The 56,174-nt window shown below is 69.0% G+C and carries 56 protein-coding genes and 3 tRNA genes (1 of these 59 running past the window's edge); 22 read left to right on the top strand and 37 right to left on the bottom strand.

The features are described from left to right. A protein-coding gene (locus Acor_RS01085; protein ID WP_155334576.1) for a hypothetical protein crosses the window boundary here: on the top strand, nt 1-756 show its end. Its footprint begins 1,392 nt before the window's first position; 756 of the gene's 2,148 nt are visible here — the last part of the coding sequence; the start codon falls outside the window, past its left edge; its stop codon occupies nt 754-756. Nucleotides 757-777: 21 nt separating this feature from the next. Beyond that, nucleotides 778-1,614 carry an SDR family oxidoreductase gene (locus Acor_RS01080; RefSeq protein ID WP_218034056.1) on the top strand — a complete coding sequence of 279 codons (837 nt, stop codon included), beginning with the start codon at nt 778-780 and terminating at the stop codon, nt 1,612-1,614. A 13-nt stretch (nt 1,615-1,627) separates the two neighbouring features. Here Acor_RS01080 and Acor_RS01075 read toward each other — a convergent pair whose 3' ends face one another. The 6 genes from Acor_RS01075 to Acor_RS45305 form a co-directional block, all read right to left on the bottom strand. Then, entirely contained in the window at nt 1,628-2,749 is a 1,122-nt protein-coding gene (locus Acor_RS01075; protein WP_170316749.1) for an RCC1 domain-containing protein, read from the bottom strand. A 97-nt stretch (nt 2,750-2,846) separates the two neighbouring features. Next, a complete protein-coding gene (locus tag Acor_RS01070) occupies nt 2,847-3,128 on the bottom strand; it encodes a DUF6510 family protein (RefSeq protein ID WP_155334573.1) in 282 nt (93 codons plus the stop codon). Between the two features lies 1 nt (nt 3,129). Continuing rightward, nucleotides 3,130-3,843, bottom strand: coding sequence for a ferredoxin reductase (locus tag Acor_RS01065; RefSeq protein ID WP_218034055.1), 714 nt, complete (start codon nt 3,841-3,843; stop codon nt 3,130-3,132). Further along, a complete protein-coding gene (locus Acor_RS01060) occupies nt 3,843-4,442 on the bottom strand; it encodes a sulfite oxidase-like oxidoreductase (RefSeq protein WP_155334571.1) in 600 nt (199 codons plus the stop codon). Before Acor_RS01060 ends, Acor_RS01065 begins: the two co-directional genes overlap by 1 nt. Nucleotides 4,443-4,481: 39 nt before the next feature. Then, nucleotides 4,482-4,829, bottom strand: coding sequence for a YciI family protein (locus Acor_RS01055; protein ID WP_155334570.1), 348 nt, complete (start codon nt 4,827-4,829; stop codon nt 4,482-4,484). Nucleotides 4,830-4,868: 39 nt separating this feature from the next. Further along, on the bottom strand, nt 4,869-4,997 hold the full coding sequence (locus Acor_RS45305; protein ID WP_281353125.1) for a hypothetical protein: 129 nt from the start codon (nt 4,995-4,997) through the stop codon (nt 4,869-4,871). Here Acor_RS45305 and Acor_RS01050 point away from each other — a divergent pair. Beyond that, nucleotides 4,996-5,712: a cellulose binding domain-containing protein gene (locus tag Acor_RS01050; protein ID WP_155334569.1), complete on the top strand. Its 717-nt coding sequence runs from the start codon at nt 4,996-4,998 to the stop codon at nt 5,710-5,712. The genes Acor_RS45305 and Acor_RS01050 overlap by 2 nt on opposite strands. A 46-nt stretch (nt 5,713-5,758) precedes the next feature. Here Acor_RS01050 and Acor_RS01045 read toward each other — a convergent pair whose 3' ends face one another. Further along, complete coding sequence (locus Acor_RS01045; RefSeq protein WP_155334568.1) at nt 5,759-6,163, bottom strand: RidA family protein; 405 nt, start codon at nt 6,161-6,163, stop codon at nt 5,759-5,761. Between the two features lie 582 nt (nt 6,164-6,745). Here Acor_RS01045 and Acor_RS01040 point away from each other — a divergent pair. Continuing rightward, a complete protein-coding gene (locus Acor_RS01040; RefSeq protein WP_155334567.1) occupies nt 6,746-6,934 on the top strand; it encodes a DUF5999 family protein in 189 nt (62 codons plus the stop codon). A gap of 60 nt (nt 6,935-6,994) precedes the next feature. Here Acor_RS01040 and Acor_RS01035 read toward each other — a convergent pair whose 3' ends face one another. Further along, nucleotides 6,995-8,359 (bottom strand): FAD-binding oxidoreductase, encoded by a 1,365-nt coding sequence (locus Acor_RS01035; protein WP_155334566.1) that lies wholly within the window; start codon nt 8,357-8,359, stop codon nt 6,995-6,997. Nucleotides 8,360-8,525: 166 nt separating this feature from the next. Here Acor_RS01035 and Acor_RS01030 point away from each other — a divergent pair, with 166 nt between their 5' ends. Next, entirely contained in the window at nt 8,526-8,759 is a 234-nt protein-coding gene (locus Acor_RS01030; RefSeq protein ID WP_155334565.1) for an AfsR/SARP family transcriptional regulator, read from the top strand. Then, complete coding sequence (locus tag Acor_RS01025) at nt 8,654-11,719, top strand: BTAD domain-containing putative transcriptional regulator (protein WP_308805617.1); 3,066 nt, start codon at nt 8,654-8,656, stop codon at nt 11,717-11,719. Before Acor_RS01030 ends, Acor_RS01025 begins: the two co-directional genes overlap by 106 nt. On the opposite strand, the gene Acor_RS01020 is transcribed toward Acor_RS01025, so the two are convergent. The 3 genes from Acor_RS01020 to Acor_RS01010 all read right to left on the bottom strand — a co-directional run bounded on the left by Acor_RS01020 (nt 11,698) and on the right by Acor_RS01010 (nt 15,874). Next, nucleotides 11,698-12,360, bottom strand: a complete 663-nt coding sequence (locus tag Acor_RS01020; protein ID WP_246238332.1) for a SanA/YdcF family protein — start codon at nt 12,358-12,360, stop codon at nt 11,698-11,700. The two genes, Acor_RS01025 and Acor_RS01020, sit on opposite strands and share 22 nt — an antisense overlap. 1 nt (nt 12,361) lies before the next feature. Beyond that, entirely contained in the window at nt 12,362-13,834 is a 1,473-nt protein-coding gene (locus tag Acor_RS01015) for an MFS transporter (RefSeq protein WP_155334563.1), read from the bottom strand. 81 nt (nt 13,835-13,915) lie between these two features. Next, the gene (locus tag Acor_RS01010; RefSeq protein WP_155334562.1) at nt 13,916-15,874 is read right to left on the bottom strand and encodes an alpha/beta hydrolase; all 1,959 of its coding nucleotides are present in this window, start codon (nt 15,872-15,874) and stop codon (nt 13,916-13,918) included. 211 nt (nt 15,875-16,085) lie between these two features. On the opposite strand from Acor_RS01010, the gene Acor_RS01005 reads away from it, so the two are divergent. Then, on the top strand, nt 16,086-17,555 hold the full coding sequence (locus Acor_RS01005) for a phytoene desaturase family protein (protein ID WP_155334561.1): 1,470 nt from the start codon (nt 16,086-16,088) through the stop codon (nt 17,553-17,555). Between the two features lie 171 nt (nt 17,556-17,726). Here the strand turns inward: Acor_RS01005 and Acor_RS01000 are convergent, their stop codons facing one another. From Acor_RS01000 to Acor_RS00990, 3 genes are all read right to left on the bottom strand, one after another. Continuing rightward, nucleotides 17,727-19,268: a M28 family metallopeptidase gene (locus Acor_RS01000; RefSeq protein WP_246238331.1), complete on the bottom strand. Its 1,542-nt coding sequence runs from the start codon at nt 19,266-19,268 to the stop codon at nt 17,727-17,729. 225 nt (nt 19,269-19,493) lie between these two features. Next, nucleotides 19,494-19,850, bottom strand: coding sequence for a hypothetical protein (locus Acor_RS00995; RefSeq protein WP_155334559.1), 357 nt, complete (start codon nt 19,848-19,850; stop codon nt 19,494-19,496). A gap of 130 nt (nt 19,851-19,980) precedes the next feature. Beyond that, nucleotides 19,981-20,529, bottom strand: a complete 549-nt coding sequence (locus tag Acor_RS00990) for a MarR family winged helix-turn-helix transcriptional regulator (RefSeq protein ID WP_155334558.1) — start codon at nt 20,527-20,529, stop codon at nt 19,981-19,983. A gap of 131 nt (nt 20,530-20,660) precedes the next feature. Here Acor_RS00990 and Acor_RS00985 point away from each other — a divergent pair, with 131 nt between their 5' ends. Then, nucleotides 20,661-21,593, top strand: a complete 933-nt coding sequence (locus Acor_RS00985; RefSeq protein ID WP_155334557.1) for an NADP-dependent oxidoreductase — start codon at nt 20,661-20,663, stop codon at nt 21,591-21,593. A gap of 30 nt (nt 21,594-21,623) precedes the next feature. Here Acor_RS00985 and Acor_RS00980 read toward each other — a convergent pair whose 3' ends face one another. After that, nucleotides 21,624-22,082, bottom strand: coding sequence for a hypothetical protein (locus Acor_RS00980; RefSeq protein ID WP_155334556.1), 459 nt, complete (start codon nt 22,080-22,082; stop codon nt 21,624-21,626). 278 nt (nt 22,083-22,360) lie between these two features. After that, nucleotides 22,361-22,432 (bottom strand) — tRNA-Val (locus tag Acor_RS00975). Between the two features lie 500 nt (nt 22,433-22,932). Between Acor_RS00975 and Acor_RS00970 the strand changes: the two genes are divergently transcribed. Further along, nucleotides 22,933-23,349, top strand: coding sequence for an SsgA family sporulation/cell division regulator (locus tag Acor_RS00970; RefSeq protein WP_155334555.1), 417 nt, complete (start codon nt 22,933-22,935; stop codon nt 23,347-23,349). Nucleotides 23,350-23,433: 84 nt separating this feature from the next. Further along, nucleotides 23,434-24,831 carry an LVIVD repeat-containing protein gene (locus Acor_RS00965; RefSeq protein ID WP_246238330.1) on the top strand — a complete coding sequence of 466 codons (1,398 nt, stop codon included), beginning with the start codon at nt 23,434-23,436 and terminating at the stop codon, nt 24,829-24,831. Here the strand turns inward: Acor_RS00965 and Acor_RS00960 are convergent. The 4 genes from Acor_RS00960 to hutH all read right to left on the bottom strand — a co-directional run bounded on the left by Acor_RS00960 (nt 24,828) and on the right by hutH (nt 29,038). Then, entirely contained in the window at nt 24,828-25,433 is a 606-nt protein-coding gene (locus tag Acor_RS00960; protein WP_155334553.1) for a DUF305 domain-containing protein, read from the bottom strand. The two genes, Acor_RS00965 and Acor_RS00960, sit on opposite strands and share 4 nt — an antisense overlap. Next, on the bottom strand, nt 25,430-26,260 hold the full coding sequence (locus Acor_RS00955; protein WP_155334552.1) for an aminotransferase class IV: 831 nt from the start codon (nt 26,258-26,260) through the stop codon (nt 25,430-25,432). The genes Acor_RS00960 and Acor_RS00955 overlap by 4 nt, the downstream gene beginning before the upstream one ends. 3 nt (nt 26,261-26,263) lie before the next feature. Then, on the bottom strand, nt 26,264-27,256 hold the full coding sequence (locus Acor_RS00950) for a chorismate-binding protein (protein WP_155334551.1): 993 nt from the start codon (nt 27,254-27,256) through the stop codon (nt 26,264-26,266). A gap of 207 nt (nt 27,257-27,463) precedes the next feature. Continuing rightward, nucleotides 27,464-29,038, bottom strand: coding sequence for a histidine ammonia-lyase (hutH, locus tag Acor_RS00945; protein ID WP_155334550.1), 1,575 nt, complete (start codon nt 29,036-29,038; stop codon nt 27,464-27,466). Nucleotides 29,039-29,129: 91 nt separating this feature from the next. Between hutH and Acor_RS00940 the strand changes: the two genes are divergently transcribed. Together Acor_RS00940 and Acor_RS00935 are read left to right on the top strand one after the other, a co-directional pair. After that, nucleotides 29,130-29,201 (top strand) — tRNA-Gly (locus Acor_RS00940). A 10-nt stretch (nt 29,202-29,211) separates the two neighbouring features. Next, nucleotides 29,212-29,286, top strand: a tRNA-Val gene (locus Acor_RS00935). Between the two features lie 272 nt (nt 29,287-29,558). Here the strand turns inward: Acor_RS00935 and Acor_RS00930 are convergent. From Acor_RS00930 to Acor_RS00905, 6 genes are all read right to left on the bottom strand, one after another. Continuing rightward, nucleotides 29,559-29,732, bottom strand: a complete 174-nt coding sequence (locus Acor_RS00930) for a hypothetical protein (protein ID WP_155334549.1) — start codon at nt 29,730-29,732, stop codon at nt 29,559-29,561. Between the two features lie 343 nt (nt 29,733-30,075). Then, nucleotides 30,076-30,816, bottom strand: coding sequence for an alpha/beta fold hydrolase (locus Acor_RS00925; RefSeq protein ID WP_170316748.1), 741 nt, complete (start codon nt 30,814-30,816; stop codon nt 30,076-30,078). A 366-nt stretch (nt 30,817-31,182) separates the two neighbouring features. Beyond that, complete coding sequence (locus Acor_RS00920) at nt 31,183-32,718, bottom strand: CARDB domain-containing protein (protein ID WP_170316747.1); 1,536 nt, start codon at nt 32,716-32,718, stop codon at nt 31,183-31,185. Between the two features lie 229 nt (nt 32,719-32,947). Beyond that, nucleotides 32,948-33,796: a sugar phosphate isomerase/epimerase family protein gene (locus tag Acor_RS00915; RefSeq protein ID WP_155334546.1), complete on the bottom strand. Its 849-nt coding sequence runs from the start codon at nt 33,794-33,796 to the stop codon at nt 32,948-32,950. After that, on the bottom strand, nt 33,793-34,809 hold the full coding sequence (locus tag Acor_RS00910; RefSeq protein WP_170316746.1) for a Gfo/Idh/MocA family protein: 1,017 nt from the start codon (nt 34,807-34,809) through the stop codon (nt 33,793-33,795). Before Acor_RS00910 ends, Acor_RS00915 begins: the two co-directional genes overlap by 4 nt. A 14-nt stretch (nt 34,810-34,823) precedes the next feature. After that, entirely contained in the window at nt 34,824-35,024 is a 201-nt protein-coding gene (locus tag Acor_RS00905; protein ID WP_155334544.1) for a hypothetical protein, read from the bottom strand. Nucleotides 35,025-35,273: 249 nt separating this feature from the next. Between Acor_RS00905 and Acor_RS00900 the strand changes: the two genes are divergently transcribed. Both Acor_RS00900 and Acor_RS00895 read left to right on the top strand, forming a co-directional pair. Further along, a complete protein-coding gene (locus tag Acor_RS00900) occupies nt 35,274-36,740 on the top strand; it encodes a transposase (protein WP_155334543.1) in 1,467 nt (488 codons plus the stop codon). 56 nt (nt 36,741-36,796) lie between these two features. Next, nucleotides 36,797-37,678 carry a GAF domain-containing protein gene (locus Acor_RS00895; RefSeq protein WP_155334542.1) on the top strand — a complete coding sequence of 294 codons (882 nt, stop codon included), beginning with the start codon at nt 36,797-36,799 and terminating at the stop codon, nt 37,676-37,678. Nucleotides 37,679-37,696: 18 nt separating this feature from the next. On the opposite strand, the gene Acor_RS00890 is transcribed toward Acor_RS00895, so the two are convergent. Continuing rightward, on the bottom strand, nt 37,697-38,359 hold the full coding sequence (locus Acor_RS00890; RefSeq protein WP_155334541.1) for a TetR/AcrR family transcriptional regulator C-terminal domain-containing protein: 663 nt from the start codon (nt 38,357-38,359) through the stop codon (nt 37,697-37,699). A gap of 95 nt (nt 38,360-38,454) precedes the next feature. Between Acor_RS00890 and Acor_RS00885 the strand changes: the two genes are divergently transcribed. Beyond that, nucleotides 38,455-39,948, top strand: coding sequence for an FAD-dependent monooxygenase (locus Acor_RS00885; RefSeq protein WP_155334540.1), 1,494 nt, complete (start codon nt 38,455-38,457; stop codon nt 39,946-39,948). A gap of 158 nt (nt 39,949-40,106) precedes the next feature. On the opposite strand, the gene Acor_RS00880 is transcribed toward Acor_RS00885, so the two are convergent. Then, complete coding sequence (locus Acor_RS00880; RefSeq protein WP_246238329.1) at nt 40,107-40,613, bottom strand: GNAT family N-acetyltransferase; 507 nt, start codon at nt 40,611-40,613, stop codon at nt 40,107-40,109. A 243-nt stretch (nt 40,614-40,856) separates the two neighbouring features. Between Acor_RS00880 and Acor_RS00875 the strand changes: the two genes are divergently transcribed. After that, complete coding sequence (locus Acor_RS00875) at nt 40,857-41,222, top strand: hypothetical protein (RefSeq protein WP_155334539.1); 366 nt, start codon at nt 40,857-40,859, stop codon at nt 41,220-41,222. A 43-nt stretch (nt 41,223-41,265) separates the two neighbouring features. Here the strand turns inward: Acor_RS00875 and Acor_RS00870 are convergent, their stop codons facing one another. Beyond that, nucleotides 41,266-41,919: a TetR/AcrR family transcriptional regulator gene (locus Acor_RS00870; RefSeq protein ID WP_155334538.1), complete on the bottom strand. Its 654-nt coding sequence runs from the start codon at nt 41,917-41,919 to the stop codon at nt 41,266-41,268. A gap of 62 nt (nt 41,920-41,981) precedes the next feature. On the opposite strand from Acor_RS00870, the gene Acor_RS00865 reads away from it, so the two are divergent. Beyond that, nucleotides 41,982-43,421, top strand: coding sequence for a DHA2 family efflux MFS transporter permease subunit (locus tag Acor_RS00865; RefSeq protein WP_155334537.1), 1,440 nt, complete (start codon nt 41,982-41,984; stop codon nt 43,419-43,421). 208 nt (nt 43,422-43,629) lie between these two features. On the opposite strand, the gene Acor_RS00860 is transcribed toward Acor_RS00865, so the two are convergent. Next, a complete protein-coding gene (locus Acor_RS00860; protein ID WP_155334536.1) occupies nt 43,630-44,451 on the bottom strand; it encodes a hypothetical protein in 822 nt (273 codons plus the stop codon). Nucleotides 44,452-44,764: 313 nt separating this feature from the next. Here Acor_RS00860 and Acor_RS00855 point away from each other — a divergent pair, with 313 nt between their 5' ends. Together Acor_RS00855 and Acor_RS00850 are read left to right on the top strand one after the other, a co-directional pair. Continuing rightward, nucleotides 44,765-45,721, top strand: coding sequence for a cyclase family protein (locus tag Acor_RS00855; protein ID WP_246238328.1), 957 nt, complete (start codon nt 44,765-44,767; stop codon nt 45,719-45,721). A 55-nt stretch (nt 45,722-45,776) separates the two neighbouring features. Next, nucleotides 45,777-46,532 carry a neutral zinc metallopeptidase gene (locus Acor_RS00850; RefSeq protein WP_155334535.1) on the top strand — a complete coding sequence of 252 codons (756 nt, stop codon included), beginning with the start codon at nt 45,777-45,779 and terminating at the stop codon, nt 46,530-46,532. A gap of 29 nt (nt 46,533-46,561) precedes the next feature. Here the strand turns inward: Acor_RS00850 and Acor_RS00845 are convergent, their stop codons facing one another. Then, the gene (locus tag Acor_RS00845; RefSeq protein WP_155334534.1) at nt 46,562-47,029 is read right to left on the bottom strand and encodes a nuclear transport factor 2 family protein; all 468 of its coding nucleotides are present in this window, start codon (nt 47,027-47,029) and stop codon (nt 46,562-46,564) included. A gap of 173 nt (nt 47,030-47,202) precedes the next feature. Continuing rightward, complete coding sequence (locus tag Acor_RS00840) at nt 47,203-47,793, bottom strand: TetR/AcrR family transcriptional regulator (protein ID WP_155334533.1); 591 nt, start codon at nt 47,791-47,793, stop codon at nt 47,203-47,205. Nucleotides 47,794-47,848: 55 nt separating this feature from the next. Here Acor_RS00840 and Acor_RS00835 point away from each other — a divergent pair, with 55 nt between their 5' ends. Together Acor_RS00835 and Acor_RS00830 are read left to right on the top strand one after the other, a co-directional pair. Then, nucleotides 47,849-48,727 carry an alpha/beta fold hydrolase gene (locus Acor_RS00835; protein WP_155334532.1) on the top strand — a complete coding sequence of 293 codons (879 nt, stop codon included), beginning with the start codon at nt 47,849-47,851 and terminating at the stop codon, nt 48,725-48,727. A 120-nt stretch (nt 48,728-48,847) separates the two neighbouring features. Next, nucleotides 48,848-48,994, top strand: a complete 147-nt coding sequence (locus Acor_RS00830; protein ID WP_155334531.1) for a hypothetical protein — start codon at nt 48,848-48,850, stop codon at nt 48,992-48,994. On the opposite strand, the gene Acor_RS00825 is transcribed toward Acor_RS00830, so the two are convergent. Both Acor_RS00825 and Acor_RS00820 read right to left on the bottom strand, forming a co-directional pair. Next, on the bottom strand, nt 48,991-51,099 hold the full coding sequence (locus Acor_RS00825) for a serine/threonine-protein kinase (protein ID WP_170316745.1): 2,109 nt from the start codon (nt 51,097-51,099) through the stop codon (nt 48,991-48,993). The genes Acor_RS00830 and Acor_RS00825 overlap by 4 nt on opposite strands. Nucleotides 51,100-51,143: 44 nt before the next feature. Further along, a complete protein-coding gene (locus tag Acor_RS00820; RefSeq protein ID WP_246238327.1) occupies nt 51,144-51,998 on the bottom strand; it encodes a helix-turn-helix transcriptional regulator in 855 nt (284 codons plus the stop codon). Between the two features lie 94 nt (nt 51,999-52,092). On the opposite strand from Acor_RS00820, the gene Acor_RS00815 reads away from it, so the two are divergent. Then, entirely contained in the window at nt 52,093-53,448 is a 1,356-nt protein-coding gene (locus Acor_RS00815; RefSeq protein ID WP_155334529.1) for an MFS transporter, read from the top strand. Here the strand turns inward: Acor_RS00815 and atzF are convergent. From atzF to Acor_RS00800, 3 genes are all read right to left on the bottom strand, one after another. Continuing rightward, a complete protein-coding gene (gene atzF, locus Acor_RS00810; protein ID WP_155334528.1) occupies nt 53,432-55,132 on the bottom strand; it encodes an allophanate hydrolase in 1,701 nt (566 codons plus the stop codon). The genes Acor_RS00815 and atzF overlap by 17 nt on opposite strands. Next, on the bottom strand, nt 55,129-55,818 hold the full coding sequence (gene biuH, locus Acor_RS00805) for a biuret amidohydrolase (RefSeq protein WP_170316744.1): 690 nt from the start codon (nt 55,816-55,818) through the stop codon (nt 55,129-55,131). The genes atzF and biuH overlap by 4 nt, the downstream gene beginning before the upstream one ends. Continuing rightward, nucleotides 55,815-56,174 (bottom strand): cysteine hydrolase family protein (locus tag Acor_RS00800; protein ID WP_170316743.1); only part of this gene is annotated, 360 nt, incomplete at its 5' end. The genes biuH and Acor_RS00800, both read right to left, overlap by 4 nt.

Genomic DNA, 56,174 nt, shown 5'->3' with positions numbered 1-56,174 from the left:
CACTATCCGGAAAAGGAACGCGGCCGGGTGAGCAATGCGTGGGCCGCTGCCGCGCTCACCGACAGGGCGCAGGTCGTCTTCGCCACGATCGCTTTGACGGCTATCGGGACTCTGGCGGTGGTCGGCGTGATCCTCACCGGCCGCATGGACACAAAGCCGTGGACGCCTCTCGTCGTCACCGGGGCGATCATTCTGATCGTTTTCCTGGTGGCGCTGATGGTGGTCGGCTGGCAGGCGTACCGGCATCCGGGGTTACGGCGCACGGTCGGCGTCCTGTGGGACATCAGCACGTTCTGGCCGCGATCCACGCACCCGTTCGCGCCGCCCTGCTACAGCGAACGCGTCGTCCCCGAGTTGCTCACCCGCGTCAACCGCCTCATCGCCGACGGCCACACCGTGGTGATCTCCGGCCACAGCCAGGGCAGCGTGATCGCCGCCGCCGTGGTGCTCCAGCTGGACCCCGCCGACCGCCAGGCCACCCGCCTGCTCACCCACGGCTCCCCCCTGCGCCGCCTGTATTCCCGCTTCTTCCCCACGTACTTCGACACAGCCACTCTGAAAGCCGTACAAACCGCCGCACCCTGGCAGAACCTCTACCGCAACTCCGACCCCATCGGCGGCCCGGTGGACGACGCCATCGACCGCTCCGTCTGGGATCCCATCTCCCCGCCCCCGGACTCGCCCATCCGCGGACACATCGACTACTACGTAGACGCCGACTACCGCACCGCACTGAACTCGCTCACCACTCCCTGATGCGATGATGACCCCATGGGGATGATCGTCGTAACGGGTTCCACCGGACGGCTGGGCGGCCGGGTGGCCCGCCGCCTGGCCGCCGCGGGCATACCGCAGCGCCTCCTGGTACGGGATCCGGCCCGCGCGCCCCTCCTGGACGGCGCCACCGTGACCACCGCCGAATACAGCGACGCCACCGCCTGCCGAAACGCCCTGACCAGCGGAGACACGGTCCTCATGGTCTCCGCCGCCGAGGACGCCGACCGCCTCTCCCAGCACCGCACCTTCGTCGACGCCGCCGCAGAGGCCGGCGTCGGCCACCTGGTCTACATCTCCTTCTACGGCGCCGGCCCCGCGTCCACGTTCACCCTGGCCCGCGACCACTGGGCGACCGAGGACCACATCAAGTCCACCGGCCTCCCGCACACCTTCCTCCGCGACAACCTCTACGCCGACTTCATCCCCATGATGGTCGGCCCCGACGACGTCCTCCGCGGCCCCGCCGGCACCGGCAGAGCGTCGGTCGTCGCCCAGGACGACATCGCCGACGTGGCCACGGTCGTCCTCCGCGACCCGGCCCCGCACACCGGCCTAACCCACGACCTGACCGGCCCAGCGGCACTCACCCTCACCGAAATGTGCCAAATCATCACCGACGTCACCGGCACCCCCGTCCGCTACCACGAGGAAACGGTCACGGAGGCATACGAATCACGTTCGTCCCACCAAGCACCCAGCTGGCTGGTAGACGCCTGGGTATCGACATACACGGCGATCGCGGCCGGCGAGATGAACGGCGTCGGCAGCGCCATCCCCGACATCACCGGCCATCCCGCCACGCCCCTCGCCGAAGTAATCCGCCGAAACCGCTCCTAACCAGCGCGCGACGTCAGCCCGTCCGTACGACCATGAACGGGCCGCCGACGGCGAGCTGCTGGACTCCGCTCAGCCCCGGTACCAGACCCGGCGTGGCCCGTTCCGTCACCCCTGGGTCCCCGAGCTGGTTCCCGCTGTTGCTCCCCCACGTGTACACCGATCCGCCCACCCGGACGGCCGCGCAGAACGAGCCCACGCCGATCTCCTGGACGGCTCCCAGCCCCGGAACCTTGACCGGCAGCAGCCGCTGTGTCGTCGTGCCGTCCCCGAGCTGGCCGGACGAGTTCATCCCCCAGCTCCAGACCTCCCCGTTGGCGCGCAGGGCCAGCGCGAACTCCTGCCCCGCCGCGACCGAGGCGACGCCGGTGAGCCCGGCCACCGGCCCGGGTGTCGCCCGGAACGGGGACACGATCCCGCTCCCGAGCTGCCCGTGCCCGTTCTCGCCCCACGAGCTGACCCGCCCGTCGGCGCCGATCGCGAGGCTGAAATGCGCCGCGGCGGTGATCCCGGTGACCCCGGTCAGCGTCCCCGCCCGGACCGGAGTCAGCCGATCGGTCTGGGTTCCGTCGCCGAGCGCCCCGCCCCGGTTGTTACCCCAGGTCCAGACTGTCCCGTCCGACTTCAGGGCCATCCCGTGGGTGCGCCCGGCCGACACGGCGACCACACCGGTCAGGCCGGTCACCCGGACCGGAGTCGTCCGGTTGGTCCTGGTGCCGTCGCCCAGCTGCCCGACCTCGTTGGCCCCCCAGGCCCAGACCGTCCCGTCCGACCGCAGCGCCACGCTGGTGTCCTCGCCGCCGTCGACGGCGATCACGTTCGTGAGTCCGGGCACCTGGAACGGCTCGGTGACGAAGGTCTGCAGGAAGGCGTAGTGACGGGGATCGGTGTCCCCCCAGTACCAGACCGTGCCGTCGGCCGCGATGCCCAGCCCGTGCGACTGCCCCACCGCGATCTTGGTGAACTGCCTTCCGCCCGCCGCCGCCACCGGCGCCGGATGCCCGGACGCGGTCCCGCCGACCTGGCCGAGCACGTTCAACCCCCAGCCCACGGTGGGAGCCGGGGCCGCGGACGCGGGGTTCGCCAGCAGGACCATGACGAGCACCAGCCCGCCTACTTGTGAGGTTCTCCACGACATGGAACGGCTCCTGTGGGGTTCGAGGCCGGGACGCCCCACCATCGAACCCGCCCGGCAGGAACCCCGACAGAGCCACTTGCCGCAAAGAGGCAGTGGATCAGCCGCCCTGCTGGTCGTCCGGCATCGGGATCCGCAACGAGAGGGTGCCGCGCAGGTCGAGCCAGACCGCGTCCGGGGTTCTGACCAGCCGCACCATGACCTCCTCACAGCCGGCACAGCGCCCGACCAGACCGGGCGCCGGGCCGTACACCCGCAGGCCCGCGACCGGCCCGGAGTTACCGCACCCCGCACAAGTGCCGACCGCCACGGTCAGATCGACCGCGAACAGCTCGCCGAGCGGCCCCGCCAGCGCGTTACCGTCCAGATAGTCGATGGACATGTCACCCTCCCGTAGGTCCGAAACGTTCGGTTCTGATGCGTTCCGCGGCGTGGCCGAGCGCGATCAGCTGATCGGCGGCGGCCTCCACGAACCCGGTCGGGCCGCAGACGAAACTGTCGATGTCCGTGGACGCGCCGGCCAGGTCGGGTGGCATGATCCGCCCCGGAGGCCGCGCCCAGCCGTCGGGCGTCTTCCTGGTGAAGATGTACGCGACGTCCAATCCGGGATCCGGGCTGGCCAGTTCGTCCAGGTAGAAGCGCTGATCAGGTTCCCGTACCGAATAGATCAACCGGAACGGCGCGGAACTGCCCGCCTCGCGGCGAGCGCGGATCATGGCCATCAGCGGCACCATCCCCGAGCCGCCCGCCACCAGCAGCACCGGCGCCACCCGCTCCGGACGCCACACGAACCACCCGCCGACCGGCCCGCGGATCTCCACCTGATCGCCGATCTCCAGGATCTCGGTCAGGTACGGCGAGACCTCCCCGTCCCGGACGAGCTCCACGGTCAGCTCGACCCGCTCCCCCTGCTCGGGCGCGGCCACCGAGTAGCTGCGCTGGGTGCTGTACCCGTCCGGCGCGGTCAGCCGCACGTCCACGTGCTGCCCGGCCAGATGACCGGGCCAGCCGGGGACCTCGAAGACGAGCGTGCGCGCGGTGGTCGTCTCATGACGGACTTCGACCAGTTCGGCCACACGCCACGGCAGCCGCCGCATCAGTCGCCCTGATAGCGCTGCTCGAGCCACGGGTCCCCGTAGTTGTGATAGCCGGCGGTCTCCCAGAACCCCGGCCAGTCCTCGTTCATCAGCCGGATGCCGCGCACCCATTTCGCCGATTTCCACAGATACAGGTGCGGCACCAGCAGCCGCGCGGGCCCGCCGTGGGGCGGAGTTAGGTCGTCGCCGTCGTATTTGTAGGCGACCCACGCCTTCCCGTCGAGCAGGTCCTCCAGCGGCAGGTTCGTGGTGTACCCGCCGTAGGAATAGGCCAGCGCGTACTCGGCGGCCGTCTCGACGTCCTCCATCAGCACGTCCAGCGACACCCCCTGCCAGCCCGTGCCGAGTTTCGACCACTTCGTCACACAGTGCAGGTCCAGCGTGGGCGTCTCGGACGGCAGCGCCATCAGATCCGCCCAGGACCACCGATGCGTCTCCCCCAGTTCGGTGTCGATCGTGAACTCCCACCGATCGAGCCCGATCCGGGGCGTCGGCCCCGCCGACAGCACCGGGAAATCGTGCGTCAGGTACTGCCCCGGCGGGAGTTTGACGTCACCTTCCCCCCGCCGCCCAAAGAAGCCACGCGAAACGATTGCCATGATTCCTCCCAAAGCCCACGATAGCCGCGGACCCCCCGCTCAGCCCGACTGGATGATCTCGAAAGCGAGCAGCGGGCGTACCTCGACGCCGCCGCGCGTGACCGGGGTCAGTTTGGCCAGCGCCACCGCGTGCGCCAGATCATTGGCCTCGACCACGAACACAGCCGCCAGCGACGTCGCGCCGCCCTCGGCGAACGGGCCCCGCACGATCTCCCCGCCGCGGATGGTGGTGGCGTGGTCGACCGGTTTCATCGCCAGCCCGGCGACGATCCGGCCGCCCTGCGCCGCGATGCGCTCAGGCAGGTCCTCGTAGGCCTGGATGACCTCCGGCCCGGGATCGGCCGAACCGCCGTGCGGTTCGAAGACGAGCACGGCGTACTGGGCCATCAGCCCACCTCCTGAGTCGTGATCTCCTCCTTGAAATGTTCAGCCGTTCTCCCCGCTGAGCTGCGCGAATCGCCGTACCGAGGGGGAGCCTTTGACCGCCCCCGGGGCGCGCTGGACGATCCATGCGGATACGGGGACGGCTTTTCCGACCTGAGAAGGGAACACCATGAGACTCGCCCTGCGGGTGCTGGCCGGCGCGGTGCTGACCGTGCTCGCGCTCGCGCTCAGCCCCTCGGCCCTGGCCGTTGTGGACACCTCCCCGCCATCGAAACCGACCGGCCTGCGGGACAACTGCGTCGCCGACTTCCCCGGCACGGCCTTCTGCTGGAACCCGTCCACCGACGACGTCGGCGTCATCGGGTACGACATCTTCCGGCAGACCCCGGCCGGTCTCGTCAAAGTGGGCACCAGGCCCGCGAGCACGTTCCCGTTCTTCACCGAACCCGGCCTGGTCACGGGCCAGGTCTACATCTATCGGGTGCAGGCCAAGGACGCGGCGGGCAACCTGAGCGTGATCTCCGACCCGGTCTCCGTGGTGGCCAGGCCCGGCTTCCCGGTGCCGCCCGCCTGCCGGGTGGAGTACACCACCAGCACCTTCAACAGCACCGGCTTCTTCAGCCAGATCAAGATCTTCAACGTGGGGACCATCGCGATCAACTCGTGGACCCTCACCTTCGCCTTCCCCGACCCCGGGCAGCGGGTGACCAACGGCTTCAACGCCACCTGGACCCAGACCGGCTCGAACGTGACCGCCCGCAACGCGTCCTGGAACGGGAGCATCCCCCCTGGCGGCTCCGTCCAGGGCATCGGCTTCTACGGTTCGCACACCAACGCCAACCCCGTCCCCGGCCTGTTCCGGGTCAACGGGGTCATCTGCACCTAGCCCGTCCTTGACCTCCCCCCGGCCTGACGGCCGGGGGGAGATCTTTTTACCCGGCCGGTACGGCGGCGACGGCCTCGATCTCGATCAGGATGTCGGGGTGGAACAGCCCCGCCACCCGCACCAGGGAACTCGTCGGAGGCCGGGATACGTCGATGAATTCGTCGCGTACCGCGCGGACGACGGGCAGCGCGGCGGTGTCCACCACGTAAATGGTCAGCTTGAACACGTCCTGCCAGCCGGCGCCGCCCGCTTCGAGCGCGGCGCCCACGTTGACCATGACTTGACGCGTCTGCGCCGCCCAGTCCCCGGCCGGGGCGAACACCCCCTCAGCCGAGATCGGGACCTGCCCGGACGTCCAGATAATGCGGCTCCCAGGGGCTATTTCGGCCACGTGGCTGTAGCCGTTGGCCGGGGGCAGCGTGCCCGGCGTGATCAGTTCGAAGGCGGTCATGCGCCCATCATGTCGGCTCAAAGGGTAGATCTTAAAGAATGCCAGGTAAAAGGGGTTCTATAACCCTTGCCAGTAGATAGACTGACATTGCGTCAAAGCGCAGGATCCTTTACCTAAATGACCGGGCCCTGACCCCCAGCAGCGGGATTACGGACAAGCCCTATGCCGTTCAAGTAGAGGTAGACAACTCAATCTGGTAGCAGCCGCAGGCCGAGAGCCGCGCTGCACCGCGCGAGGGCGGTGAACACACCCGCCACCCCCGGTAAGGGGATGGAAAGCGCGATGAAAGCGAACTGTCAGCGCCGCGGCGCACGCTGAGCATGCGAGGCCGGACACCAGCCCAGAACCCGCAAAAATACGACGAAATTGTCGGTGGGGACTGAGAGTATCTAAAGAGGACGTCCGGTCCCACAAGATCTAATAACACCGAAAAGGACGTGATGAGGATGGGACAGATCCGGGTCCGGCCCCGGCCGAAGAGGCCGAGCTGGCTCGCGACTCCCGACCTCCGCACGCCATCGGGCCGCACGTTGCCCTACTGATCACCACCCTGGAGCGCAACACCCGAGAAGGACCAAGACCATGTGTAACCACAAGCCTCACTGCCCGTCACCGTACGCATCCGACCGCGCCTCCGCGCATGTCACCGCCGCCCACCCCGAACAGGGCTGGAGCCTGCTGTGCAACGGAGTCATCCTGTTCGACGACACCGGACTGCTGATGCCCGACCGTACCGTGATGACGCCGCACCGCGGCCTGGTGGCCGCCTGATCCGCAGGGATCTAGCGGGCGGACAGGGGAGAACCCTGCCCGCCCTTGCGGGGTCCGGGGTCAGCCCAGCACCGGGTGGTTGCTACGGAAGACGCCCTCGGGGTCGCGGCTCCGCTTGATGGCGCGAAGCCGGTCGAGGGTCTCCACGGGGAAGGCGGCGTCGGCGGGGACGCCGTGGCTGAGCAGCGTGAAAGGCTTACGGCCGCTGAGGGACGATGAGACGGCGCGGGCGACGGACCGCTGCCGCTCCAGGATCGGGCCCTCCAGTTCGGGGAAGGGCAGCACCCCCAGCATGAACAGCAGGTAAGGCTCGGTGAGGTGGCCGCACGCGCCGTGCGTCTCGGCCGGGCGGCTGAGCGCGCCACCCAGGTGCCGGACCTGGAGGACCGCCAGCGGGGCGACGGTGCCGGGACCGGCCGCCGCGAGCAGGGCCGACGCGGTCTCCTCGTCGAAGCGGGCGAACAGCTCGGTGTGCAGCAGCGCCGTGGTGGGCTCGGTGGGTTCGGCGCAGATGTCACCCAGGTCGGCGATGTCCATCTGGCCACGCGTGTCCATGATCACGCCGGGGATGCGGTCGAAGGCGGCCAGCAGTCCGGCGGCCTCGGCGGTGCCGCCCAGGTAGGTGACGTCGATGGCGACCGCGGACAGGCCGCGCAGCGGCTCGGGCAGCTCGGGGAACGGCGGGAACTGCATCAGCGAGAACCAGGTGCTCAGCTCCTCCGGCGCGGTCGCGGTGACCTCGCGGAAGGCGGCCATCACCTCGGTGGCGCGGGCGGCCGGCCACAGGATGCGCCCGCCGTAGAGTTCCGGGGCCGGGTGCAGGTCGAACTCCAGCGCCGTGACCAGGGCGAAGTCACCGCCACCGCCGCGCAGCGCCCAGAACAGGTCGGGGTCGGAGTCCGCGGTGACCCGCTGCGGGGTGCCGTCGGAGTCGACCACGTCGAACGCGCGCACGTTGTTGGCGGCGAACCCGTGCTTGCGGCCGAACCAGCTGAGGCCGCCGCCGAGGGTGAAGCCGGTCGTGCTGACGTAGGTCGTGCTGCCGGCCAGGCCGGTCAGGCCGTGCTTGCCCGCCGCGGCCAGGACGTCGCCCCAGAGCGCGCCCGCCTCGACCCGGGCTATTCGCCGATGTGGATCGATGTCGATGCCGTTCAGCCGCTTGGTGCGGACCAGGATGGCGTCGTCGAAGGAGGCCGGGGCGTGGCCCAGCGGCTGGGTGGCCAGGCCGATCCCGGCCTTGCGGGCGTAGCTCACCAGCGCGGCCACGTCGGCGGCGTCGGCCACCTCGACCACGGCGCGGACCCGCTGCTGTACGGCCGCGTCCCAGGGCGTTCTGGCGGCGTCGAAGCCGGCGTCGCCGCTGACGATGACCTGTCCGCGCACGACGCGGCGCAGCTCGGACCGGAGGGCGCTGAAGTCGTTCATGGTTCTCCCCTGAAATGTCTTTGGAATGACTTCAGGGTGCGTCGGGCGGTTTGTAGGGTTCATGTAGGCGACTTGGACGTTGTCCAAGCCACTTCCAAGCCGATCGCGAGCAGCCGTACGCTTTGGCTATGAATCCGCTGGCCTTCCGCCTTTCGGCCCATTCGAGGTGGAATCGGCAGACGGCGTCCGCCTCGACCTGGGCCCCCGCATGCAGCGCATGGTGCTGGCCCTGCTGGCGCTGGAACCCGGGCGGATCGTGTCCACGGACCGGCTGGTCGACGAGCTCTGGGTGACCTGGTCCCGGCCAGCGCGACCGGAACGCTCCAGGCGTACATCTCGCACCTGCGCCGCGCCCTGGAACCTGGCCGCCCGCCGCGCACCCCGGCGGCGATCCTGCTGACCCGCGAACCCGGCTACCTCCTGGCCGTCGACCCGGCCCAGGTCGACCTGTTCCGCTTCGCCACCGAGGCCGACCAGGGCCGCCAGGCGCTGTCCCGGCAGGCGTACGGCCCGGCGTTGCAGGCGCTGGACCGCGCCCTGACCACCTGGCGCGGCCAGCCCCTGACCGAATTCTCCGGGTACGGCTTCGCGCAGCCGGTGATCGCCCGGCTGACCGAGCTGCACGCCGCCGTGACCGAGGACCGGTTCGAGGCCCGGCTGGCGCTCGGCGACACCGGCTCGATCGCGGATCTGGAGCACCTGGTGGAGGCGTACCCGTACCGGGAACGGCTGTGGGGCCTGCTGGTGCAGGCGCTGTACCGGGCCGGGCGGCAGGCCGACGCGCTGGCCGCGCTGCGCCGGGTGCGCGCCCGCCTGGCCGAGGACCTGGGCCTGGAGCCCGGCCCCGAACTGCGCCGGGTGGAGCGGGCGGTCTTCGACCAGTCGGCGACCCTGGACGCCGCGCCGAAGGCGGTCGCCGCCGGTCTGATCGCCAGGGAGCCGCAGCTGCGCCTGATCGCCGACCGGCTCGCCGCGGCCGGGCGCGGCCAGGGCGGGGTGGTGCTGATCGCCGGAGAGGCCGGCATCGGCAAGACCTGCCTGGCGCAGGCCGCCGCCGACGCCGCCGGGGTGCGCGTGGTGTGGGGCCGCTGCGTGGAGTCCGGCGCCGTCCCCGCGTTCTGGCCCTGGCTGCAGGCCCTGCGCGCGCTGGGCGAGCGGGCGGCCGGCGCGGCCGAGCCGCTCACCTCCGGCTCGGGCGACTCGGCCGCCGACCCCGACGTGGCCCTGTTCGACCTGCACGAGCGGGTGCTCCGCGCCCTGTCCGACGAGCCGGTCCTGGTCGTCCTGGACGACCTGCACTCGGCCGACGCCGCCTCGCTGCGCCTGCTCAGGCACGCGGCGCGGGAGTTGCACCGCAGGCCGATGCTGGTGCTGGCCACGCTCCGCCCTGAACCGGGACGTGAGCCTGAGCAGCTGGCCGACACGCTGGCGGCGCTGGCCCGCGAACCCGGCACGGAACGCCTCCGGCTGCCCCCGTTCAGCCGCCGCGACGTGGCCGCCTACCTGGGCGGCGGCGACCCCGCGCTGGCCGAGAACCTCTACCGGCGGACCGGCGGGAACCCCTTCTACCTGGGCGAACTCCTGCGCCTGCTGGACAGCGAGGGGCTCGACCAGGTCCCGGAGACCGTCCGCGACGTGATCTTCCGCCGGGTGGCCCGGCTGCCGGAGCCCACCCAGGAGCTGCTGCGGACCGCCTCCGTGTTAGGCCGGGACGTCCGGCTCGACGTGCTCGCCGCCACCGCCGCGACCCCGGCCGAGGAGGTGATGGCCCGGCTGGCGCCGGCCTTGGCCACCGGCCTGCTGGCCGAGACCCCGACGGCTTCGACTACCGCTTCTCGCACGTGCTGGTCTGCGACGCCCTGTACGCCGGGCTCGACCGGCTGGCGAAGGCGCGGCTGCACCTGCGGGCGGGCGAGGCGCTGGAATCGACCGGCGGCGACGCCCCCCTTCCGGTGCTGGCCCACCATTTCGCCCTGGCCGCGCCCGGGTCGGCGGAGCGGCCAGGGCGGTCTCCTACGCGGTCCTGGCCGCCCGCCAGGCCACCGCCCAGCTGGCCTTCGACGAGGCCGTCGAACTGTGGGAACAGGCGGCCGCCGCGTACGGCACGGGCGAACCGGCAGAACGCTGCGCCCTCCTGATCGACCTGGGCCGGGCCCGCCGGGCGACCGGCGACGTCACCGGCGCGCACACCACCCTGGCCCAGGCCATCGACCTGGCCGCGAAGATCGGCGACCGCGCCGCGATGGCCGAGGCCGCGATGGTCTTCGGCGGCGTGACGGTGTGGAACTGGCGCTTCTACGGCACCGTCGACGACCACATGGTCGCCGTCCTGGAGGATCTGCTGGCGGGCGAGCTCCCCGACCACCAGCGGGCCGCGCTGCTGGGCACGCTCAGCCTCGAACTGCACTACGCCCGCGCCGCGCCGAAGGCGCCCGCCACGCCGCCGAGGCGGTCGCCATGGCCTGCGGGACCGGCGAGCCCGTGCTCCGGGCCAGAACGCTGAACAACTACATCAACGCCAGCTGGGTGCCCGGCGGCGAACACGAACGGCTGGCCGCCGCCGAGGAGATGCTCGCCCTCCCCCGGCTGACCCGGTCGACCGAACTGGTCGCCCGGATCATGCGCATGGTCGCCCTGCTCGAACTCGGCGAGGTCGCCGAGTGGCACGCCGAGCTCGAACACTGCCGCCGGCTGACCGCCGAGGTGCAGCAGCCCGACCTGCTGGCCATGGTGTGGCTGGCCGAGTCGACCCGGGCCGCGATGGCCGGGCAGTGGGAGGAGTCGGAGCGGTTCACCGACGACTACGGGCAGTTGCTGCGCCGGACCACCATGTGGGGCCTGGAGGACTGCCGCCTGTCCACCCTGTTCACCGCCCGCCGGGCTCGCGGCTCGGCCGGGGAGCTGGCCGCCGACCTGGCGGCGACCGCCGAGGACCCGGTGCACGCGCCGATGCGGCCGATGGCCGTGCTGGCCACCATCGACGCCGGCGACGCCGGCGACGGGGCGGCGGCCCGGCGGCTGACCGGCCGCTGGGCGGGCTGGCAGCCGTCGGACTGGAGCACCGGCTTCGTCTCGGCGGGCTGGGGCATGGTCGCCGCCCGCCTCGGCGTTCCCGACCCTCAGGTGATGTACGACCGGCTGCTGCCGCGCGGCGACGAGCTGGTGGTGATGGGCAGCCAGGTCGTCTGCTGGGGCGTGACCCACCAGATCCTGGCCGACCTGGCCGACGTGCTCGGCGACCGCGACCTGGCCCGCGACCACGCCGAACGCGCCCTGGCCGCGCACGAGCGGCTGGGCCTCACCGCGCTGACGACCCCCCGCACCCGCCTGCTCAGCGGTCAGGGGGACGAGAGCGCCTGATCGAGCGAGGTCTCGTAACGGCCGAGGAACTGCGGGTCTGAGCCCAGCACCACGGAATCCAGGAATCCTTTGCCCGCGGCCAGGAATTCGCGGACCGCGTAGACGTAGGTGGTGCCGCGGAAGTCGCGGGTGGAGTCGTCGCCGACCCCGTACGCCTCCAGCCCCGCCGTCCGGCACAGTGCGACCGCCCGGGGCAGGTGGAAACTATGGGTGACCACGGTCACCGCGCTCACCCCGAAGATCTTCTTGGCCCGGACGCAGGAGTCCCAGGTGTCGAAGCCCGCGTAGTCGAGCACGATCTTGTTCTCGGGCACGCCTCTGGTGATCAGGTAGTCGTGCATCACGGTCGGCTCGTCGTACTCCTTGATCCGGTTGTCGCCGGAGACGAGCACGGCCTTGATCTTGCCCTGGGCGTAGAGCGTGCCCGCGAGGTCCAGCCTGCTCCGGAGCATCGCCGTCGGCTGGCCGTTGGTGACGCCCGCGCCGAGGACGAGCGCGACCGGCGCCGCCGGCACCCGCCCGACCCAGTCGTCGGTGACCGCGTCCGTCCGGTACGGCGAGCTCACCAGCCACGCCCACGTCATGGGCGCGATCGCCAGCACGCTCAGCCCGACGGCGACCTGGAACGCTAAACGCTTCACCCTAATGATTATCGGCGTACCGCTGCGAGCCGGGGCCGTAAAGGTCGTACAGGGCGACGACGAGCGCGGCCAGCACGAAACCCGAGCACATCAGCACGCCCAGCCGGAACGAGCCCGCCCAGTCGCCACCGGTGGCGGCGAGATGGGCGAAGTAGACCGCGCCGACGGTCGCGATGCCCGCCGCGGAGCCGATCCGCTGCCCGGTCTGGAGCACCCCGCCCGCGCTGCCCGCCCGGATCACCGGCACCTCGCTCAGCGTCAGCGTCTGGTTCGGCGTGATCACCAGGCCGCTGCCGAGCCCCGCCAGCAGCAGCGGCCCCGCCGCCGCCCACCCGGCGTGCGGGCCCGGCACCTGGTGCACGGCCAGCATCGTCGCCAGCAGTCCCACCGCCACCAGCACCAGCCCGAACGCCACCATGGCCCGCCCGAACCGCAGCACCAGCCGCCCGCCGACGGCCGCCGACAGCGCCGACCCGAGCGCGAACGGCGTGGAGGCCACCCCGGCGAGCAGCGCCGAATAGCGCAGTCCGTTCTGCAGGTAGAGCGTGTAGGTGAAGAAGAGCGCGGTGAATCCGGCGAAGTAGACGAACGACAGCAGCGCCCCCAGCAAGTACCCGCGAAGGCGGAACAGGTCCATGTGAACCAGGGGTTCCATCCGCCGGGCGGCCCGCCGCTCCCACCACACGAACACCACGATCAGCAGCACGCCCAGGGGTTCCAGCAGCCATTTCTGCCAGCCCGGCCACATCCGCTCCTGCAGGAAAGGCAGCAGCACCAGGAGCACGGCCGCGCCGAGCAGCAGCGTGCCCAGCGGATCGAAGCCAGGCCTGCGCGCTTCCGCGCCCGGCGTGACCCGGCGCGGATGCCCGGGGAGCAGGCGGCGCGCGAGCGGCAGGGCGGCCAGCCCGATCGGCAGGTTCACGTAGAAGACCCAGCGCCAGCCGTTCGCCGCGCCGAACGCCTGGATGAGCAGGCCGCCGAGCAGCGGCCCGATCGCCGTCGACAGCCCCACCACGGCCCCGAACAGGCCGAACGCCCGCCCCCGCTCGGCGCCCAGGAACAGTTCCTGGATGAACCCGGACACCTGCGGCGTCATCAGCCCGCCGGCCACACCCTGCAGCAGCCGGGCCACCACCAGCCACCATTCGTGCTGAGCCGCCCCCGCCGCCGCGCTGGTCAGGGTGAACAGCACGACCCCGGTCATGAACACGGCCCGCCTGCTGCGCGCGTCCCCGAGCCGCCCGGACGGCACCAGGGTGAGGCCGAACGTGAGGGCGTACCCGGACAGAACCCACTGCAGCGCGCTGTCCGAAGCGCCCAATCCCGCCTGGATGGACGGCAGTGCCACATTGACGATGCTGATGTCCAGCAGGGTCATGAATCCGGCCACCAGGCAGACGGCCAGGGCTTGCCAGCGGTGGGGGTTCTGTCCCGGCTCGTACTCGTCCTGCTGGGGACTCCTGATGTTGGCCATTTCCACCCAGCCTGCCGGAACCGCCCCCCGCGTCACCCGCGGGCGGGGATGTCGCGGCGATTCTTTGCCCCGGGATGAGGATCAGGGCGCGGTGGCGGCGATCCGCTTCCCGCCCGAAGATCCGGTGAGGGCGATCACCGCATCCGGCTCGTAGTCGTCGTATGTCACAGTCACGGTCGCCGTGAGCCCCTGGTCATCGACCACATCGAGGGTGGCCGTGACATGCCCGGTCTCACGGTTCCATTTGCCGGATCCGGACACCTTGACGTCGTTGGTCCAGCGGACATTGCGGAACGTGAGCGAATAGACCGGGTCGTCGCCTTCGACGCGGAACGTCCCGCCACGCAGGCCGACACCGCTGTCGACCGAGACGTAGTACCACTGCCAGATCGTGTCCTCCACGACCGCCGCGCCGATGGTGGCCAGGCGGAGCGCGGCGGCCCCTGCCTGGTTCCCCGGCCCCGCCACGGCCGGTACGGCTTGCGCCCGCCTCTCGGGGAACCCGCCCACCAGCCGGATCTCGGGCATCCCGGCCGCGCAGGAGGCGTCCAGGAGCTGGGCCGGCTGGCGGATGAACTTGCGCACCAGCCCTTCGGCGCAGCCGACGTAGTCCACCATGGCGGACACGTGGATCATGTTCGCGACCTGGACCCACTGCGCGTGCGGCCCCATCTGCTCGGCGACCCGCCGCCCGTCGGCCGGGGTCGTGAGCGAATCCAGCTCACCGGAGAGCACCAGCACCGGCAGCGACAGAGGCGCGATCGGCGTGCCGGACACGATCGGCGGGTCGTCCACCAGCGGCTTCGGCCACTCCAGGCAGGAGTCGAACTCCTCGGCGCCGCTGCTCGTCCACTCCGCCACGGTGAAGGGGGCGAACATGCCCTCCGGGAGGGCGTCGACGGCCTGCTGGTACTGCTGGACGCGGTTGCCCGTGTACGCGAACGGCTGCGGGTAGTCGTTGCAGTACACGGCGGAGTACAGACCGGCCGAGAATTCCGCCGTCGGCCCCGAGTCGTCGTTGGGGAAGATGCTTCGGGCGGTCAGGCGGAGGATCGGGCGTTCGTCGCCCCGGTCGAGGTAGGCGCGGATCGCCGGGACGAGTTCACGGTAGACGCCGCTGTCGGGTCCGGCGGCGATGACGAGTTGTGCCATGGTGTCCACGTTCACGGTGGCCTGGACCAGCGTGCCGTCCGGATTCTCGGTCTGCCCGGTCACCGGGGTGTCGCGGACCGCCGCGACCATCTCCTCGACCGCGGCCCAGCCGGCGCAGCCGGTGGAGCGTTCGCAGGCCACGTCGAAGGCGGTGCGGGCGGTTTCGATGGCGTCCGGGTAGAAGGGGTCGGCGTCGAGGACCGGGTAGGCCGCGTCCAGGGTCACCGAGCGCAGTCTGGCCGGGTAGCGGGAGGTGAAGACCTGGGCGAAGTAGGTGCCGTAGGAGTCTCCGTACAGGTCGACGCGGCCGGTGGAGAGCAGGTCGAGCAGGCGGGCGACGTCGCGGGCGGAGTTGGCGCTGGTGTAGAGGTCGCTGGCGTGGACGTAGGAGCCGTCGGGGCGCTGCCTGGTGTGGTTGAGGCGGCGTCCGCAGGCGCCGACCGCGTCGATGTAGGCCTGGTTGCCGTCGGCCGTGGTCGTGTTCTGCAGTCGCGGGCAGCGGACCGGGTCGGATCGGCCGGTGCCGCGCAGGTCGGCGATGAGCACGTTCCTGGTTCTGGTCAGCGGGCCGAGCATGTCGCGGTAGTCGTCGCGGTAGTCGGTGGAGGAGTATCCGGGGCCGCCTTGGACGGCTAACACGGTTCCCTGGGCGTTCTCGGTGGCGGGGAACCATTCGAAGTAGATTCCGGTGGTTCCGGCGGCGGGGTCGCCGTAGGAGAAGGGCACCTGGATGGTCGTGCACCAGGCCAGGGCGGAGGTGTCGCACGGTGGCAGGGTGAGCGATCCCACCGTGATCGGCGCGCGGTCGGCCGCCAGCGCCGGCGGGGTGAGGGAGCCGAGACCGACGATGAAAGCCGCGATGACCGCGACCGCACGCAAGGGGGACATACCTCAAGACGATCTCCCCGGGAACCCCTCGCCGTCAATATCCCAATTGAGCGCTCAGTCAGGATTGGTGTAGATGACCATGGATTGTATGCTTGGAATACGACATCGCGCACGATACTGTCCCCGGCATGACGTGCCCTGAGTGCCACTGGCAGACCGGCCTTTGACTCGACTCCTGTGACCCGTACGAATCCCAGGAGAGGACCAATTCATGCGTTACGACGTCGTCATCGCCGGAGGCGGGCACAACGGCCTGGTCGCGGCGGCCTATCTGGCCCGCGCCGGGCGGCGGGTACTGCTGCTCGAACGGCTAGGCCATCTCGGCGGGCTGGCCGTCTCGGCTGAGGCGTTCCCGGGCGTGGACGCCCGGCTGTCGCGTTACTCCTACCTTGTCAGCCTGCTGCCGACGAAGATCGTCAATGATCTGGGGCTTTCGCTGGAGCTCCGGCGGCGGCGGGTGGCCTCCTACACCCCGGCCGGCGAGACCGGCCTGCTGGTCGACAACGACTCGCCCGAGCGGACCGCCGCGTCGTTCGCGCGGGTCGGGTCCGCCGACCTGAACGCGTGGAACGAGTTCCACGGGATGTTGTCCCGGGTCGCCGCGCGGGTCGCCCCTACCCTGCTCGAACCTCTGCCCGGCCGGTCGGCGCTTCGGAAGGCGGTCGACGACGACGCGGCCTGGCACGACCTGTTCGAGCGGCCCATCGGGCAGGTGGTCGGCGACCGGTTCCGCAGCGACCTGATCCGCGGCGTCATCCTCACCGACGCGCTGACCGGCACGTTCGCCGACCCCGGCCATGACCTGCTGGCCAACCGGTGTTTCCTCTACCACGTGATCGGCAACGGGACCGGGGAGTGGACCGTCCCCGTGGGCGGCATGGGCGCGGTGTCCGGGGCGATCGCCGGAGCCGCCCGCGCCGCCGGAGCCGAGATCAGGACCGGCTGCGAAGTCCTGCACGTCGACCCCGGCGGCGAGGTCACGTTCACCGACGGGACGGCGGAACACGTCGTCTCCGGCGGGCACGTCCTGGTCAACATGCCTCCCGACGCCCGGCAGGAGGGCTCCCAGCTCAAGGTCAACATGGTGCTGTCCCGCCTGCCCCGGCTCAAGGACCCGCACGTCGACCCGGTCACGGCGTTCACCGGCACGTTCCGGGTCAACGAGAGCGGCTCCCAGCTGGCGGCCGCCTTCGCGCAGGCCGCGCGCGGGCTGATGCCCGAACTGCCGCCCTCCGAGATCTACTGCCACTCGCTGACCGACGACTCGATCTTCGGGCCGTCCCTGCGCGGCACCGGCGCGCAGACTCTGACCCTCTTCGGGCTGTGCATGCCCGCCCGGCTGTTCAGCACTCCGGCGGACAAGGAGCTCGCGGTGGCCAGGACCCTCGCGTCGATCAACAGCGTGCTGGCCGAACCGATCGAGGACTGCCTGCTCGCCGGGCCGTCGGGCGAGCCCTGCCTGGAGGCGAAGACACCGGCCGACCTGGAACGCGAGGTCGCCCTGCCCGGCGGGCACATCTTCCACGGGGACCTCTCCTGGCCGTACGCGGAGGACGATCACGGCCCGTGGGGTGTGGAAACCGAACACCCCCGCATCCTCCGCTGCGGCGCCAGCGCCCGCCGGGGCGGCGGGGTGAGCGGCATTCCTGGTCACAACGCGGCCATGGCGGTCCTCGGCTGACGCCAACGAAACCACGGCGATCCTCGGCCGACACCAGCGCCGAAGTGGCGAACCTCAGCTGATACCAACGCCGCCATGGCCGCCGTCAGCCGACATCGATCGTGCGCCCGCGGGGGTGGCGGGCGCACGATCGTGCTGTTCCGTGTCGAGCGCGTCGGGTCTGCCGTGGGTCTAGCGGCGGAGCTCGCCGTGCGCGTCCGCTTCCGCGGGTGCCGTCTTGGCGGCCGTGCGGGCGGCGGACGCGGTGTCCGGGCCCGGGAGGTCGCGGCTGAAGGCGTACACGACGGCGGCGGTGGCGATCGCGCCGGTATTCAGGGCGAGTGCCTTGTCGCTGATGTTGGCGATCGTGTCGCAGGCGGCGTGGTAGCAGGGGTCGTAGGCGACGCCGGCGGTGCCGCCGAAGAGTGCCGCCTCCTCGGGTGTCTTCACTCCCTCGGCGCCGGTGAACAGGCCACCCGACGGGATGCCCACGGCGATGAACGGTCCGTAGTCGGAGCGCCCGTCGAAGTCGGTGCCGACGTGGCCTTGGCGCAGCACGTTGAAGTAGCCCTCGAAGAGCTTCTCGATCTCATCGGATCCGGGCGGGCCGGCGGGAGCGCCGGTCGCGTCGGAGTCGTCGCCGTCGTACAGCTTGAGCGCGTAGTTGGGCGAGCCGATCATGTCGTAGTTCAGGTAGAGCTTGATCTTGCTCAGCGCGGCCGGGGCCAGCGTGGTCACGTAGTGCTCGGAGCCGAGCAGGATGAGCTCCTCCGCGCCCCACCAGGCGAACCTGAGCCGGTTCTTGGTCGGGATCTTCCCGAGCGCCTCGGCCACGGCCAGGATCGCGGCGCTGCCGGATCCGTTGTCGTTGATGCCGGGCCCGGCGGTCACCGAGTCGAGGTGAGCGCCCGACATGACGACCTTGTTCGGGTCACCCCACTTGGAGTCGGCGATCACATTGTGCGTGGTGCGGATCTCGCTGATCGTGTCGGTGCTGACGCGCAGCACCGTACCGGCCGGGGAGGCCAGTTCCTCACCGACCGCGAAGCTGGTCCCGACGACCGGAATCGTCACCGGAGTACCCAGATTGCCCTGCAAGGTGGCGGTACGGCCGGGCTGACCCTCGTTGAAGATGATAACCGCGGACGCTCCCGCCGCCTGGGCGTTCTGCGCCTTGACCACGAAGTCACAGGTGCCACGCTGGAGCAGCGCGATGTTCCCCGCCACGAATCCGGCGAAGTCGGCCGCCTCACACCCGGAGTTGGAGGTGCTGGGGGTCGGCCCCGGCGGCAGGACGAGGTCCACGTTCTGCAGAGTGCCGGTCACGTTACCGGACCCCGAGTAGGTCATGGTGGCGAACTCGCCGACGACCGAGCCGTCCGGCGGGGTCGGCGCGTACACCTTCGGATCGGGCGAGAGCTGCTGCAGGGCCGCGGTCGACTTCTCCTCGAAGTAGGCGAAGTCGAACGGCTGCATCTGGACGTTGTATCCGGCCTTGCGCAGCTTGCCCGCCACGTAGTTCGCGGAGGCGTCGTACCCGCTGGTGCCCGCCGCGCGGGTTCCCCCGTTGGCGTTGGCGATCGACTGGAAGGCCTGCAGGTGCTTCTTGACCGGCGACGAGCCGATGGAGGAGATCAGCTTCTTCTCGGACGAGCTCGGCGACGGGGCAGCCTGAGCCGGGGAGACGAGGGCGACGGGAAGCGCCAGCACCATACCGATCGTGACGGTACGCACCAGGCCTCTACGAGGGGATAACCCCATATGGACTCCTCTTACTGGACGGAACGGGAGGATTTCCGCCCATTGCGGTGAACCGCACTCGCCCGATCCGACAGACCCAGTAAGACCTATCCACTCTGTTGTGACAAGATCGCGACATCGGGGCGACGGACACGGAAGCGGCCCCGTGACCGCTCCTACACGATCACGGAGCCGCTTCCGCCTCAGCTACGTGCCGGTTCAGTTCTTGATCGTCCCCGTGTGGCCGAGACACCCGGTGATCTTGAGGTAGTACCGGCCGTACAGCCCGGGGATCGTCTTCGTGACAACCTGGCCCAGGGCGACCACGCCGGAGCCCACCTGAGCACCGTTCCCGGTGTCGAAGACCTTCCAGCCGCCCGCGCAGATGTTGTTCCCGCGGGCCTCGATGTGGATCTCGTGGTTACTGCTGGGCGCAATGGTGCCCGTCTTGCAGGAAGAGACCACAATCCGGCACCAGCTGCTGGCCGCGGTCGCCGGGCCCGTCGTCACGACCAGGGCGGCGAGCGCCGTCGCGCCGATGACAGCCATCTTCCTGCTGAGCGAGTTCCCTGACACTGAAGGCGTCTCCCTTGTGGCTCGAGGTCACGGCATACCTGCCGCGCTGTTCGCCTCCAAGGTCATCTACGTCGGTATAAACCCCGTATATCCGTCGTATAGGAAGATATTTCGAACCGCCCCGCCCGGTTCAGTGCTGCGTCGTGGCCGGAGCCGGGGAGGTGGGGCCGGCGGGGCGCTTGCGGGGGGCGGCGGAGCGGGGTGGCTGGGCGCGCATGTGGTCGCGGACGCGGGTCATGATGTCGCCGAGTTGGCGCAGGTCATCATCGGTCAGGGGGTCGAGCAGGAGGCGGCGGACGACCTGAATGTGCCCGGGCAAGAGGCCACCGACGAGGGCCAGCCCTTTTTCAGTGATGGTGACCAGGGTGGCGCGTTCGTCGTCCGGACTGGAGCCGCGGGTGATGAGGCCCGCTTTCTCCAGCAGGCCCGCCTGGTACGTCAGACCGCTGCGGCTGTAGACGACGCCGTCGGCCAGCTGCGTCATGGTCAGCTGGCCGTCGTCGGCGGCGAGGCGGGCCAGGAGCTGGAACTGCACGGAGCTGATGTCGCCTTCGGCGCGTAGCTGCTGTTCGACGTGGTGCTGGAGCAGGCTGACGGCCTCCATGAGCACGAAGTAGGTCCCCAGTTGCTGTGGATCGAGCCCCTGTGTGCCGTCGGTGTCGGGGTGGTTGCCGGTCATTCCCCCAACGTACCGGTTCGAATTCAAAGCACTGTGACGAGCGTCACTCACCCAAGGAGTGATGCTTCAAAGTCGAAGCAAGCTATTCTCTCCACATGCTTCAACTTCGAAGCACTAACTGAGGAGAGAGCATGAAGGCAGTGCGTTACCACTCCTACGGCGACAGCGACGTCCTGGTCTACGAGGAGGCGGACCGGCCGGTCGCGGGCGCCGGGCAGGTGGTGGTCCAGGTGGCCGGCACCTCGCTGAACCTGCTGGACGTCGCGATCCGCGCGGGCATCCTGCGGCAAACCGTCCCCGTGACCTTCCCGCACGTACCGAACTGCGACATGGCAGGCGTCATCACCGAACTCGGCGAGGGCGTGCGCGGCTGGAACACAGGGGACGCCGTGGTCGCGATCCTGCCGGCATCCGCGCCCGGCGCCGCCGCCGAGTACGCCGCCGCACCCGCGGAGGTCCTGGCCGCCGCTCCCCGCACCGTCGCACTGGCCGACGCCGCGGCACTCCCCTTGGCCGGGCTGACAGCCTGGCAGGCACTGTTCGAACACGCCGACCTGAAGCCGGGCCAGAGCATCCTGATCAACGGAGCGGGCGGCGGGGTGGGCGGGTACGCCATCCAGCTCGCCGCACGGGCCGGTGCAACCGTGACCGCGACCGCCAGCCCGCGCAGCCTCGACCGCGTCCGCTCCAACGGCGCCGACCGGATCATCGACTACACCGCCACCCCCGTCCTGCAGGCGGTGACCGAGCAGCGGTTCGACGTGGTGCTCCACCTTGTACGCAACAGCCCGGAGGAGACCGCACAACTGGTGAACCTGCTCACCGACGGCGGAACCTTAGTCAGCACCACCACCCCTGGCCCGGAGAACGCCGGACGCGGCATCCGAACAGCACAGGTCTTCGTACGCAACGACGCCGCCCAGCTCGCCGAACTGGTCGCCCGCGTCGACGCCGGGCACCTGAAGATCCAGGTGTCCGACCGACGACCACTGACCGACCTGGCCACCGTCCACGACCAGGCCGTCACCGGCCGCCTGTCCGGCAAAACCGTCCTGACCCCCTGACGCACCACCTACCGCGCGACTCCATCAGCCCTACGACACGCGCGGTTCGGGTCCGCCAAACCGCACCAGGCGGCTCTCCACTTCCCTACGGAGACCGAGCGGGAGCATATCCGAAATGTCAGAGTAATAGTGGGCAAGTCCTTCCAGGACACCCTCCTCCACGACCTCTGTCACAAAGCTGATGCTGGAGCTCAGCAACTCAAGCAGCAACGAAGATATGATCTCGATTCGGCGAATGTCATCGTCTTCGATTGCTTGAAAGAGATCCTCTGCGACGACCCTTATGTATGACGCGAGGGAAACAAAGGTGCCAGGACCTTCAGCGCTGGCAGCGGCCTCTATGCGCCGGAGCACGAGATCGAACTCCGGCAGCCAGCGCACGATCACACCGCGAACGTAGGGCCTGTCATCAGGAACATCGTCGAGCGAGCCATCAGCCATCGCGCGCATTGCCACCTCGAACATGGTCTCGCCCTTTTCGTCAGTCACGGATCACCACCAACATGGATCACCCTCAGTGAGGCCGTCCGAACGCAGCAGGCGCTGATGCGGCAAGCGGAACTGGAGCGCCGCAGGGGACAGGGCGGTGGTGTCGGCAGGCCATGCCGTGGCTTGGCGGGAGAACGCGGAAGTTCTCGCATCAATCCGGGCGGAAGTGCCGCTCGTGCCGGATAAGCAAGATCACTCCTGCTTCGCTCCCAGAATCGGACATCCTGGACACACAAAGAGGCCGCTCCCAGCGTGGGAAACGACCTCTGACCTGCGTGTGGGCGATACTGGGATCGAACCAGTGACCTCTTCGGTGTGAACGAAGCGCTCTCCCGCTGAGCTAATCGCCCGGGATGGTCGGAACCGTTGGTCCGACGTGGAAAACCATACCGCACTTCGGTGGGTGGTGGCGAAGGCTGTGGGATGGGTAGAGGGATGGCTGTGGGTGAGGGGATCGTCGCGGAGCGGTGGAATGTGGCCGGTTCTGGCGGTGTGAGGGGCAGCACACCACTAGTTGGGGCGCATCGTCACCGAAAGGTTCTCTGGAGTGCGGCGGCGTGGCGGTGTGTTGTCATAGCATCGTGATGCCCCACACTCGACCAATACGCACCACCTGAGACTGATACACCCGTCCCCCGGACACGCAAAACCCTTGCAAACATGCACCTGTTGGTGAGCGTTTGTGCAGGTAGTTGCCTAAATGTCTAGCTGTGAACTGCGTTACAGAAGGGCCTGAGAGCGGAATCTTTCCTACAGGTTCCTTCGTTCCGCGTCATAGCTCGGGACGTAGTCCGTGTGAGCAGTGAAAGCCCCGTTGAGGGGACCCGACGACGAAAAGGTTTGGCTGACGATGCACAGCACCACCGTCTCTGCCGAGCTGGGCCTTCGGCTTGTGGTCCCTGACCGTACTACCGTCCCCCTGCTCGCCGGTCTCAGCTACACCGCCGAGGATCCGTACGCCATACGCATGGCCTTTCACGTGGGGAACGACGAGCCGGTCGAGTGGATCTTCGCCCGTGAGTTGCTGACCGTCGGCATCGTGCGGCGGGTGGGTGATGGGGATGTCCAGGTCTGGCCGGCGCGGTCGGATGGGGAGCGCACGCTCAACATCAGCCTGACCTCGCCGTTCGGGCAGGCCCTGTTCGAGGTGCCGCTGGCGCCTTTGACCGAGTTCCTTCACCGTACGTACGAGTTGGTGCCCGCCGGGCGTGAAGTCGACTTCATGGACCTGGACGAAGAGTTGACCAACATGCTGTGGAGCTCCTGAACTGTTACCTATTCCCGACACGACCCCTGCTTTGCTGACATAGCGTCCTGTCTGGAGATAGGGGGCACCAACATGGGTCGTGGCATGGGCGGAACTCTGCTCGTGGCGGCGTTACTGCTGACGGCGTGCGCGACGCAGGCGTCGGAGGATCCGCCGCCGAAGCCCCCGATCGCCACCGCCGACACGATTCCCCCCGAAACGGGCGACGCGCCCGCGGTCGACGACATCAAGCACAGCGACAACGTCAAGCTGATCGCCAACGTGCCCCTGGAGGCTCCGTTCGACGGGCCGCAGGCATGGGGGACGGATCTCGCGTTCCAGGGCACGTACGCATATGTCGGGAACTATGAGGGCTTTACGGTTTTCGATATCGCTGATCCGGCCAAGCCCAAGGTGCTGTCGCGGACCGTCTGCCTGGGCGGGCAGAACGATATTTCGGTAGTCGGGGACCTCCTCTTCCTTTCGGTGGATTCGGCCCGGAGTGACGACACCTGCCAGGGGCAGGCGACGGATCCGCGTTCGCCGACGGCCTGGGAGGGGATCCGCGTTTTCGACATCTCCGACAAGGCCAAGCCGGAATACGTGACCTCGGTACGGACCGACTGCGGGTCGCACACCCATACGGTGATTCCTGGTGAGACGTCGGTGTACGTGTACGTGTCGTCGCCGACCTCCGCGCCGGACCCGGAGAACTGCCCGCCACCGCATCAGAACCTGACCATCGTCGACGTTCCGGTGCAGAACCCCAAGGCCGCCCGGGTCGCCGCGAAGCCGGATGTCTTCCAGGAACGGCCGGGCGCAAAAGCGGATTCCGAGCACACTCCAGCCGGATGTCACGACATCACGGTCTATCCGGAGCGGAAACTGGCGGCGGCGGCGTGCTTCGGGGACGGCTTCCTGCTGGACATCAGCGACCCGCTACTGCCGAAGACGCTGCAGGTCGTCCGGGACGACAACTTCGCGATCTGGCATTCGGCGACGTTCAACAACGAGGGCACCAAGGTCGTCTTCGGTGACGAGCTGGGCGGGGGCATGGCTCCGACCTGCGACAAGAACGTGGATTCGAAGCAGGGCGCGAACGCGATCTACGACATCGTCGACGGCCGGAAGCTCGAAAAGCACGGATATTTCAAGATTCCGCGGGCGCAGACCGCCAACGAGAACTGCGTGGCGCACAACGGGTCGTTGATCCCGGTGCCGGGCAAGGATGTCATGGTGCAGGGCTGGTACCAGGGCGGGGTCTCGATCTGGGACTTCACCGACTCGGACAAGCCTCGCGAGATCGGATACTTCGAGCGCGGGCCGCTACCCGATGGGAAGCCGCTCGGTGGGTCATGGTCGGCGTACTACTACAACGGTTACATCTACTCCAGTGACATCACCAAGGGCCTGGACGTGCTGGAGATCACCGATCCGCTGACCGATCCGGCCAAAGCCGTGAAGATGACCGAACTCAACGCGCAGAGCCAGCGGTCGTATTAGAGCAGATCGCGCATTCTGGCGATCTCGATGCGCTGGCCGCGGGCGACGTCCGTGGCCAGGATGCGCATCAGGCGGTCGTGGCCGTCGCGGAGTTCCTCGGCCGCCATGGTCAGGGCGCCCTCGTGATGCTTGATCATCAGGGTGAGGAAAAGCCGGTCGAAGGCGGCGTCCCTGGACGTTCTGAGGGTGTTCATCTCCGGCAGGGTGGCCATGCCGTACCCATCCGGATGATCGTGCGCGGCCGCGCGGCCCAGCGCGGTGAGCCACGAGGTCAGCACCGCGATCTCCGGGCGCTGGGCCGCCTCGACGCGGCGGGCCAGCGCGGTGATCCTGGCGTCGGCGGTACGGTCGGGGACCAGCCCGGCCATCTCCAGGGCCTGGCGGTGATGCGGGATCATCATTTCGGCGAACCGGACATCCGCGCCGGTCGTCTGTGACTCGTTCGTCCCGACCCGCTCCCCCGGCGACGCCGTACGGCCCTCGCCGCCGGGCCCGCTCGGCACCACCACCGGCGCGCCGGAACCGGCGATCAGCGGCGTTTCCGGCGTGGTCGCCGAACAGGCGGCGAGGAGCACGGCGGCGAGGGCGACGGCCGCTCTCACGGGTCGAGATCGTCCGCCGAACGCGCGGCGAAGGCCTGCATGGCGGCCAGCGTGATCGGGCCCGGCGCCTGCGGCAGCGCCTTGCCGTCGACCCAGCCGATGGGCTGGACGTCGCGGGTGGTCGAGGTGAGGAAGGCCTCCTCGGCGTCGTACAGCGCGGAGAGGGAGATGTCCTCTTCGACGCCGCCGCACCATTCGAGGGTGAGTGCCCGGGTCACTCCGGCCAGGCAGCCGGACGCGAGGGTCGGCGTGATCAGCCGCCCGCCGATCACCAGGAAGATGTTGCTGCCGGTGCCCTCGCACAGGTTTCCGGCCAGGTTCTCGAAGATGGCCTCGCCGCCGCCGCGCTCCTTCGCGTAGGCGAGGGCCTTGGCGTTGTCGCCGTAGGAGGTGGATTTGACGCCGGACAGGGCGCCGCGCTCGTTCCGCGGCCAGGGGACGACGACGACCTCGGCGGCGGCCGGGAACGGCTTCTGCTCGCCTACGATGATGATCGTGTTGGTGCCGTCGCCGCCCCGGTCGGAGCCGAGCGGGCCAGGACCGCTGGTGTAAGTGACGCGAATGCGGCCGAGCGCCCACTGCGGGGCGGCTTCCAGGCACTGCCGGACCCCGTCGGCGATGGCGGCGAGGTCGGGTTCGGGGAGATCGACCCGCTTCGCGGACAGGGCCAGCCGGTCGAGGTGGCGGGTGAGCGCGAACGACTGCCCGTTCATGCACTTGATCGTCTCGAATACGCCGTCGCCGACCATCAGTCCGTGGTCGAAAACGGAGACGACCGCCTGCTCCGGTGCCAGCAGGTCACCGTTGACCCAGATGGGGACACTCATTACCTAACCTCCATAGGACGCCAGACCGATGAGCCGTTCGGCCTTCAGTTCGGTCTCCCGCCACTCCAGCCGGGGATCGGAGCCCCAGGTTATGCCCGCTCCGGTGCCGAAGTGGATCTCTTCTCCGGAGATCCAGAAGGTGCGGATGCCGACCGCCAGCGCGGCCTCGCGCCGATCGGCGTCCACCCAGCCCACCGCCCCACAGTACGGCCCGCGCGGCTCTGGTTCGAGCCGATTGATGATGCGGAGGGCCGAGGATTTGGGAGCCCCGGTGACAGAACCGGGCGGAAAGGTCGCGGCGAACAGCTCCGGCCAGCCCGCGGTGGTCCTGGCCCGGACGGTCGAGACGAGATGCACGAGCCCCGGATGCTCCTCGACCTCGCAAAGCGCGGGAACGGTCACGGATCCGACTTCGGCCACCCGGCCCAGGTCGTTACGGACCAAGTCGACGATCATCACATTCTCGGCGTAGTCCTTTTCGAGCAGGTCGTCCGGGGTCGCACCGGTTCCTTTGATCGGACGTGACTCAACCATGTCGCCATTTTTACCGAGATAGAGCTCTGGGGAGGCGGAGATCACGGCCAGCCCGGGGACGCTGATCACGGCCTGGTACGGAGCGGGGTTGCCCTCCGCCAGCAGGACGGCGAGAGCGAGGGGGTCCGGGTGGCTGGGAAGGGGGGCGGACATGATCCGGCAGAGGTTGGCCTGGTACACCTCGCCGCGTTCGATCTCGTCACGGATGCCCTGGACGGCCCGCTCGTACCCCTTCTGGTCGAGGGACGAACGCCACGAGCCTGGAGAAGGTCCCCGCCATGGACGGAGGGGGGTGGGGAGCGGCGCTTGCCGTACCTGGTCGAAGCGCGCGCAGGTGACCTTTCCTTCGAAACCGACGACGACCGCCCACCAGCCCTCGGAGTCGAGCGCCGCGAGGTCCGTGGTCACATCCCGCAGGCCGGTGGCCAACCGGCCGCCAACATGGGCGAATGCGTCGTACATCCCGCCATTCTCCCAGCCCCTTCCGAGCGCGTACGCACCCGTGGGTTGGCTCACGGCGGCCCTGCCCGCCCTCCGCCCCGGCACCCTCGTGGTGGAGATGTCCACGATCGGCCCGGCCGCCATCGGCCGAATCCGTGCGACGTTCTGTCCGCGCTGGGCACGGTACGCGAAGTGGGTCCGACGATCGCGCTGGCCCTGACCGAACTCTCAGGCCAGCGGCCCGATGACGGCCTCGACGGCCGCGACGAGTGATCCGTCGGCGACGACCCGTACCGTCGCCTCGATCTCCGGCGCGAGGAACCGGTCGGGCCCCGGCCCCGCCACGGACTCGCGCAACAGCGCCACGGCCGCGCCCGTACCCGCCGCCGGCCGGTACGGCTCCCGCAGTTCGATCCCCCGCGCCGCGGTCAGCACCTCGACGGCGAGCACCCGGCTCAGCCCGTCAACCGCCCGCCGCAACTTCCGCGCGGCCGACCAGCCCATCGACACGTGATCTTCCTGCATGGCGGAACTGGGAATCGAGTCCACACTCGCGGGCACGGCCAGCCGCTTGAGCTCGGACACGATGGCCGCCTGGGTGTATTGCGCGATCATGTGCCCCGAGTCCACCCCCGGGTCATCCGCCAGAAACGCGGGAAGCCCATGATTCCGCGCCACATCCAAGAACCGGTCGGTACGCCTTTCGGACATCGACGCCAGATCCGCAACCGCGATGGCCAGGAAATCCAGGACATACCCCACCGGAGCGCCGTGGAAGTTGCCGTTGGACTCCACCCGCCCGTCCGCGAGCACGACCGGATTGTCGATCGCGCTGTCCAGCTCACGCCCGGCCACCATCGCCGCGTGCGCGACCGTGTCCCGGGCCGCGCCGGCCACCTGGGGCGCGCACCGCAGCGAATAGGCGTCCTGTACGCGCGTGCAGGTGCCGTCCCGATGGGATTCCATGATCCCCGAGCCGTCCAGCAACCGCCGGAGGTTGGCCGCGCTGGCCGCCTGCCCCGGATGCGGGCGCAACGCCTGCAGATCGGCACCGAACACCCGATCCGTCCCAAGCAGCCCTTCCACGCTCATCGCGGCACTGATATCCGCGACCTTCAGCAGCCTGGTCAGATCCTCGATGGCGAGGACCAGCATCCCGAGCATCCCGTCGGTCCCGTTGATCAGCGCGAGCCCTTCCTTGGCTGCCAGCTCGACCGGCTCGATCCCGGCCTGCTTCAACGCCTCGGCGGCGTCCATGAGCACCCCGTCCGCGTCCCGGACGACGCCCTCCCCCATGATCGTCAACGCGACGTGGGAGAGGGGGGCGAGGTCCCCGGAACACCCCAGGCTGCCGTACTCATGGACAACCGGCGTGATACCCGCGTTGAGCAGGCTCTCCAGCACGCGCGCCGTCTTCGGGCGAATCCCCGTATGTCCGGAGGCCAGGGTCCGCAGCCGCAGCAGCATCAGCGCCCGGGTCACCTCACGCTCGACCTCGGCGCCCGACCCCGCCGCGTGCGACCGCACCAGACTCCGCTGCAACTGCGCCCGCAGAGCGGGATCGATGTGCCTGGTGGCGAGTGCCCCGAACCCCGTCGAAACCCCGTAGGCCGGGGTCTCCCCCTCGGCCAGTTCCTCGATCTTCCCCCGCGACGCGACCATCTCGGCGACGGCCACCTCGGTCAGCCGCACCTCGGTCCCATCCCTGGCCACTCGAACCACATCCGCGAAGCCCAACGCCTCAGGCCCAACCGCAACGAACCCGTCCACTTTCACCCTCCGGAGGTAACCATCGTCAAGCATGGTAGCTCCTTACACGACTATTGATTTGGGGAGTCAGCCAGGATTCGCTAGTGTTCTCTCCGTGAGGCCGGGCTCGTTCCGGCTAGATCACGCGGAAGTGGCTCAGTGGTAGAGCATCACCTTGCCAAGGTGAGGGTCGCGGGTTCGAATCCCGTCTTCCGCTCGCAGTTCCCGGACGATTAGCTCAGCGGGAGAGCGCTTCCCTGACACGGAAGAGGTCACAGGTTCAATCCCTGTATCGTCCACCATATTCCAGCAGGTCAACCAGGGTTCCGGAGCTCCTCCGGGACCCTTTTTCGATCTTCGAAGGCCGTGGGGAGCCAAACGGGGAGCCCCTCAGGCGGACTTCTCCTGTCGGCTGCAGGGCGAGTCTCATGGGGTCGCCCGTCCCCTCACGCTGGAGGGGACGGGACGCGTCGTCATGTCTGGCCAGGCTATGGCAGAGGCGCCTATCTTCCCCTTGCAGAAGTCAGACCCGATGCCGGGCTTGGTGCCAATCTGCCCGGCGACGTCGCGGGTCCTACAGCCAGCGGAGGCACTGGCCGAGGTAGCCCGTCTCCCAGATGTAGCACCATTCAAAGACGCCGACTTCTCTCGGCATCGCCTGGGCCGGCGCGGCAACGGTGGCGCTCAGAGCCGTGGCGGCGACCAACCCCACCACGAGCGCTGATAGCTGCTTCTTCAGTCGCGACATCGAACCTCCTGCGAAATGTACGGACACCGCAGTGCACCATCTACGACTTGTGCCCGGGTGTGATCGCACTTGGATGCCCCTTGCACGGGGTCGGCTTGCCACCAGCACACTTATCGGGCGTCGGGCACCATCGCAGGATTGATCCCTTCGCTACGGATGGGCTCACACGATGCAATGTTCGGCGACGGCTCGTTTCCCGATGCCAATTAACGGCTGGAGCGCTGCCGACCGTCCCGCCTTTGTCGGCTCCTGGCAATCCGCCGAGCGCTTTCTGGTTTCCAATTAGAAGATCCAGAAATGGTCGCCGAATCTGACGCTGGATTCGTCATTTGATGGCATGGGCTCACCTGGCCGGCGGGTCGACGACCTTGGCCACCAGGGATACCACCTCGTCGAGGTGGGCCGAGGTGGTCAGGTGGCCGAGACCGGAGAAGACCCGAACGTCGAGGTTCATGGTTCGGCGCACTGCCGGTGCGAGTCGATGAGGTGGCAGGAACCGGTCATGTTCTCCGACACCGACTACACACGGCCGCTCGGCGCGACGGGCCAGCAGTTCGGCGGGCAGGGGCGGTGGGGCGAGAGTCGGGCGGCAGCAGGCGGCCATGAGGGCCATCCACTCCACCTCGGTCTCGGGCGGGTCCTCGCCTGGGGCGACGAACAGCCGGAGCATGCGGCGGGTGTTTACGGCGGTGGGGCGCAGCAGCCAAACGGCCGAGGCGAAGGCCAGTCTCGGGTCCACGCTGAGACGGATGAAGCCGGCGGGTGAGATCAGCGCCCGCGCTCCGATTCGGGGCGAGTCGGCGGCCAGGGCCACGGCGGCTCCCAGTGAATTGCCCACCAGCACAACCCGGTCGGCATCCATGGCCGCCAGAATCTCGTCCAGCACTCGGCCGTACCAGGCCAGCCGGGCCCGGCGAGGGCGGTGCGGATCGCTGAGTCCGGGCTGGCCCGGCAGATCGACCACTGTGGTCGCCCAGTGGGCCGACAGCGCCTGGAGCCACGGCAGAGCCACCGCGGCGTTGGAGCCGGTCCCGGGCACCATGACGACCCGCGGCGGTCCGGTTCCGGCGGAGGTGAGTTGCACTCGGCCGACGCTGGTGTCCAAGGTCGCGCTACTGACTGGGAAGTCCGCTCGCGCCAAGGCTTCCGAACACCATTGCCGCACCGCGCGTTCACCACGTGAGTTCTTATATACGGTCGGCATTGCGCCAGTGTGATCCGGCGGCTCGTGGTTCGTCCACCGGCGGCGAGGAATTGTCGGTGCGCCGCGTCAGCAACAAAAGCGCGCTCGGCATGAATTGCCGGGTCACATGGTCTCCCGGCGATGGCCACGTCGTCGCGGGCGGGGTCTACCTCTGCGCTTCGAGAACCAGCCCGACGTCGGGCCAGGTAAACCTGAGGGCCACCCCGACCGGAGTGGCCCTCGTGTGCTTCGCCGTACCCAGGAACGTCAGCTGCCGCAGTCGGGGACCGTGAACGTGTGGGTGAGGACGTTGTTGGACTCGCTGGACTCGGGGACTCCGCCGTCCGGGTCGGCGATGAAGGTCAGGGTGTGTTCGCCGGCCGTGATGTTGTGCCAGATGTGGTCATGGGTGTCGGGTTCGCCGGCGGGGATGCTGAAGTGGCCGCCGTCGAAGACCTCGCCGTCGGCCAGCCAGCGAATGTTGAAGAAGCCGGTCTCGGTGGTGCCGTTGTTGCTGAGGTGGGCGCGGAACGTCGGAGCCTGGCCGGGGCAGAGCGGGACGCGGCCGAGGTCCTCGATCCCCGACACCACCAGGTCAATGGTCAGGGGGGTGCCGCAGGAGACGGCACGGAAGCGCAGGCTCGCCGTGTTGTTCTCCTCGCTCAGTTCGCTGACCTGGTTCTGGGGATCCAGGGTCACCTCGATCGTGTGATTGCCCTTGGCCAGGTTGTGGAGCTGGAAGCCGGAGCTGGTGATCGTCTCCTGGCCGTTCACGGCTGCTTCCGGGAGATCCTGGGGGACGCCGTCCACGCTCCAGCGCACGGGGAAACCGGGGGTGGGGGCCCAGCCGGCGTTCGTCACGGTGGTACGGAGAGTCGGCGACGAACCCGCGCAGACCACCTCGGGAATCCCGGTTATCGGGCCTGCCTTCAGGTCGGGCCGGGCGAACTGGCCGACCAGCCAGGCGGCGGCCGGGGTGATGTAGTCGTCGTACGCGCTGCGGTGGACGCAATCAGGATTGTCGCCGCAGGTGAGGACATCCGAGATGTTGCCGGTGATCGGCGTGTAATCCGTTTCGGCCGCACAGACCATGTCCGCGTCGTCGCAGTACGTCTGGGCAGCCGGGATCGACGGCGGGATCTGCCGGGCGCCGATGATGCCGTGGATACCCTCCGGGGCCCGGGGAAGACCGAAGTCGCCCAGCCGCCAGAAATCGGCGTCGGTGAAGAGCGGGCTGGCGTACAGCACGAGGCGGGTGCGGCGCAGGGTCGGCTTGTCCAGGAGCCGCAGTCCGTCCTGGGTGGCCCAGGCGCCCTCGCTGTAGCCGGCGATCACGAACCGCTGGTCGGGGCAGGCGGCGGCCTGGGTGGAGACGCGGGCGTACAGCCGCCCCGCCCCGTCGAAGACGCTGTCGTTCAGGTCGGCCCATTTCTTCTTGAGCGCGGCCGCCTTGTTGACCAGTCCGGCGGGCATCGGCGGGGGCTCAGCCGATTCGGCCGGGTAGGGAATCGCCTCCCAGGCGACCGTGAGGCCGATTCCCTCGGCGCCCTGGACGAACTCGTCGAGGGTTCGCGCGACGAGGCCGCCCAGCGTTTCCCGGCTGGCCGCGTACTCCATGAGCTGTTCGGGCGTGGCGTTCCGTATATTTTCCGAGGATGGCGGCTCCCCCGCGCCGCGTAACCCGAAGAAGTAGACGTCGGCGCAGGTGGGTTCGCTCGCCTGGGCGCTGGGCTGGAAGATGCCCAGCAGTAATGCGACTGCCCCCAGCCCCGCCCAGAGGGCGCGGCCGTATCGATGACTCATGGTGGGCTTCCGTTCACTGAGAGGAAGTCCAGTATGAGTGGCACCCACCATTCGAGAAAGACCGCCGCGTGGAGGTCATTTAGGGTGTTATTTCAGCCCTGCCATTACCAGAAACAGCGATGAAAAATTCCATTAATGCCATTTATTCCGGGCCTTCCGAATCGATGCGCATCGCGGATTACCCGCGCGCGCTTCCAGGGCCCACCAGACAGTGCGTCAATCGTCGTGCTCAGGGGAGCTTCGCCTCGGCGTACCAGCGGATCAGATCGGCGCGTACCCGCGCCGCGTCCGTCTCATCGGCGTCCTGCACGATCACGGGAACCGGCCCGATGCGCGACAACTGCCGGAACACGGCGGGATAGTCCATCAGCCCGGCGCCGGCCGCCGAGTAGCCGGCCGCGACGACATCCTTCGCCTGGATGCCGATCACCCGCTCCCCCAGCAGGCCGACGGCCTCGTCGAGAATCTCGTCCAGATGGGGGATCGTCTGCGGCGAGAGCAGGTTGGCCGGGTCGAGCACGATGCCGATCGGGGCGCCGGCCCCGAGTTCGTCGAGCAACCGTGCCGCGAGAGGCGCGTCCGCGACGACGTTGCCCGGTTCGGGCTCGACGCCCAGCCGCACGCCCGCCGTGCGCGCCGCTTTGAGCAGGGGGTCCAGGGTGCGCCGCAGATCCGACCACGCCCGGGAAGAGGTGTTGTCCGGATGCGCTCGCCACATGTTCCGCGGGTCGCGCGTGCCCGTGCACAGCGTCACGACATCCGCGCCCAGTTCGGGCGTCCGGCTGATCAGGCGGACGGCCTGCGCGGTCTGCGCCGCGCGCAGGTCCGTGTCGGGGTGGATCACGTTGTACGTCGCCGAGACGCTGGGAATGCCCAATCCCACCGCGTCGAAGGCTTCGCGAACCGAGCCGACGTCGGCTTCGGCGTCCAGCGTGGGCCGGCCGATCGCGGCGAAGTTCCAGTGCGCGAGGGCGTACCCGGCGGCCGCGACCGCGCGGGCGACCTCATCAGGTGTCGTACGGCGGAACGTCCGGGCGAAGATCCCGAGGCGCGCCGGGAGATCACTCGCGCCGGTCACAGCTTCACCTCACCGCCGGTCTCGACTGCTTTGGCGGTGCTCTCGATCAGGCGAACCGCTGCCAGACCGTCACGGACGTCAGGAACGGGATGGCCGTCCTCGCGGATGACGCGGGCGAAGTCTTCGATCTGGCGCTCATAAGCGTCTCCGTCGGTGAGCACCGGAGTGATCACCTCACCGTCGGCGTACGCGCGAACGGCTGAGGCCTGCCGCTGGAACGGGAACGGAATGTCGGCTCGAAGCCAGCCATTCGCCCCGAACACCTCGACGCCCTCCGCGGGCAGGCCGGGAACGTCGACCGCGATCGACACGGTGCCGATCGCGCCGGTCGCCGTCGTCATGAGGATCTGCCACGCCTGGTCGCGGCCGTCCTCGCGATGCCGGGCGACCACGGAGGCCACGTCACCGAGGAGGAACCGGACAGTGTCGAAGATATGGGCACCGTGCGTGGCCAGCAGGTACCGACCGCGGTCGGCCTTGAAGCCCGCTTCGTGCCGGCCGGCCGCGGCGTCGGCGTAGACGTACGGGAACAGGGTGGCCTCGATACCCGGGCGCAGGTCGCCGATTCGATACCAGGCGTTGAATGTGCGGGCTTGCCCCAGCCGTTCCGCCACAAATCGTCGCGCGAACTGCAGGCCCTGGTCGTGTCGCTTCATCGCGCCGACCTGAAGCTTCAGCCCGGTACGCGCCACAAGCTCGGCCAGCGCCTCCGCCTCACCTGCGGTGGAGGCGAGCGGCTTCTCGACCAGGACGTGCTTGCCGGCGTTGAGTGCCTCGGCGGCGAGCGCGTAGTGGAACCGGTCGGGCGCCGCCACGATCACCGCTTCTACCGTGTCATCGGCCCAGATGTCCGCCGGATCCGTACCGGCCCTGGCCAGGTTGTAGCGCCGCGCCACACCTCGCGCCACCTCGGCGCTGGGATCCCAGACGCCCACCAACTCCACTCCGTCGGCCTTCTCCAAAGCCGGCAGGTGCGCCACCTGCGCGATGCGACCGCACCCGATGAGCGCCATTCGCACAGGTTCGCTCATCGGCCCGCCAATCGCCTCGCTCGCAACATGCTCGCTTTGTCCCCATTCTGCTTCAGGCACTTTGGCAGCTTGGTGAAGTCCTGCGCGATGCTCAGATCGTCCCGGGCCGTCTTGATCTCGTCGGAGTGGTCATCCAGGTTCTGGCCGGCCTCTTCCAGCAGCGACTCAGCCCCGCCGGTCAGGCAGAAATCGATCACTCTTTGCCCGGAAATGAGAATAATGATGCCGTTTGTCCATATTATTGGCAGATGCGCTTAGCTTGGGATTTAAGCAGGTCCGGGCATTGGTGTCGGCGGCGACAGGTAGCGCCTGATCTATGGCGTATCACCAGATAGCACGATGTATCGGACTGTGACCGTTGCGGCACGGCGTGTCGCGGACGTGGTGAGCGGCCACCCCTCCATCTTCGGTGTTGAGAGACGCCGGAGACCGAAAGGTGGCCGCAGATGTTCACTATCGCAGCCGTGCGCGAGGTGGTGGAGGATCTCGGGGCAGCCGGTCCGTCACATCTTCGTCCCCTGATCGACTTTCGTGCCGGATTGTATGGGTTGTTGTGGCGCCGGGCGGATGCGTTGTTCGAGCTGACCGATGCGATGCTATGCGCGCAGGGCCCGGTGCGCTCGCCGGTGGAGTTGTCGATGGAACCGGAGTTCCGGCGCGGACACGGCTCGCTCTACGCCGCTTTGGATCAAGGGCGGATCGAGGAGGCAGGACTACGGCGCCTGCTGCTGGGTGTCTCGGCTGCGGCCCGGCCGGGTGAGCCGCTGATGTTCGCCCTGGATGTCACACCGCATGCCCGGCCCGATGCCGAGTACGCCGACGAGCGGGTGATGGTGCAGATCAGGGGCAAGGGCGGGGGCAAGGGCGGGGACAAGTTCCTGCCCGGCTGGCCCTACAGTCCGCTGGTCGGCGTGCAGTGGGGAGCCTCCTCATGGGTGGACCCGATCCAGGCGAGGCGGATCCGACCCGGCGAAGAGCACACCGATGTCACCGTCGAGCAGATCACCGGCCTGCTGGCTGCCCTGCGGACGGGCGGCAAGCTCGCCGACGGGGATGTGGCGCCGCTGGTGATGCTGGACGCCGGCAACTATGCCACCGACCTGTCACACGCGCTGGCCCAGCAGCACGTTCAGGTGCTGGTCCGGCTGCGTGCCACCCGCGTCTTCTACGCCGATCCCGACCCCCGCCGACCCGGCGAAATGGGCGCGGGCGAGCGCCATGGCCGCGAGTTCTCCTGCTCCGATCCAGCCAAGCGGCACCGCCCGGATATCGAGATGGCCGCCGACTCGCCCCGGTACGGGACCGTGACCGTACGCGCCTGGAAGGGCCTGCACCAAAAGCTCACCCGTATCGGCCGCTGGGCCGGCCATCCCGCCGATAAGCGCCTGCCCATCGTGCGTGGAACCGTCCTGCAGATCGTCGTCGACAGGCTGCCCGACGGCCGCAAACCGACAAAAGATCTCTGGCTGTGGCATGCCGGGCCCGCCGAGGTCGACGCGAACCTGGTGGATCTGCTGTGGAAGGCCTACCTGCGTCGCTTCGACCAAGAACACTTCCACCGCTTCGCCAAGGTCTACCTGGGCATGGCCCGCGCCCACCTGGACTCCGCACAGGCCACCGACCGATGGATGCATCTGATCATGGCCGCCTACGCCCAGCTGAGGCTGGCCAGCCCACACGTTGACGATCTTCGCCGTCCCTGGCATCCGCGACCCGCACCGGGTACGCCGCTCACGCCCTACCGGGTCCGCCTCGGCTTTCGCCGTCTCCGCGCAAAGCTCGGAACTCCCGCCGGCTCACCGAAACCCACCCGGCCCGGACCCGGCCGCCCCCGAGGGTCAAAGAACCAGCCAAAACCCAGGAGACCGCCCCATCGCAAGACAGCCCCGGCCAACAACGAGCACCGAGAGTGACGGAACGGAGGTTAAATCGCAAGCTTAGTAGTGAGGGAGCTTTGGGAGCGAGCCAGATGGCAGATGTCTTGGACGGGAGACGGCAGCCCGCCGACGAGATCATGGGGCGGTTCCTGGATGGAAAGTTGACGGGGGGCGAATTGCGCGCTCCGATCTTGAATTCATGGCTGCGTTGTCAGGCGGCGGGACTCACCCCCGACAACGCCCGCCCGCGCCTGTTTCACGACCTCGATTTCGACTGCGAGGTGGTGCGCGCGGCCCGGCCCGTGTTCGAGCGGCTGCGAACCGCAGTCATGGGCACCCCGGCGGGCATGTTCCTGGGCGATGCGAATGGCGTGATATTCCTGCGCAACGTGGGTGAACCAGCCCAGGGCACGCTACTGGACGCGGTCGGCTCCGCGCCCGGCTTCAGCTACGCCGAGACGGACATCGGCACCACCGCCCTCGGCTCGGCGCTGGTGGAACGGCGAACCTGCCGGGTCTCGGGCAACGAGCACTTCGCGGAGGAACTACACGGGCTCACCGCAGTGGCCACACCGATCCGGAATCCGCTCAGCGGGCGCGTTGCCGGCGTCATCAGCGTCACCTGCCCGAACGACAGGGCGAGCATGGAGATGACAGCCCTGGCCCAGCGGTCGGCGACCGCCGTCGAGCAGCGACTACTCGAACTGAGCAGCCAACACGAGCGCGCACTGATGGAGAAGTTCCTCCGGACGAAGGGTGTCAGAGCCGGAAATGCCGCACTGCGTTCCGCGCCCCGGAACCTGTGCCGCCGCGATCGGCTCGCCCTGGAGGACGCCGCCGTGAGGCTGGTCGCGCAGGGCCGGAGAGCGGTGCTGGAAATCACCCTCTCCAATGGCCGCACCGCCACGCTCTCGGCCCAGCCGATGAGCGATTCCACCGGCATCGCGGTAGAAGTCTGGCTCACCGGCGGCTAGCGCGACCACCTGGCTGGGCTATACCTCGTGCAACGGGGCTGACGCGACCAGGCCCCTGATCAGCAGGTCCAGCATCTGCTCGAAGTCCGCCTCGGGGTCCACTCCCTCGCGCGTGTGACGCAGCAGCCTGCTGAAATTCGGCAGCCGAGCCGGGTCGACGTGGCGAATATAGGCGTCGACCTGTTGCTCATCCGCGTGGGTACGGAGGGCCTCGGTGAACCCGCCGGTGGCCTGGAGCAACGAGCCGAGCACCAGGCCGTTCACCGCGCCCAGCGCCCGCCGTACCCCCAAGTCATCGAAACCGGCCTGGAACAGCGCCCCGACCAGGCCGTCGAGCGGTTCCAGCGCCCGCGCCGAAGTCGGGTTGGACTGGTCGGTGACCAGCGCGAGCGGAACTATCGGATGACGGCTGAAGGCCCGGTACATGTTCAGCGCCACGGTGCGGACCTGTTCCTGCCACGGCAGCGCCGGGTCCGGACGCTCGACTTGGCTGAACACTCGTTCGGCGATGCCGTCGAGGATGTCGGTCTTGTTGGAGACGTGGTTGTAGAGCGACATCGCCTCAACGCCGAGCCGTTTGGCCAGCCGCCGCATGGACAGGCCTTCCAGGCCCTCCGCGTCAGCCAGTTCCAGGGCCGCGTCCAGGACCTTTTCCCTATTCAGCGGCTCGCGCCGGGCCATTCAGTGCCCCTCTCCATGCTCTGGTCGATTGACAAGCTTACGCTGTATGTATTCTACTTACGGCGTAAGCATACGCCGTAAGTAGGGAGTACGAAGTGACCGATGTGATCATCGTCGGTGGCGGGCCCGTTGGCCTGCTGCTGGCCTGCGAGCTCAAGCTGACCGGCGCGGAACCGCTGGTCCTGGAGGCGGCGACCGGCGAGGAACGCAGGACGCGCAGCCTTGGGATGCGCTCGATCAACGCGCGCAGCGTGCAGTCGCTGGCGCTGCGCGGCCTGGTGGAACCCCTCGCCGAAGCACAGTGGGCACTGTTCGAGGAACTGGCGGCCCAGCGCGACCCGGGCGAAGGCGACGTGGTCGCCATGATGGTGGGCCTGCTCAAGGAAGGGCGGGTCAGGGGGCATTTCAGCGGTCTGCCCCTGTTCGACGAGGAGGGCCGCGCCGAGTGCCTCATCCTCAAGCAGCACCTGCTGGAGAACGTCCTGGCCGAACGCGCGGCCACACTCGGAGTGCCGATCCGCCAGTCCTGCGAGGTGACCGACGTCTCCCAGGACGAGTCCGGCGTGGTCGCCACACTGGCCGACGGGCGGACCGTCCACGCGAAATACCTGGTCGGCTGCGACGGCGGCCGAAGCCTGGTACGCAAACGATCCGGCTTCACCTTTTCCGGTACGCCCCCGACCATGACCGGACGCACCGCGGTAGCCGAACTCGCCGACCCGAAGGCGATCGTTTCGTCACTGCGCAACCCCGGCGGCTTGGTGAACCTGTCGCTGGTGCCGGGCGAGATCGCCACCATCGAGTTCGACACCGCCCCCGGCGACCGTCAAGCGCCGGTGACCGCCACGGAGTTGCAGGCCAGCCTCCGGCGGGTGACCGGGCTCGACGTGGTCGTCACCCGCCTGGACACCGGCATCCGCTACAGCGACAACACCCGCCACGTCGATACGTACCGCAAAGATCGGATCCTGCTCGCGGGAGACGCGGCCCACGTGCACTCCCCCATCGGCGGCCAAGGCCTCAACCTCGGCCTGCAGGACGCGTTCAACCTCGGCTGGAAGCTCGCCCTCGTGGCCCGCGGCCTGGCCCCCGAGACCCTGCTCGACACCTACACCGCGGAGCGCCACCCGGTCGCGGCCAGAGTGCTGCGCAACACCCGCGCCCAGGTCGCCCTGATGCGGCCGGGACCACAGGTGGACGCACTGCGGGAGATCATCTCGGAGGTACTGGCCTTCCCGGACGCCAAGCGCCATTTCGTCGCGATGGCCGACGGCACGGACGTCGACTACGCCCCGGACTCGGCCGATCCGCTGGTCGGCCGCTTCACCCCACGCCTGGAGCCGCATGGAAGCACGATCACCGGACTCTTGAGAAACGGAGGCGGCCTCCTTCTCTGCGGCGGGCCCGAGCTCTGCGGCGGGCCCGAGGATGTCGCAGGCTACCGCGACCGGGTGCACGTGGCCCGAGATGTCACAGCTGGGGATGCGAAAGCCATGCTGATCCGCCCTGACGGATATGTCGCCTGGGTGGGTGAGCGCGACGGGCTCGACGGCGCACTCGCCACCTGGTTCGGCCCCGCATCGAACTGAGCCGGATGGATAGGCGCTACATGTGGCATCGCCTAGGTTGGCGCATGAAACACCCGTGGGTTGAGCAGGTCACGGTGTCATCGGTCGTAATTCCGCGCGGCAGATCAATGGCGAGTTCGCCGGCGGGAGACGCATTTATCGGTGCGGCCTCGTAGGCATCAGAACGTGGCTTCGTACTCCACCTGGTCGACCAGGACACCATCGCCGAAGTCGTGCCGCCGGTGCTCGCCCGACTCGGTGAAGCCGGTTTTGGCGTAGAACCGGCGTGCCTGAGGCGTGTCGCGCAACGTCCACAGGTGCGCGTGCCGGAAGCCGTCCTCCCGCAGGGCCGGGATGGTGGCGGCCATGAGCGCCACCGCCACGCCGGTGCCCCAGCCTGCCGGGTGATTGTAGAAGCCGAAGATCTCAGCCGCACCGGGGCGCGACGGCGACCCGCCGAAGTACGCGAACGCCAGCGGCCGCCCGTCCTTCGAGGCGAGCAGCACCGTGTCCTCCCCCGCGGCGAGCACCGCGTGCCACTTCCCCCGCCGCTGCGCGACCGCTCGGGCGAAGAACTCCGGCGCGAAGAAGGACTCGTATGCGACGGTCCAGGACTCCGCGTGGATCTCCCCTACGGCTTCACCATCGGACGCACCAGCGCGACGGATCATGAAATCTGACAACACAGCGGCATCTTACGACCCTCGCGCCGGATTCCTCCCAGATGCTCCGACAGATACAGGGCCATGATCCTCTGGCCGGAGTCCTCTGGCTCCTATGGCCGTACGGCTTGCCGCCGCGGTAGCTCGCCCGGGTCAAGCCCGGCCCGGTCCAGTTCCGGCCCTGGCAAGGGTTGACCTGACCCTAGCCGTGACACGCTTCACCAATACGCGATTGGGCGTTCGGCATCGAGGGAGTTGAGAGGTTCGATGCGTCTGACCAACCGGACGGCCCGCGCTTGCGCCACCTTCGGCCTGTGGATTCTCTGTTGCGGACTCCCGAACTTCCTCGGGAGCAAGGTCTACGACATTCCGGCACTCGAACCGGTCGACGGGCGCGAGGTGTGGATGCAGGACCTCATCAGCATCAGTCTGCGACTCATTCCGGTTCCGGTCCTGGCCATTCTGGCTCGCCGTGTTTCCTACCGGGCCAGGGACGGCCTGATGTATCTGATTCCGATCTACGGAGCCCTGGTCTTCGCGCCTACCGTCTTCTGGCGCGTCGTTCACCTGCCGCTCCGGGACTGGCCGCCCCGCCCGGAAGAGGCGCGAACGCATTCAGCCACCCCCAGATGAATTCCTGCGCTGACGGTGTTCCGAGTGCCCGACCAGCCCCTGGCTAGCGGGTGGCGTACGCGCGGATGAACGCGTGGACGCCGTCGATCATGGTCTGGCGGACGCGGTCGGGGTCTGCGGTGGCGGGGTCCGGTTGGTCGTTGTAGGCCAGCAGGATCGTCAGGGCGCCGAAATGGGCGGCGGCCAGGGGCGGGTTTTCGGTGTCCAGGAGTCCTGCGTCGGCGAAGTGAGCGACGCGTTCCACGAGCGCCTCCTCCGCTGCCGTGGTCACGACGTCGTCCTCGGTCGCCGGTGTCTGCATGCGCTGTTGGGCGACGAGGGCGAACGCGGCGGCGTAGTCGGCGGAGCCGACGATCGTCGTGCCGAGGTCGATCGCGAAGGCCGTGAGCGCCTTCTCCAGCTGTGGCACCGTCGTGATCCCCGCGCCATCGGCGAGGTGCTCGTCGAGTGCCCGGCGCACCGAGGCGATCATGGACTCGGACGCGTCCGCCAGGATGGCCAGAAACAGGCGCCGCTTGTCGCCGAAGTAGTCGTAGACGGTGCGCTTGGACACCGCAGCCCGCGCGGCGACGGCGTCCATGCTGACGCCGTCCACACCGTGGCGGACGAAGAGTTCGCGTGCGGCGGCGAGGATCGCCGTCCGCTTCGCCAGGGACCCCTCGCGCAGCGTCTTCTCCGTGCTCACAGCGCTCTTCACGCCTCCCAACCTAGCCTACACCGATCAGTACAGCACTACACTGCACGGTGTAGTGTGCCTCTATGACCTCAAGTGTGGCGGCCGCGACGGCCGTACCGGTGACGAAGCGCCGGCTGAACCTGATCAGCTTCGTGCTGGTCCTCGGGGCGTCCACGACGCTCCTGGACACCACGATCGTGAACATCGCCCTCGACCGCCTGCACACGGTGTTCGACGCCTCGGTCGGTCAGACGCAGTGGGTCGCGACCGCCTATCTGCTGGCCTTCGTTTCGATGATCCCGATGAGCGGATGGGTCTCGGAACGGTTCGGCGCGCGCAACGCGTGGATGTTCGCCGTGGGCGCCTTCCTCATCGGCTCGATCCTGTGCGGCCTCGCAGATTCCCTGCCCGAACTCATCGCCTTCCGGGTCCTGCAGGGGATCGGCGGCGGCATGGTGATGCCGATCTCGATCTCGATCCTCACGCGCGCGGCCGGACCGGAACGGATCGATCGCGCGATGATCGCGATCGCGCTCCCCATTCCGCTCGCCCCGATCCTCGGGTCGGTCCTCGGCGGCGCGATGCTGGAATCCTGGAGCTGGCATTGGCTCTTCTTCGTGAACGTGCCGATCTGTCTGGCCGCGCTCGTGCTCGGCCCCAGGCTGTTGCCCGCCGCCGCCGGGCAGCGTGGTCACCGGTTCGACGTCTTCGGCTTCGTGCTGCTCACGCCCGGCGTCGTCGCCATCGCCTACGGCATCAGCCAGGCCGCCGGAACCGACGGCTTCGCCGCGGTCGCCGCCTGGCTTCCGCTCGTCGTCGGCGCCGCGCTGCTCACCGCGTTCGCGATCCACTCGCTGCGAGCTCGCCGTCCCGCCCTCATCGAGGTTCGCGTGTTCGCACGGCGCAGCTTCGGCCTGAGCAGCGTCATCACCTTCATGGGCGGGTTCTCGATCTACGCCCTCATGTTCCTGCTCCCGCTGTTCTACCAGCAGGTCCGCGGTGAGACGGTCCTCAACACGGGCCTGCTGCTCATCCCGCAGGGGCTCGGCACGATGCTGTTCTTCGTACTCGCGCGCCGTTTCGTCACGCAGCTCGACGTCCGCTTCGTCGTCGCATCCGGTGTGGTGCTGACCATGATCGGGATCGTGCCGTTCACCCTCGCAGATGCGCACGGCGGCACCGCCCTGCTGCTGGCCGCGCAGTTCGTCCAGGGCATCGGCTTCGGCGCCACCACCCTCCCGGTGATGACGCTCGCCCTCGCGAGCCTGAGCCACGACGAGGCTCCCCGCGGCAGCGCCGCCTTCAGCGTCGTGCAGCGCGTCGGCGCGCCCTTCGGCGTCGCGGTCATCGCCGTCATCCTGCAGAGCCTGCTCAACGGCGCCACCACGCCGGCCGACGGGATCACAGCCTTCTCCGAAACGTTCTGGTGGACCTTCGGCCTCAGCGCCATCCCGCTCCTCCTCGCCTTCCTCCTTCCGGCGCACAAGCACCCCGAGCCCACAGAGTCCAGCGTCACGACATGACAGGTGCCATCGGTTCGGGAGCGTTCCGGCCCACCCGCGGTCAGCGCGTTCCCGCGGTGATCAATGCGGTGAACAGTGCCCGGGGCAACACCCAGCCGGGCGGCTATCGCCCACACCCCCAGCAGAGCGCAGACCATCAGCCTCGTCACCCCACTGCACCACCCAAATCCTGGCAGCTAGGGAACACAACTCATGTGGTGAGACCAGGTCACGAGGGGCCTGATGTCAGCTGTTGCTCGATCAGGTGGTGGAGGACGCGGGCGGTCTTGGTCCCGGCGGCGGATTCCGGATCCAGGCCCAGTTCGTGGAGGGCGGTTCGCAAGGCGGTGTCTTCCTGCGTTGCGTCGTCAAGGCGTACTCGGACAGAGATTTCGAGGAAGTCCAGCGCCGCGTTCAATGTCCAGCGTTCCAGCACGATCTCGCCGTCGTAGGGGAGGTTGTCGGGCTGCCAGGGGCCCCAGCGCGTGCCGATAAAGGAAGGGAGCAGGGTCAGTGTGCGCAGGCTGACTCGTTGTATGGCGCATTCCTGGAGGAACTGTTCCTGCTCATCGTTGAAGAGGCGGCCTACCGATTCATCCCCTGAGGACACCGCCTCGATCAGCTGTTCCGATGGCTCTCCTGTGCAGGAGGCGGCCAGGACTCTGCGATCGCCGGCCCAATCCAGCTCCAGTTTGACTGTCGGATCGTCGTCGTAGGCCGAGCGGAGCCAGCTGCCAGGGAACTGGGATCGGCGGCAGGGCCGGAGTTTGACCGTCGACTCGGTTTTGCCTCCGGGCGTTTGGCGGATGCGAAGGATCACCCCGATGTCCAGGAGTGGAGTGGCGGTCGGCATGCCCTGGGTGACGTCCTCGCAGAAGTAGACGTCCCGTTTTACGGCCGATGGCAGGGGGGCCAACGCTGTCAGGGCGCGTTCGATCTGTGAGCCGTCGAAGGTCACCTTGATCTCCGCACGGTCTGGGACCATGCCTACCTCCAGAATTGGACTGCCGATGCGGTGGTCATCCGAGATCCTGTTGGTGCCGCTATTCATGCACAGGTCCTGGTGCTTCTTAAATACCGAAACACCGCCGCCCTGAACCTTGGGAGACGTCGTCGGCGCTCGGGTCGTTCTCCAGCCACAGGAGGTTTTGGCTGTGGCCATCACCACGTTCGGTGATAGCCGATCTTTTCGCCTTGTCCATATGCCGAATGAGTGATTGCCGCAACGTGGCATTTGGCGGTGTGCCTGAGAGCTATTTTGTGGCTGCTCGGGTTTGATGGGTATCGGTTACCAGCGCGATGAGAGGGCGGGATACCCTGCCTGCGGTGCCTGCAACCACGTGACCGGAGGAGTCGATGCTGGGATGACGGCAGGGCGACCGATGCCCACACAGGACGACGTGCTCGGGTACTTCGACACGCTGTCGAACTGGGGACGGTGGGGCGACGACGACGAGCTCGGCACGCTGAACCACATCACCGACGACGTCCGGCTGGCGGCGGCGCGGGCCGTGCGCCACGGCAGGAGCGTGTCGTGCGCATGGGAGGTCGCCGTACCGGAGGACATGGAGCGGTCGACGACGACGTGCCCGTGCGCCGCCGACATGCCGGGTGCCGAGAACATGCCGGTGCCCGGATTCCACAACGACCGGCGCTGGGGCTTCTCGTCCGAGCGGCTCGGCATCACGTTCCACGGCAACACCCTCACCCACCTCGACTCGCCGTGCCACATCTTCTGGGACGGCACGATGTACAACGGGCGGTCGCACTCGTTGGTCGACGCCGCAACGGGATCGGCGTGGGCGGCCGTCACGGCGGCGGCGAACGGGATCATCACGCGTGGTGTCCTGCTGGACATTGCCAGGGTCCGCGATGTGCCGTGGCTGGAACCGGGGCAGGGTGTGTTTCCCGACGATCTCGAGGAGGCCGAGCGTCGCCAGGGTGTGCGGGTGCGATCCGGCGATGCGGTACTCCTGCGGACCGGCTACGGCCGCGTCCGGCACGAGGCCGGTGCGGCCAGCGGCTTCACGCAGGCCGGCTGGCACGCGTCCTGCCTGCCGTGGCTGCATGAACGGGGGGTCGCGCTGATCGGAGCTGACACCCCCCAGGACGTTCAGCCGTCGGGGTACGACGACGTGTTGATGCCGGTTCACGCCGTGAGCCTCGTCGCGATGGGTCTGTGGATGCTCGACAACTGCGACCTGGAGGTGTGCGCGAGGACGGCTGCCGAGCTCGGCCAGTGGGACTTCCACCTCGCAGTCGCGCCGGTCCGCTTCGCCGGTACGTCCGGCAGCCCGGTCAACCCGATCGCCACATTCTGACCACGGTTAGGAACGAAGATCCTTTCGATGCTGTTTGCCGTTACCATCGCCAGTTGTGAATCCATTGCTGAATGTCGTGGTCGCCGTCTCGGTCGCGGTGCCAGTACCGGTGGGGCCCGGCGCCCTGACGAAGAACCCGATTTACGCGACCGGAAAGCTGCCGCAGGTCACCTGCGAGGAGCAGATGTTCAATCCCGCGCGATTCGACTCCGTCGAGTTGTACGTCGACAACGTCGCCGACTGCCTGGATCGAGCATGGCGTCCGCAGTTCGCCAAGGCCAAACTCTCGTTCCCCAGGCCCCGCTTTGTCGTCAAGGGCGGAGACCGCGTCAAGACATGCGGGCTTTCCGGCACGACTTACGAGACGTTCAGCATGTACTGTCCGAGAAACAAGACGATCTACACTGTCATCCCCGACCGGGCGCTCAAGAACGAGCTCAACCGGCCGACAATTCTGCTGAGCCTGGCCCGTGCGTACGCCTACCACGTCCAGCAGTTGACCGGCATCGTCGACCAGGAACGCAAGGTCGAGAAGAAGTTGTCGAAGCGTGGCCTGCTCGCCCAGCGTAAAAGATTCGAACTCCAGGCGAGTTGCTTCACCGGCGCTTTCCTCGGCAGCGTGTGGGACTCCCTGGGCCACACCGCCGCCGATCACGACTCCGAATACGTCCTGTACGTGCTGGTCAACACCACCATCGGCGCAGGACAGGGAAGCGATAAGAACCGCACCTATTGGGCAACTCGCGGCTACGACACCTGGTCCCCGGGGGCCTGCAACACCTTCACTGCTCCAGCTAAGCGAGTGAGCTAACCGACCATCCTCTCGCGAGGGGCAGGATGTCAAAGACCCAGAGCGCTCAGACCGACGTGGTCATCGGGACGGCGGCCAATGGGCCAGTGATACTTGCGCTCTGACTCCATGATCGGCAGGTCGTTGATGCTGGCGTGGCGGCGCACCATCCGGCCCTCCTCGTTGAACTCCCAGTTCTCGTTGCCGTAGGAGCGGTACCACTGGCCGGAGTCGTCACGGCATTCGTACGCGAACCGAACCGCGATGCGGTTATCGGTGAACGCCCACAACTCCTTGATGAGGCGGTAGTCCAGTTCCCTGTGCCACTTACGGGTCAGGAAGGCGACGATCTCCGCGTGGCCGTTGAAGAACTCGGCCCGATTGCGCCAACAGCTGTCGAGGGAGTAAGCGAGCGCCACCTGCTCGGGGTCCCGAGTGTTCCAGGCGTCCTCGGCGAAGCGGACCTTTTCGATCGCGCTCTCCCGGGTGAAGGGTGGCAGCGGTGGCAGCGATGTCATGACTCCCCCAGCAGGAAAAGGCGCGGCAGCGCACCGCTGCTCACGTCGTTGTTCCCGCGATGTCGGCACACTCACCCCAAGATCAGGCCAAGGCATCAAGGGGGCCATTGCGCGTATGCAGTCATCGCGCTGCTCGGCATGGTCCGAGTATCGGGCGGCGCGCGTCACGCCGATCAGCCGATGGCGGGCCGGGTCGTTTTGGCGAGGTGGTCGTCGAGGACGCGTAGTGCCTGGGCAGGGGTGTGGTGGCCGAGCAGCAGGTCCGAGGCCAGGCCGTCGATCAAGGCCAGCAGTGTGTCGGCCGCTACCTCGCCGTCGCCGTGGACGCCGCACTCCGCCAACTGGGCGGCGACCGCGGTGGTGAGTTGGGTACGGCCGTGGCGGTAGCGAGTGGCCAGGGCCGGGTCGTTGAGTGCCCGGATGAACAGCGCCATGCCGACCAGGGTCTCGTCCCTGCTGTCAGGATCGGTCGGCAGTAACGCCACCAGCATGGCCCGCAGCCGCTGCCCCGGGGTGGCGGGCGAGCCGAGCGCGGCGATGCTCTCCCGGACGCGCTGTTCGAGCCGCTCGCGCAGATGCGTGCTCGTGTACGCCAGCATCTCCTCCTTGCTGGCGAAGTAGTGCTGAACCAGCCCGACGGACATCCCCGCCTCGGCGGCGACCTCGCGCATACTCACCGACTCCAGCCCGCGACGAGCGGCGATGCGCCACAGCGCCGAGGAGATCTGCCTGCGCCGCTGCTCGTGGTCGACCTGTTTGGGCATCGGATGTCTTCCTCACTCGGTTACCATACAATCATATTGCAAAAAGGAGGCTGCGATGCCCAGTAAGCGAGTCGGCCGATTCGTGACGCCCGCCGCCGAGGCGGAGTTCGAGAAGGTCTACCAGCAGGGACTGACCGAGCTGCCCACACCGGCCGAAATACGGGACGTTCCCACCGACTTCGGTCGAGTGCGCACCTACCGCTTCGGCGACGGCTCCGGACCGCCGATCGTCCTGCTGCACGGCCGGGCCGCGACCAGCGTCATGTGGCTGCCCAACCTGGCCACTCTGGCCGAACGCCACCGCGTCTACGCGCTCGACCTGCTCGGCGAGGGCGGGCTCAGCGTGCAGACCGCGCCCATCACCGGCGCCGCCGACCAGGCCACCTGGCTCTCCACCGTGCTGGAACACCTCGACCTCCCGGCCGCGCATCTGGTGGGCGTGTCGATCGGCGGCTGGCTCGCCTGCAACCAGGCGGTACGGGCTCCGCAGCGGGTCGCCTCCATCAGCCTGCTGGACCCGGCCAACACCTTGGGCCGGGTTCCCGCCGGGCTGTTCCTGCGCACCATCCCGGCTCTGCTGCCCGTCACCTCCTCCTGGGCGATGCCGCGTTTCCTGCAGTGGGTCAACGGTGGCGACCCGGTTCCCGAGGATGACCCGGTGGCTCGCGTCATCAGCGCGAACTTGCAGCACTACCGGGTCGCGCTGCCGCCTCCGGCGTACTTCTCCGACGACCAGTTGCGTTCCATCACCGTCCCCGCCCTGGTCCTGGTCGGCGGGCGCAGTGTCATCCACAACCCGCGCAGGGCCTTCGACCGCGCCCGCGCGCTCATCCCGAATGTCCAGGCCGAACTGTGGCCGCACGCCACTCACTCGATCGCCGGCCAGTGCGCGACGGAGGTCAACGCCCGGATCCTGCGCTTCCTTGAGGCCTGAGCGCCCGCAGGCGTGACTGCGGCCGCCCGAACTCATGGGCGTACCGGCTCCGGATTCGCGCATGACGGTGTTGATCACGGGTAGTCCACGTCCGCCCCACCGGAATCGGAAGGAATCCCCATGCTCACTCTCGTTTTGCTGATCTTCGCGCTCGCCTGTTTCCTGCTGGCCGCGTTCAATATCGGAGGCGCGCGCGTCAACCTGATCGGGCTCGGGCTGGCGCTGTGGGTGCTGACCGAGCTGATCCCCCAGTTCGACAAGGTCTAGCGGCCGAGGCTCCAGGCGCGCAGCATCCGGTCCTGGCCGGCCCCCGCGACCACGGATCGGTCAGCGAGCCCGGCCAGCGTCAGGGTGCTGGTCGCGCCGTCGGGGCCGGAGCCCAGGACGCCGATGGTCTCGCCGTTGTCGAGGTTCCAGATGCGGGCGGTGGGCTGCGCGCCCGCCGGGTTGTGGGCGACGACCGCGATGGGCGTGCCGGCGTGCCGGCCTACGGTCAGGGCTGCGGTGCCCCGGTCGTCGGGGCTCTGGGCGCTGAACGGCCACTTCTTCCGGCGTTTGCCGGTGGCGAGGTCGTAGACGCGGAGAGTGGCGTCGAAATGGGTGGACACGAGGACCGTCTTGCCGCCCAGCTGCCCGCAGGCGAGCCGTTCGATCCCTCCGATATCGCCGGTACGGAACGAGTGCGTCAACTTTCCCGTCGAAAGCCTCCAGACGCGGATTCGCTGGTCGCCGTCTCCGGTGACGAGGACGTCGTCCTGGCCGAGCCGGCCGAACGCCAGGCCGTTGATGCCCTGGAAGTGGTCGGTGATCGTGGCGCCGATCTGCTTGCCGGTGGCGATGTCCCAGAGGCGTACGACGCTGTGGAGGTCGCGCAGGCTGTCGTACTTCTCGGAGACGCCGACCGTCCTGTCGCCGACCGAGACGGCGACGATGGGGTCGCCGGCCCGGCGTGAAGCGAGCCCTTCGCCCGTTAAGCTCCACAGCCGCATCCGGCCGTCGGCGTGGCCGGTGGCCGCGACGGGCGTCCCGCCACTGTCGCCGACCGCCACCGAGGTGACCGCCCCGCCACCGTCTCCGAGCCGGGTGACCGTCGTGGCCGTGTCCATGTCCCATCCGAATACGGTCCCCTGGGACGTGCCGGAGACGACGACGGCCCCGGCGGCGGCGATGGCCGTCGGGTCGCCGGTCCCCGCGGTCAGGGCGACAGGCCCTTTGGCCAGCGCGCCGAAGGGCTCTGCCGGCGCGGTTGGGGTCGGTGAAACGGTGGGCGAAGGAGTGCGGGAGGCGCCACTGTCCCGCTTGCCGCCTGCGGGCTGGGATCCTTGCTCGCCACCCGACGTGCCTCCCGGCCGAAAGATCACGAAGGCGGAGATCGCCGCAGCGCCCGCGGCGGCGGCACTGCCGATCAGGACCCGGCGGCTGATCCGCCTCGCCGGGCGCGGCAGGGCCTCCCGATGAGGCCCACCTGAGCTTGGCGCAGTCCCGCCCGAGGACGGCAGCGTCCCCGCATTGAACTCGGCCGGATCCGGCGCGGCCTCCGGCCATGGGGACGGCCTGGCGCTCGGGCCCGTCTGCCTGATCAGCCGGCGCATCAGGTCGGTCGCGGCCGGGCGGGCTTCCGGGTCCTTGGCCAGGCACGCCCGGATCGAGTCCGCCAGATGGGACGGCACGCCGGAGAGATCGGGCGTCCCGCTCATGACGCCGTGCACGATGGCCGGCACCGTGTCCCCCGCGAAAGGCTGGCGGCCGGTGGCGGCGAACACCATCGTGCCCGCCCAGCTGAAGATGTCGGACGCGGGCCCGATCCGCTCGCCCTTGAACTGCTCTGGCGACATGTAGGTAGGTGTCCCGATCGGCCCCGAAGCCAGCGTCGTCGAGTCGAACGCCTTCGCGATGCCGAAGTCGATCACGATCGGGCCTTCCGGGCCGATCAGGACGTTGGCCGGTTTGAAGTCGCGGTGCACGATCCCGGCCTCGTGGATGGCGGCCAGCGCCGTCAGGGTGGTGATCGCGAGCCGGTCCAGCGCCCCGCCCGACCGGGGGCCGGTGGAGCGGACCAGCGCTTGCAGGGTGTCGCCGGGAACGTACTCGCTCACGATGTACGGCTGCTCGTCCAGCATCCCGACGTCCAGCACGGCGGCCGTGCAGAACGCGGCCACCCGGCGCGCCGCCTCGACTTCGCGTAAGAAGCCCCTGGTGGCGTCGGAGTCGCGGCTCAGGTGGCTGTGCAGCAGTTTGACGGCGACCTCGCGCCCCGCGTCGTCGAGCCCCTGGTAGACCACACCTTGGCCGCCGGAGCCGAGCACGCCGACGAGCCGGTAGGCGCCGATCCGTTCGGGATCGCCCAGCCGGAGCGGGCGGACATCCGGCATCCCGCTCCTTCCTCGGACCATTTCGGCGATCTATACGATACGGCTCAGTGCACATGCCCTTCGTACGGGTGGGCGCGGAGCCAGGCGATCCTGTCCCGGCTCTCGTCGTCGCCGGGCGTGTAGACGACCAGCCGCGTCTCCGGCGGCGACGGCAGGGCCAGGCTGGTGGAGGTCGCCCGGATCAGACCGGCCGCGGAGTGCTTGAACAGCTTCACCCGGACGCCGGGCCCGGCCACGTCATGGGTGGCCCACATCCGGGCGAACTCCGCGCTCTCCCGGGACAGCCGGCCGATGAAGTCCGTCCACGCGGGCTCGTTCAGATGCCCGGCGGAGGAGGCGCGCAGCCCGGCCACCATGTGCGGGAGCTCCTCGTCCATGTTGTACACGGCCGTGCAGCAGTCGGGCGCGGTGAACAGCTGGTAGAGGGCGTTGCGTGACGCGGGCGGCTGCCGTACCAGCGCGGAGAAGAGGGCGGCGTAGGTCTCGTTCCAGGCGAGCAGGTCGTAGCGGGCGTTGTAGACGGCGGCCGGGAGCGGGTCGAGGCTGTCCAGGATGGTGCGGACCTCCGGTGCCAGCACGTCCACGCCGTCGGGTTCCGGCATTCCGGGGACGTCGGCGAGGCGGTAGAGGTGTGCCCGTTCGGCCGGGTCCAGCCGGAGTGTGCGCGCGATCGCGTCCAGGACCTGGACAGACGCGTTGATCGGGCGGCCCTGCTCCAGCCAGGTGTACCAGGTCACGCCGACGCCGGCGAGCAGGGCGACCTCCTCGCGGCGCAGGCCGGGGGTGCGCCGCCTGGTCCCGGGCGGCAGGCCGACGTCCTGCGGGGTGATCTTCTCGCGCCTGCTGCGGAGGAACGACGCGAGCATGCTCCGCCGCAGCGGCGCCTCCAGAACCGTCACGGATCCATTCTCACCCACCAGGGTCCAGGTGCTGCCGATACCAGGATGAGCAGGCTCTCGTTACTGGTACCGGACTTGCCGGATCGTCAATGACATGACCACTGTCGTCTCCCGGCGGGGGACAGGATGGCTGCTGGCCGTCATCCTGTCCGGCCAGTTCATGGCGATCCTGGACGTTTCCATCGTCAACGTCGCCGCCGCCACCATCCGCTCCGATCTCAATACCACCGGTTCCGGCCTGCAGCTCATCGTGTCGGGCTACACGATCGCCTATGCCATGCTCCTGGTCACCGGCGCTCGCGCGGGCGGCTTGGCCGGATACCGGCCGGTTTTCCTGTCCGGCCTCGCTCTGTTCACCGTGGCCTCGCTGCTGTGCGGCCTGGCCTGGTCGGCGGGTCCGCTGATCGTGTTCCGGCTGCTGCAGGGCGCGGGGGCCGCCCTGATGGTCCCCCAGGTGCTGAGCCTGATCCAGCTCACGTTCGACGGCGTGGCCCGGATGCGGGCGCTGAGCCTCTACGCCGCCGTCATCTCGCTGGCCGCCGTGGCCGGCCAGATCCTGGGCGGCCTGCTGGTCTCGGCCGATCTGTTTGGCACGGCCTGGCGTCCGATCTTCCTGGTCAACGTCCCGATCGGGCTGCTCCTGCTGGTGGCCGCGGCACGACTCCTCCCCGCGGAGCACACCCGCCGCGAGCAGAGGGTGGACGTCCCCGGCCTGGTGACCCTGTCGGGCGCGGTGTCCCTGCTGGTGGTGCCGCTGGTGCTCGGCCACGAGCAGGGCTGGCCGTCCTGGGTCTGGCTGTCGATGGCCGCCTCGATCGCGATGTTCGCGGCTTTCCTCCTGGTCGAGCGCCGGGCCGCCCATCCGCTGGTGCCCGGCCACCTGCTCCGCTCCCCCGGCCTCGCGGCGGGCGCGGCGTCGATCTTCCTGGTGATGGTCGGCTACGGCGGCTTCCTGTTCTCGACGGCGCTCCACCTTCAGGGCGGGCTGGGCGACAGCCCGCTGCGGGCGGGGCTCTACTTCCTGCCGGCCGGGATCGGGTTCGCGCTGGCCAGCCTGAACTGGAAGCGCGTTCCGGCCCGGCTGCACCGGACGATGATCGTCGCGAGTTCGCTCGTGGTGGGTGCCGGATTCCTGGCCCTGGCGGCCGTGCTCAGCGGGGGCGAGCACGGCGATCCCTACTTTCCGATCGTGCTTTTCGTCATCAGCGTGGGCATGGGCGGGTCGTTCAGCCCGCTGATGACGCGGGCGCTGGCCAAGGTGGCGCCCGCCGACGCGCCCGACGCCAGCGGGCTGCTCGCCATGATGCTGCAGCTGGGTCAGGTCGTCGGCGTGGCCGCGTTCGGCACGCTGTTCCTGAGCCTGACCCCGTCCGCGCACGCGATCACGGTCACCTCGTGCGGTCTCGCCGTGACCGCCCTGCTGACCGCGGCCGTCACGGTGCGGGTCTGATCCGGAGCAGGTAGTCGGGCCAGCTGCCGAACTCGGTGATGTCCTTGGCGTCGGCGGCGGCGTACGACTCGCAGAGGAAGCCGTGCACGAGGCGGCCGTCGAGGAGTTCGACGGTGCCGAGGCCGAGCGGCGCCGGGATCTGGACGAGGAGGCGGCCGAGCGCCTCGGGGGCGAGGTGGTGGAGTTCCACCTCGATGGATTCGCCGTCGGGGACGCGCATCATGCCGGGCCGGTCCCCGAGGTCGTAGAGCCGGTAGGCGCGCGCCGTCGCGGTCACCTCGTGGCAGCGCGCGCCCAGCGCGGCCAGCTGCGGATGCAGCGGCTGCCCGGTCCGATGCGCTCCCACGACGGCCAGCAGAACCTCCGGGGCGGTTCCTTCCAGTGGCTGCCGGGTGGCGCCGGTCATTCCGCCGGCGGCCTGGTGGAAGGCGCGGGCCAGACCGGCGAGCAGTGCGTCCGAGCCGGACGGGCCGAGCAGGGTGATCCCGTGCGGCCGTCCTGTCGCGGTCATTCCGGCCGGTACGGCCACCGCCGCCAGATCGAGCAGATTCGCGAACGTGGTGTAGTACCCGAGCGTGGAGTTGTGCCGGATCGGATCGGCGGCCATCTCGGCGAGCGTGAACGTGGTCGGCACCGACGGAACCGCGAGCACATCGATCTCCGCCCAGGTGGCGGCCGTCTCCTCGGTCAGCTCGGCCAGCCGGCGCAGGCCGCGGAACACCTCGACCCCGGTGACGTCCCACCCGCCCGCCAGCACGTCCCGGGTGACCGGATGGATCTCGGCGGGGTGCTTGGCGACGAAGTCACCGATCCCGGCGAGCCGTTCCGCCAGCCAGGGGCCTTCATAGAGCAGCCGTCCCGCCGCGAGGAACGGAGCCAGGCCGACGGCGACGATCTCGTGCCCCAGTGCGGCCAGCCCGGCGACCGCGTCCGCGAACCCCGCGCGCGCCCCTTCGTCGCCGAAGAAGTCGGGCACCCCCACCCGCAGTCGCACGCCCGGACCCTCGGCGGGCAACCCGGAACCGGCCATGACACCGGTCACCGCCGCGGCGTCGGGGACGGAAAGGGCGAACACGCTGGCGCAGTCGAGAGACGCGCAGGCGGGCACCACACCGGTCGTGGAGACCAGGCCGCGCGACGGTTTCAGGCCGACGACGCCCGTCATGGCGGCGGGCACCCGGCCGGAGCCCGCCGTGTCCGTGCCGATCGCGAAACTGACCAGCCCCGCGCTGACCGCCACCGCCGAACCCGAACTGGAACCGCCGGAGATGAGCCCCGGCACGAGCGGGGACTCGCACGCGCCGTACGGGCTGCGCGTGCCGGAGAGCCCGGTCGCGAACTGGTCGAGATTGGTCTTGCCGATCAGCAGCGCCCCCGCCGCGAGCAGCCGCTCGACCAGCGGAGCCGTGGCGTCGGGAACGTAGGCGAAGCCGGGACACGCGGCGGTCGTGGGCAGGCCCGCCACGTCGATGTTGTCCTTGACCGCGAACGGCACGCCGTACAACGGTCCCCGGGGGATCTCGGCGGCGAGGACCTCCTCGATCGGGCGGAGCGTGATCCACACGCCGTCGTCGCCGCGCGCGCGGATCCGGCGGTACACCTCCGCGACCACGTCGGCGGGGGTGAACTCCCCCGCCGCGTAGCCTCGGCTGAGCGCCGCGAGCTGCAGGCTGCCGACCGTCACGACGCGCCGAGCGAGCGAAGGAGCGCGGCGGACGGCGCGATCGCCCCGAACACGCCGCCCTGCATGGTGACCATCTTCAGGGCCGCCTCGTAGTTGCCCTTGTCGGTGGCGCCGGTGCAGTCGGTCAGCAGCAGGCACTCATAGCCCCGGTCGTTGGCCTCCCGCATGGTGGTGTGCACGCAGACGTCGGTGGTGATCCCGGTCAGGATGATGTGGGTGATCCCGCGGGTGCGCAGCAGCAGGTCGAGGTCGGTGGCGTAGAACGCGCCCTTGCCGGGTTTGTCGATGATCGGCTCGCCGTCGATGGGCGCCACCTCCGGGACGATCTCCCAGCCGGGCTGGCCCCGGACCAGGATCCGTCCGCACGGTCCCGCGTCGCCGATGCCGGCGCCGATCCGGCGGGACCGCCACAGCTTGTTGGGCGGGAGGTCGGACAGGTCGGGGCGGTGGCCCTCCCGGGTGTGGATCACCAGCAGGCCGTGTTCCCTGGCGGCGGCCAGCACCACCGCCGTGGGCTCCAGGCCGGCCCTGGTGAGGGACAGGTCGTAGCCCATCATGTCCACGTAGCCGCCCGGCCCGCAGAAGTCGACCTGCCAGTCGATGTTGATCAGGGCCGTGGTGGCGGGGTCGAGTTGCCCGTTGTAGGGCCAGTCGTAGGGTTCGGCGTTCATAGCCGGAAATTTCATGATCGCTCCATGAGGGTGGCGACGGCCGTGGTGGAGCCGACGGCGCCGAAGATGCCGCCGGACATCTCGATCGTCGACAGGGCGGCGTGGCGCAGGTCCGGGGCGGCGGCGGCGCACGCGTCCTCGACCAGCAGGCACTCGTAGCCGCGGTCGTTGGCGGCGCGCATGGTCGAGTGCACGCCGAGTTCCAGGCAGCAGCCCGCCAGCAGCAGCAGGTCGCGGCCGGCGGCGCGGAGCACGGAGTCCAGGTCGCTGCCGTGGAAGCCGTCCCAGCCCGCGGCGTGCACGACCTGGTCGGGCTTGAGGGGGGCGGCGTCGGCGGGCGGGGCGGGGGGGTGGGGAGGGGGGGGGGGCCC

The sequence above is a fragment of the Acrocarpospora corrugata genome, from assembly GCF_009687845.1.
GTDB classification, from domain to species: Bacteria; Actinomycetota; Actinomycetes; order Streptosporangiales; family Streptosporangiaceae; genus Acrocarpospora; species Acrocarpospora corrugata.
This window is presented reverse-complemented; position numbering and strand designations above follow the sequence as displayed.

Coding starts and splice junctions, on each gene's coding strand:
- Acor_RS01080 (WP_218034056.1), top strand. CDS start 778: ATGATCGTCGTAACGGGTTCCACCGGACGGCTGGGCGGCCGGGTGGCC.
- Acor_RS01075 (WP_170316749.1), bottom strand. CDS start 2,749: ATGTCGTGGAGAACCTCACAAGTAGGCGGGCTGGTGCTCGTCATGGTC.
- Acor_RS01070 (WP_155334573.1), bottom strand. CDS start 3,128: ATGTCCATCGACTATCTGGACGGTAACGCGCTGGCGGGGCCGCTCGGC.
- Acor_RS01065 (WP_218034055.1), bottom strand. CDS start 3,843: ATGCGGCGGCTGCCGTGGCGTGTGGCCGAACTGGTCGAAGTCCGTCAT.
- Acor_RS01060 (WP_155334571.1), bottom strand. CDS start 4,442: ATGGCAATCGTTTCGCGTGGCTTCTTTGGGCGGCGGGGGGAAGGTGAC.
- Acor_RS01055 (WP_155334570.1), bottom strand. CDS start 4,829: ATGGCCCAGTACGCCGTGCTCGTCTTCGAACCGCACGGCGGTTCGGCC.
- Acor_RS01050 (WP_155334569.1), top strand. CDS start 4,996: ATGAGACTCGCCCTGCGGGTGCTGGCCGGCGCGGTGCTGACCGTGCTC.
- Acor_RS45305 (WP_281353125.1), bottom strand. CDS start 4,997: ATGGTGTTCCCTTCTCAGGTCGGAAAAGCCGTCCCCGTATCCGCATGG.
- Acor_RS01045 (WP_155334568.1), bottom strand. CDS start 6,163: ATGACCGCCTTCGAACTGATCACGCCGGGCACGCTGCCCCCGGCCAAC.
- Acor_RS01040 (WP_155334567.1), top strand. CDS start 6,746: ATGTGTAACCACAAGCCTCACTGCCCGTCACCGTACGCATCCGACCGC.
- Acor_RS01035 (WP_155334566.1), bottom strand. CDS start 8,359: ATGAACGACTTCAGCGCCCTCCGGTCCGAGCTGCGCCGCGTCGTGCGC.
- Acor_RS01015 (WP_155334563.1), bottom strand. CDS start 13,834: ATGGCCAACATCAGGAGTCCCCAGCAGGACGAGTACGAGCCGGGACAG.
- Acor_RS01010 (WP_155334562.1), bottom strand. CDS start 15,874: ATGTCCCCCTTGCGTGCGGTCGCGGTCATCGCGGCTTTCATCGTCGGT.
- Acor_RS01005 (WP_155334561.1), top strand. CDS start 16,086: ATGCGTTACGACGTCGTCATCGCCGGAGGCGGGCACAACGGCCTGGTC.
- Acor_RS00990 (WP_155334558.1), bottom strand. CDS start 20,529: ATGACCGGCAACCACCCCGACACCGACGGCACACAGGGGCTCGATCCA.
- Acor_RS00985 (WP_155334557.1), top strand. CDS start 20,661: ATGAAGGCAGTGCGTTACCACTCCTACGGCGACAGCGACGTCCTGGTC.
- Acor_RS00970 (WP_155334555.1), top strand. CDS start 22,933: ATGCACAGCACCACCGTCTCTGCCGAGCTGGGCCTTCGGCTTGTGGTC.
- Acor_RS00965 (WP_246238330.1), top strand. CDS start 23,434: ATGGGCGGAACTCTGCTCGTGGCGGCGTTACTGCTGACGGCGTGCGCG.
- Acor_RS00955 (WP_155334552.1), bottom strand. CDS start 26,260: ATGAGTGTCCCCATCTGGGTCAACGGTGACCTGCTGGCACCGGAGCAG.
- Acor_RS00950 (WP_155334551.1), bottom strand. CDS start 27,256: ATGTACGACGCATTCGCCCATGTTGGCGGCCGGTTGGCCACCGGCCTG.
- hutH (WP_155334550.1), bottom strand. CDS start 29,038: ATGCTTGACGATGGTTACCTCCGGAGGGTGAAAGTGGACGGGTTCGTT.
- Acor_RS00930 (WP_155334549.1), bottom strand. CDS start 29,732: ATGTCGCGACTGAAGAAGCAGCTATCAGCGCTCGTGGTGGGGTTGGTC.
- Acor_RS00920 (WP_170316747.1), bottom strand. CDS start 32,718: ATGAGTCATCGATACGGCCGCGCCCTCTGGGCGGGGCTGGGGGCAGTC.
- Acor_RS00910 (WP_170316746.1), bottom strand. CDS start 34,809: ATGGCGCTCATCGGGTGCGGTCGCATCGCGCAGGTGGCGCACCTGCCG.
- Acor_RS00900 (WP_155334543.1), top strand. CDS start 35,274: ATGTTCACTATCGCAGCCGTGCGCGAGGTGGTGGAGGATCTCGGGGCA.
- Acor_RS00895 (WP_155334542.1), top strand. CDS start 36,797: ATGGCAGATGTCTTGGACGGGAGACGGCAGCCCGCCGACGAGATCATG.
- Acor_RS00890 (WP_155334541.1), bottom strand. CDS start 38,359: ATGGCCCGGCGCGAGCCGCTGAATAGGGAAAAGGTCCTGGACGCGGCC.
- Acor_RS00875 (WP_155334539.1), top strand. CDS start 40,857: ATGCGTCTGACCAACCGGACGGCCCGCGCTTGCGCCACCTTCGGCCTG.
- Acor_RS00865 (WP_155334537.1), top strand. CDS start 41,982: ATGACCTCAAGTGTGGCGGCCGCGACGGCCGTACCGGTGACGAAGCGC.
- Acor_RS00860 (WP_155334536.1), bottom strand. CDS start 44,451: ATGAATAGCGGCACCAACAGGATCTCGGATGACCACCGCATCGGCAGT.
- Acor_RS00855 (WP_246238328.1), top strand. CDS start 44,765: ATGACGGCAGGGCGACCGATGCCCACACAGGACGACGTGCTCGGGTAC.
- Acor_RS00845 (WP_155334534.1), bottom strand. CDS start 47,029: ATGACATCGCTGCCACCGCTGCCACCCTTCACCCGGGAGAGCGCGATC.
- Acor_RS00840 (WP_155334533.1), bottom strand. CDS start 47,793: ATGCCCAAACAGGTCGACCACGAGCAGCGGCGCAGGCAGATCTCCTCG.
- Acor_RS00835 (WP_155334532.1), top strand. CDS start 47,849: ATGCCCAGTAAGCGAGTCGGCCGATTCGTGACGCCCGCCGCCGAGGCG.
- Acor_RS00830 (WP_155334531.1), top strand. CDS start 48,848: ATGCTCACTCTCGTTTTGCTGATCTTCGCGCTCGCCTGTTTCCTGCTG.
- Acor_RS00825 (WP_170316745.1), bottom strand. CDS start 51,099: ATGCCGGATGTCCGCCCGCTCCGGCTGGGCGATCCCGAACGGATCGGC.
- Acor_RS00815 (WP_155334529.1), top strand. CDS start 52,093: ATGACCACTGTCGTCTCCCGGCGGGGGACAGGATGGCTGCTGGCCGTC.
- biuH (WP_170316744.1), bottom strand. CDS start 55,818: ATGAAATTTCCGGCTATGAACGCCGAACCCTACGACTGGCCCTACAAC.